The sequence below is a fragment of the Streptomyces sp. NPDC013317 genome (assembly GCF_055563155.1).
Genome location: NZ_JBVHDX010000009.1, coordinates 154,688 through 210,700, shown reverse-complemented (window position 1 = coordinate 210,700; position 56,013 = coordinate 154,688). Strand labels below are relative to the sequence as shown.

Annotated in this window: 52 protein-coding genes, 1 tRNA gene and 2 pseudogenes (1 of these 55 running past the window's edge); 27 read left to right on the top strand and 28 right to left on the bottom strand. The window is 70.7% G+C overall.

Annotation, left to right across the window (positions count from 1 at the left end; genetic code table 11):
- Positions 1-274, bottom strand: partial view of a serine hydrolase domain-containing protein gene (locus ACZ3IJ_RS23720; protein WP_467471194.1) — the 5' end (the start) only. The gene continues 788 nt to the left of window position 1, outside the view; the window shows 274 of its 1,062 coding nt (coding positions 1-274); it begins with the start codon at positions 272-274; the stop codon falls past the left edge of the window.
- A 400-nt stretch (positions 275-674) separates the two neighbouring features.
- On the opposite strand from ACZ3IJ_RS23720, the gene ACZ3IJ_RS23715 reads away from it, so the two are divergent.
- Positions 675-950 (top strand): hypothetical protein, encoded by a 276-nt coding sequence (locus tag ACZ3IJ_RS23715; protein WP_467471192.1) that lies wholly within the window; start codon positions 675-677, stop codon positions 948-950.
- A gap of 287 nt (positions 951-1,237) precedes the next feature.
- A complete protein-coding gene (locus tag ACZ3IJ_RS23710) occupies positions 1,238-1,669 on the top strand; it encodes a VOC family protein (RefSeq protein WP_467471191.1) in 432 nt (143 codons plus the stop codon).
- Positions 1,670-2,328: 659 nt separating this feature from the next.
- Here ACZ3IJ_RS23710 and ACZ3IJ_RS23705 read toward each other — a convergent pair.
- Positions 2,329-3,390 carry an HNH endonuclease gene (locus tag ACZ3IJ_RS23705; protein ID WP_467471189.1) on the bottom strand — a complete coding sequence of 354 codons (1,062 nt, stop codon included), beginning with the start codon at positions 3,388-3,390 and terminating at the stop codon, positions 2,329-2,331.
- 176 nt (positions 3,391-3,566) lie between these two features.
- On the opposite strand from ACZ3IJ_RS23705, the gene ACZ3IJ_RS23700 reads away from it, so the two are divergent.
- Complete coding sequence (locus ACZ3IJ_RS23700) at positions 3,567-4,160, top strand: hypothetical protein (RefSeq protein WP_467471187.1); 594 nt, start codon at positions 3,567-3,569, stop codon at positions 4,158-4,160.
- 464 nt (positions 4,161-4,624) lie between these two features.
- Positions 4,625-5,311, top strand: a complete 687-nt coding sequence (locus ACZ3IJ_RS23695) for a BglII/BstYI family type II restriction endonuclease (RefSeq protein WP_467471185.1) — start codon at positions 4,625-4,627, stop codon at positions 5,309-5,311.
- Positions 5,312-5,371: 60 nt separating this feature from the next.
- Here the strand turns inward: ACZ3IJ_RS23695 and ACZ3IJ_RS23690 are convergent, their stop codons facing one another.
- From ACZ3IJ_RS23690 to ACZ3IJ_RS23675, 4 genes are all read right to left on the bottom strand, one after another.
- A complete protein-coding gene (locus ACZ3IJ_RS23690; protein WP_467471407.1) occupies positions 5,372-6,424 on the bottom strand; it encodes a DNA-methyltransferase in 1,053 nt (350 codons plus the stop codon).
- Positions 6,425-6,873: 449 nt separating this feature from the next.
- Positions 6,874-7,293 (bottom strand): NUDIX hydrolase, encoded by a 420-nt coding sequence (locus tag ACZ3IJ_RS23685; RefSeq protein WP_467471183.1) that lies wholly within the window; start codon positions 7,291-7,293, stop codon positions 6,874-6,876.
- 12 nt (positions 7,294-7,305) lie between these two features.
- Positions 7,306-7,791 carry an NUDIX domain-containing protein gene (locus ACZ3IJ_RS23680; protein ID WP_467471182.1) on the bottom strand — a complete coding sequence of 162 codons (486 nt, stop codon included), beginning with the start codon at positions 7,789-7,791 and terminating at the stop codon, positions 7,306-7,308.
- A gap of 215 nt (positions 7,792-8,006) precedes the next feature.
- Complete coding sequence (locus tag ACZ3IJ_RS23675) at positions 8,007-9,026, bottom strand: helix-turn-helix domain-containing protein (protein ID WP_467471180.1); 1,020 nt, start codon at positions 9,024-9,026, stop codon at positions 8,007-8,009.
- Positions 9,027-9,070: 44 nt separating this feature from the next.
- Between ACZ3IJ_RS23675 and ACZ3IJ_RS23670 the strand changes: the two are divergent.
- From ACZ3IJ_RS23670 to ACZ3IJ_RS23660, 3 genes and pseudogenes are all read left to right on the top strand, one after another.
- Positions 9,071-9,574 (top strand): annotated as a pseudogene (locus ACZ3IJ_RS23670) (replication initiator); the annotation flags it as partial.
- The gene (locus ACZ3IJ_RS23665) at positions 9,571-9,759 is read left to right on the top strand and encodes a helix-turn-helix domain-containing protein (protein ID WP_467471178.1); all 189 of its coding nucleotides are present in this window, start codon (positions 9,571-9,573) and stop codon (positions 9,757-9,759) included. The pseudogene ACZ3IJ_RS23670 and the gene ACZ3IJ_RS23665, both read left to right, overlap by 4 nt.
- A pseudogene (locus tag ACZ3IJ_RS23660) lies at positions 9,759-10,909 on the top strand (tyrosine-type recombinase/integrase). Before ACZ3IJ_RS23665 ends, ACZ3IJ_RS23660 begins: the two are co-directional and overlap by 1 nt.
- 72 nt (positions 10,910-10,981) lie before the next feature.
- On the opposite strand, the gene ACZ3IJ_RS23655 reads toward ACZ3IJ_RS23660, so the two are convergent.
- Positions 10,982-11,056: transfer RNA gene (locus ACZ3IJ_RS23655), tRNA-Val, on the bottom strand.
- 254 nt (positions 11,057-11,310) lie between these two features.
- On the opposite strand from ACZ3IJ_RS23655, the gene ACZ3IJ_RS23650 reads away from it, so the two are divergent.
- The 3 genes from ACZ3IJ_RS23650 to ACZ3IJ_RS23640 all read left to right on the top strand — a co-directional run bounded on the left by ACZ3IJ_RS23650 (position 11,311) and on the right by ACZ3IJ_RS23640 (position 13,784).
- Positions 11,311-11,988: a DUF4097 family beta strand repeat-containing protein gene (locus ACZ3IJ_RS23650; protein WP_467471177.1), complete on the top strand. Its 678-nt coding sequence runs from the start codon at positions 11,311-11,313 to the stop codon at positions 11,986-11,988.
- Positions 11,989-12,242: 254 nt separating this feature from the next.
- A complete protein-coding gene (locus ACZ3IJ_RS23645; RefSeq protein WP_467471175.1) occupies positions 12,243-13,559 on the top strand; it encodes a hypothetical protein in 1,317 nt (438 codons plus the stop codon).
- A 9-nt stretch (positions 13,560-13,568) separates the two neighbouring features.
- Positions 13,569-13,784: an FmdB family zinc ribbon protein gene (locus ACZ3IJ_RS23640; RefSeq protein ID WP_391797501.1), complete on the top strand. Its 216-nt coding sequence runs from the start codon at positions 13,569-13,571 to the stop codon at positions 13,782-13,784.
- Positions 13,785-13,802: 18 nt separating this feature from the next.
- On the opposite strand, the gene ACZ3IJ_RS23635 is transcribed toward ACZ3IJ_RS23640, so the two are convergent.
- Genes ACZ3IJ_RS23635 through ACZ3IJ_RS23615 form a run of 5 tightly spaced genes read right to left on the bottom strand, consistent with a single transcriptional unit; the run spans position 13,803 to position 20,822 of the window.
- The gene (locus ACZ3IJ_RS23635) at positions 13,803-14,450 is read right to left on the bottom strand and encodes a response regulator transcription factor (RefSeq protein ID WP_467471173.1); all 648 of its coding nucleotides are present in this window, start codon (positions 14,448-14,450) and stop codon (positions 13,803-13,805) included.
- A complete protein-coding gene (locus tag ACZ3IJ_RS23630) occupies positions 14,441-16,021 on the bottom strand; it encodes a sensor histidine kinase (protein WP_467471171.1) in 1,581 nt (526 codons plus the stop codon). The genes ACZ3IJ_RS23635 and ACZ3IJ_RS23630 overlap by 10 nt, the downstream gene beginning before the upstream one ends.
- Positions 16,022-16,080: 59 nt before the next feature.
- Positions 16,081-16,944 carry an HAD family hydrolase gene (locus ACZ3IJ_RS23625; protein ID WP_467471169.1) on the bottom strand — a complete coding sequence of 288 codons (864 nt, stop codon included), beginning with the start codon at positions 16,942-16,944 and terminating at the stop codon, positions 16,081-16,083.
- 29 nt (positions 16,945-16,973) lie between these two features.
- Positions 16,974-19,628, bottom strand: a complete 2,655-nt coding sequence (locus ACZ3IJ_RS23620; protein ID WP_467471167.1) for a phosphoribosyltransferase — start codon at positions 19,626-19,628, stop codon at positions 16,974-16,976.
- A gap of 9 nt (positions 19,629-19,637) precedes the next feature.
- The gene (locus ACZ3IJ_RS23615; RefSeq protein WP_467471165.1) at positions 19,638-20,822 is read right to left on the bottom strand and encodes an HpcH/HpaI aldolase/citrate lyase family protein; all 1,185 of its coding nucleotides are present in this window, start codon (positions 20,820-20,822) and stop codon (positions 19,638-19,640) included.
- A gap of 202 nt (positions 20,823-21,024) precedes the next feature.
- Between ACZ3IJ_RS23615 and ACZ3IJ_RS23610 the strand changes: the two genes are divergently transcribed.
- Positions 21,025-21,918, top strand: coding sequence for a TerD family protein (locus tag ACZ3IJ_RS23610; RefSeq protein ID WP_467471163.1), 894 nt, complete (start codon positions 21,025-21,027; stop codon positions 21,916-21,918).
- A 9-nt stretch (positions 21,919-21,927) separates the two neighbouring features.
- Here the strand turns inward: ACZ3IJ_RS23610 and ACZ3IJ_RS23605 are convergent, their stop codons facing one another.
- From ACZ3IJ_RS23605 to ACZ3IJ_RS23580, 6 genes are all read right to left on the bottom strand, one after another.
- Complete coding sequence (locus tag ACZ3IJ_RS23605; protein ID WP_467471161.1) at positions 21,928-22,665, bottom strand: TerD family protein; 738 nt, start codon at positions 22,663-22,665, stop codon at positions 21,928-21,930.
- A gap of 96 nt (positions 22,666-22,761) precedes the next feature.
- Positions 22,762-23,907 (bottom strand): DUF475 domain-containing protein, encoded by a 1,146-nt coding sequence (locus ACZ3IJ_RS23600; protein ID WP_352192239.1) that lies wholly within the window; start codon positions 23,905-23,907, stop codon positions 22,762-22,764.
- 29 nt (positions 23,908-23,936) lie between these two features.
- Positions 23,937-24,512: a TerD family protein gene (locus ACZ3IJ_RS23595; RefSeq protein WP_467471158.1), complete on the bottom strand. Its 576-nt coding sequence runs from the start codon at positions 24,510-24,512 to the stop codon at positions 23,937-23,939.
- Between the two features lie 95 nt (positions 24,513-24,607).
- Complete coding sequence (locus ACZ3IJ_RS23590; protein ID WP_352192241.1) at positions 24,608-25,183, bottom strand: TerD family protein; 576 nt, start codon at positions 25,181-25,183, stop codon at positions 24,608-24,610.
- Between the two features lie 113 nt (positions 25,184-25,296).
- A complete protein-coding gene (locus ACZ3IJ_RS23585; RefSeq protein WP_467471156.1) occupies positions 25,297-25,755 on the bottom strand; it encodes a peroxiredoxin in 459 nt (152 codons plus the stop codon).
- Positions 25,756-25,883: 128 nt separating this feature from the next.
- Complete coding sequence (locus ACZ3IJ_RS23580; protein ID WP_352192242.1) at positions 25,884-26,306, bottom strand: DUF3052 domain-containing protein; 423 nt, start codon at positions 26,304-26,306, stop codon at positions 25,884-25,886.
- Positions 26,307-26,716: 410 nt separating this feature from the next.
- Here ACZ3IJ_RS23580 and aceE point away from each other — a divergent pair, with 410 nt between their 5' ends.
- Positions 26,717-29,449 (top strand): pyruvate dehydrogenase (acetyl-transferring), homodimeric type, encoded by a 2,733-nt coding sequence (gene aceE / locus ACZ3IJ_RS23575; protein WP_467471153.1) that lies wholly within the window; start codon positions 26,717-26,719, stop codon positions 29,447-29,449.
- A gap of 65 nt (positions 29,450-29,514) precedes the next feature.
- Positions 29,515-30,390 (top strand): potassium channel family protein, encoded by an 876-nt coding sequence (locus ACZ3IJ_RS23570; protein WP_467471151.1) that lies wholly within the window; start codon positions 29,515-29,517, stop codon positions 30,388-30,390.
- Here ACZ3IJ_RS23570 and ACZ3IJ_RS23565 read toward each other — a convergent pair.
- A complete protein-coding gene (locus ACZ3IJ_RS23565) occupies positions 30,371-30,760 on the bottom strand; it encodes a peptidase inhibitor family I36 protein (protein WP_467471405.1) in 390 nt (129 codons plus the stop codon). The two genes, ACZ3IJ_RS23570 and ACZ3IJ_RS23565, sit on opposite strands and share 20 nt — an antisense overlap.
- A 293-nt stretch (positions 30,761-31,053) precedes the next feature.
- Entirely contained in the window at positions 31,054-32,547 is a 1,494-nt protein-coding gene (locus ACZ3IJ_RS23560; protein ID WP_467471403.1) for an MFS transporter, read from the bottom strand.
- Between the two features lie 255 nt (positions 32,548-32,802).
- On the opposite strand from ACZ3IJ_RS23560, the gene ACZ3IJ_RS23555 reads away from it, so the two are divergent.
- The 7 genes from ACZ3IJ_RS23555 (at position 32,803) to ACZ3IJ_RS23525 (ending at position 40,610) form a co-directional block, all read left to right on the top strand.
- A complete protein-coding gene (locus tag ACZ3IJ_RS23555) occupies positions 32,803-33,432 on the top strand; it encodes a TetR family transcriptional regulator (protein ID WP_467471149.1) in 630 nt (209 codons plus the stop codon).
- A 239-nt stretch (positions 33,433-33,671) separates the two neighbouring features.
- Positions 33,672-34,883 (top strand): alpha/beta hydrolase, encoded by a 1,212-nt coding sequence (locus ACZ3IJ_RS23550; protein WP_467471147.1) that lies wholly within the window; start codon positions 33,672-33,674, stop codon positions 34,881-34,883.
- A gap of 74 nt (positions 34,884-34,957) precedes the next feature.
- Positions 34,958-36,064, top strand: coding sequence for a DUF4429 domain-containing protein (locus tag ACZ3IJ_RS23545; RefSeq protein WP_467471145.1), 1,107 nt, complete (start codon positions 34,958-34,960; stop codon positions 36,062-36,064).
- 118 nt (positions 36,065-36,182) lie between these two features.
- Positions 36,183-37,478 carry a sensor histidine kinase gene (locus tag ACZ3IJ_RS23540; RefSeq protein ID WP_467471143.1) on the top strand — a complete coding sequence of 432 codons (1,296 nt, stop codon included), beginning with the start codon at positions 36,183-36,185 and terminating at the stop codon, positions 37,476-37,478.
- Positions 37,475-38,164: a response regulator gene (locus ACZ3IJ_RS23535; protein WP_467471141.1), complete on the top strand. Its 690-nt coding sequence runs from the start codon at positions 37,475-37,477 to the stop codon at positions 38,162-38,164. Before ACZ3IJ_RS23540 ends, ACZ3IJ_RS23535 begins: the two co-directional genes overlap by 4 nt.
- A 272-nt stretch (positions 38,165-38,436) precedes the next feature.
- Positions 38,437-39,417 carry an alpha/beta hydrolase gene (locus ACZ3IJ_RS23530; protein WP_467471139.1) on the top strand — a complete coding sequence of 327 codons (981 nt, stop codon included), beginning with the start codon at positions 38,437-38,439 and terminating at the stop codon, positions 39,415-39,417.
- On the top strand, positions 39,414-40,610 hold the full coding sequence (locus tag ACZ3IJ_RS23525) for an acyltransferase family protein (protein ID WP_467471137.1): 1,197 nt from the start codon (positions 39,414-39,416) through the stop codon (positions 40,608-40,610). Before ACZ3IJ_RS23530 ends, ACZ3IJ_RS23525 begins: the two co-directional genes overlap by 4 nt.
- 19 nt (positions 40,611-40,629) lie before the next feature.
- Here the strand turns inward: ACZ3IJ_RS23525 and ACZ3IJ_RS23520 are convergent, their stop codons facing one another.
- On the bottom strand, positions 40,630-41,646 hold the full coding sequence (locus ACZ3IJ_RS23520) for an aldo/keto reductase (protein ID WP_467471135.1): 1,017 nt from the start codon (positions 41,644-41,646) through the stop codon (positions 40,630-40,632).
- Positions 41,643-42,038 carry a MerR family transcriptional regulator gene (locus tag ACZ3IJ_RS23515; protein ID WP_391797481.1) on the bottom strand — a complete coding sequence of 132 codons (396 nt, stop codon included), beginning with the start codon at positions 42,036-42,038 and terminating at the stop codon, positions 41,643-41,645. Before ACZ3IJ_RS23515 ends, ACZ3IJ_RS23520 begins: the two co-directional genes overlap by 4 nt.
- Positions 42,039-42,090: 52 nt before the next feature.
- Here ACZ3IJ_RS23515 and ACZ3IJ_RS23510 point away from each other — a divergent pair, with 52 nt between their 5' ends.
- The gene (locus ACZ3IJ_RS23510; RefSeq protein WP_467471132.1) at positions 42,091-42,912 is read left to right on the top strand and encodes a serine hydrolase domain-containing protein; all 822 of its coding nucleotides are present in this window, start codon (positions 42,091-42,093) and stop codon (positions 42,910-42,912) included.
- Positions 42,913-42,965: 53 nt separating this feature from the next.
- On the opposite strand, the gene ACZ3IJ_RS23505 is transcribed toward ACZ3IJ_RS23510, so the two are convergent.
- From ACZ3IJ_RS23505 to ACZ3IJ_RS23485, 5 genes are all read right to left on the bottom strand, one after another.
- Positions 42,966-43,703, bottom strand: coding sequence for a hypothetical protein (locus ACZ3IJ_RS23505; protein WP_467471130.1), 738 nt, complete (start codon positions 43,701-43,703; stop codon positions 42,966-42,968).
- Positions 43,700-45,148, bottom strand: coding sequence for a sensor histidine kinase (locus ACZ3IJ_RS23500; RefSeq protein ID WP_467471128.1), 1,449 nt, complete (start codon positions 45,146-45,148; stop codon positions 43,700-43,702). Before ACZ3IJ_RS23500 ends, ACZ3IJ_RS23505 begins: the two co-directional genes overlap by 4 nt.
- Complete coding sequence (locus ACZ3IJ_RS23495) at positions 45,145-45,828, bottom strand: response regulator (RefSeq protein ID WP_467471126.1); 684 nt, start codon at positions 45,826-45,828, stop codon at positions 45,145-45,147. The genes ACZ3IJ_RS23500 and ACZ3IJ_RS23495 overlap by 4 nt, the downstream gene beginning before the upstream one ends.
- Positions 45,829-45,892: 64 nt before the next feature.
- Entirely contained in the window at positions 45,893-47,665 is a 1,773-nt protein-coding gene (gene murJ / locus ACZ3IJ_RS23490) for a murein biosynthesis integral membrane protein MurJ (RefSeq protein WP_467471124.1), read from the bottom strand.
- A complete protein-coding gene (locus tag ACZ3IJ_RS23485) occupies positions 47,662-48,834 on the bottom strand; it encodes a lipid II:glycine glycyltransferase FemX (RefSeq protein ID WP_467471121.1) in 1,173 nt (390 codons plus the stop codon). Before ACZ3IJ_RS23485 ends, murJ begins: the two co-directional genes overlap by 4 nt.
- A gap of 190 nt (positions 48,835-49,024) precedes the next feature.
- Here ACZ3IJ_RS23485 and ACZ3IJ_RS23480 point away from each other — a divergent pair, with 190 nt between their 5' ends.
- Positions 49,025-50,212, top strand: a complete 1,188-nt coding sequence (locus ACZ3IJ_RS23480; protein WP_467471119.1) for a L,D-transpeptidase — start codon at positions 49,025-49,027, stop codon at positions 50,210-50,212.
- Positions 50,213-50,281: 69 nt separating this feature from the next.
- Here ACZ3IJ_RS23480 and ACZ3IJ_RS23475 read toward each other — a convergent pair whose 3' ends face one another.
- Positions 50,282-50,941 carry a pirin family protein gene (locus tag ACZ3IJ_RS23475; protein WP_467471400.1) on the bottom strand — a complete coding sequence of 220 codons (660 nt, stop codon included), beginning with the start codon at positions 50,939-50,941 and terminating at the stop codon, positions 50,282-50,284.
- 120 nt (positions 50,942-51,061) lie between these two features.
- Here ACZ3IJ_RS23475 and fasR point away from each other — a divergent pair, with 120 nt between their 5' ends.
- The 5 genes from fasR to fabF all read left to right on the top strand — a co-directional run bounded on the left by fasR (position 51,062) and on the right by fabF (position 55,936).
- A complete protein-coding gene (gene fasR, locus ACZ3IJ_RS23470) occupies positions 51,062-52,231 on the top strand; it encodes a fatty acid biosynthesis transcriptional regulator FasR (protein ID WP_391797595.1) in 1,170 nt (389 codons plus the stop codon).
- 89 nt (positions 52,232-52,320) lie between these two features.
- Positions 52,321-53,238, top strand: coding sequence for an ACP S-malonyltransferase (locus tag ACZ3IJ_RS23465; RefSeq protein ID WP_467471117.1), 918 nt, complete (start codon positions 52,321-52,323; stop codon positions 53,236-53,238).
- Between the two features lie 17 nt (positions 53,239-53,255).
- Positions 53,256-54,287: a beta-ketoacyl-ACP synthase 3 gene (locus tag ACZ3IJ_RS23460; protein ID WP_467471115.1), complete on the top strand. Its 1,032-nt coding sequence runs from the start codon at positions 53,256-53,258 to the stop codon at positions 54,285-54,287.
- A gap of 58 nt (positions 54,288-54,345) precedes the next feature.
- Positions 54,346-54,594, top strand: a complete 249-nt coding sequence (locus tag ACZ3IJ_RS23455; protein WP_352189292.1) for an acyl carrier protein — start codon at positions 54,346-54,348, stop codon at positions 54,592-54,594.
- A 79-nt stretch (positions 54,595-54,673) separates the two neighbouring features.
- Positions 54,674-55,936, top strand: coding sequence for a beta-ketoacyl-ACP synthase II (gene fabF / locus ACZ3IJ_RS23450; protein WP_383292203.1), 1,263 nt, complete (start codon positions 54,674-54,676; stop codon positions 55,934-55,936).
- Positions 55,937-56,013 lie beyond the last annotated feature (77 nt).

Genomic DNA, 56,013 nt, shown 5'->3' with positions numbered 1-56,013 from the left:
GCGTGATCCGCTCACCGTCCTCGAGCCCGGGCAGCCAGCGCGCGACGGGATCGTCCAGACCGACCAGCCCCTGGTCGACGAGCCGCAGAAGGGCGGTGCCCAGGTAGCTGATCGCGATGTTGCCGTTTCGGAAGTGCATGGCGGGCTCGGCCGGCACCCCTGTCATCGACTCGCCGAGCGCGGTGGTGACGACCTCCCGCTCGCCCTCCGTGACCCGCAGGATCACGGACTTGAGCCCCATCTCGGCCTGCGCCTGCCGAGCGATCCGCACCACGTCCCGAGCCGGCCCCTGCGCGGGCACCCGAGAACCGACACACCCCCGCCGGTGCCCCCCGTCACCCCCGACAGCCGAAACGGGCGCACCCGAGGCGAGAAGCGCGGCAAGCGCGACGACCGCGACAAGGCGCGACCGTGACATGGAACGAACGGATCTCATGCCGCGAGTATCTGCCGCCCCTCCCCACCCGCCACCCCACACTCCCCCGACCCGCAGGAACATCACCCATCAGGCTCGCCCGCGCCAAGCTGCACGAGCGGGGCACGCGTGCAGCTGTCACCGATTGACGCGCTCCAGACAATGATCCTATTGTCCGCCCTGCGCCTGGTCGCGGCAGGCAGCGATCAGGATGGCCGCATTCTGGTGATTTCCGAAGTCTCGGTAAGTGAGGGTAGTCGTGGGCGTACTGCTCTCATACCTCCTGCTTTTCGTCGTCGCATGCGCTCTGATGGCCTTGCAGATCGCCGGCGCGTTCCTGATCCTGACGAGTCTCACCCTCTCCGCCTGGCGCTTCGCGAGGGCCCCCAGGCGTCGACCCGATGGCCACGTCCGCAAGGTGTTGCGAGCGGCACCGTATGTGCTCGGCGGAATCGGCATCTGCTTGCTGGTCCCCGCTTCGGTGGTGCTCTACCTCGGGAGGGAGTCGGGGATTTTCGAGTCCTGGGCGATCTAGGCCGTTTCGACCAGGAGGGGTTGCCCGTACTCCCATGCCAGCCACGGACAAGCTGCCCACCGCCAGATCGGCCTCGACGCGCCCTACTGCGACCGTGACCGCGCCCAGGCAACTTGCCAGCGGCCATTCCGTATCCACATACCGCGATCGCCTGATACGTCCCGAGAATTCCCTACCAGGCCGTGCGGCGCCGACTTCGGTTCAGCGGATGGCGGGGGCAGTCCTCCCGGCAACGTGTGGATCCACCCGCCCGGGGAGAAGAGCAGGGCCCCTGTTATCGTGCGCCGATGTCAACGATCAGGCAGTTCCAAGTGACCTTCGACTGCGCGGAACCCGCGCGTCTCGCCGCCTTCTGGTGCGAGGTGCTGGGCTACGTCGTTCCGACAGTCCCCGAGGGCTTTGGCACGTGGGAGGAGTACCACCACTCGCTGCCGCCTGAGGACGAGATCTACTTCGCGTGCGCTGATCCCTCGGGCGTGGGCCCGCGCGTGCTCTTCCAGCGAGTCCCCGAAGGCAAGGTCGTGAAGAACCGGGTGCATCTTGATGTGCGGGTCGGCACAGGGCTCGTGGGTGACGAGCGCCTGGCCACACTCGAAGCCGAATGCGCACGGCTGACGGCGCTCGGCGCGAAACACGTCCTGACGCAGCGCGCCGACGGCGTCAACGAGTCGTGCATCACGATGCAGGACATCGAGGGCAACGAGTTCTGCCTCGACTGATTCCCCTCCGAGACTGCGAGGGAAGAACCGTCTCCCGGGGACCTCTCAGGTCTCGCATGCGACAGCAGCCATCCCGTGAGAGCGAGACAGTGCAGCCGGGCGATGCCGTGGCGAGCCTGGAGTCGCCACGGCTCACCGCCCCGCGGCCTCCGTCGGCTGACCACCCCAACTCCCATCCCGGCTACGTCGGCTCGGCCTGAGCTGATGGCACGCGGCACGGGAGCTCCCCCACGGCCGCACCCCACAGCCAGCCGCCACGCAGGAGGCTGAAGTCCGCGCCGGAGGCATGCCGGTGACCGTGACTACCGGCGGCCGTGGGGGGCTCGGACTCGCGCCCTTGCCCCCATCCCGCCCGGCGAAGCGGTGGCGCAGCCGGGTGCCTCGATGGAGCAGGGAAAGCCTCTTACCGCGCCGCTCGCGTCACATCGACCGGTCACCGGGGAACGAACGAGGCCCAGGTTCCCGGTTCGGTACCGGTGGCCTGGGCCTTTGTCGTGCTACCTGCTGGTGGGCGCGGACGGTTTCGAACCGCCGACATCTGCTTTGTAAGTTCGCCCGATGGCGGCTGAGCACCCTGGCAGTCCCGGTGATGGCTGTCGCCCGCATCCCTCCGGAACTGCCTCCATGCACCAACGTTGATGTCAGCGGTGGATGTCAGATCACGGGTTCGGCATCTGCTCGTCTGCCGCCCTGCGAGGCCGTGCAATGGCTTCCGCGGCACGCCTGTCAGCTGCATACTTTCGCTCGATGGAGGCCCGCAGCTCCTCAGGGGTCGGCCATGGCGCCCGCCGGTGGATCATGCGGTGGCAGTTGGCGCATATGAGGGCGAGATCGCTGAGCTTGGTCCGCCCCTCGCCCGCTTCGTGCAACGGCACGACGTGATGGCACTCGATGTATCCAGCACCGCGGTCGCCGTAGACCTGCTCGAAGTCGAACCCACACGCCTCGCACGCCAGCCGCCCACCGCGCTGAATCACAGAAGCGATCTTCTTCTTCCGTAGGCTCTTGTTCCGCTCGCGGGCCTGGTGGCGGCGCATGAGGAGCCGTCCCTCAGGAGCGCTGTAGTCGTCGAACTCCTCATCCTCGGTCGGCGCGAGGCTCTGCAGCTCGCCCGCCGCGATGCCCTGCCGAATGAGCTGAGCGACCCCAGTCATCTCCTCCGGCCGCGCCAAGAACTCGTTCAGCACCGCGACGTCGAGGGCGCCGCCGTTGGTGGGCTTGCCCTGGTACTCCGGGTGCCGCGTGGCGATGTCGAAAGTCTTACGTGCCACCCCGTTGGGGTTGCGGAACTTCTCGTTGCGCTCCGCCTCGGCGTGGATGGGGAGCAGCTGGAGCAGGGCTGACAGCTCGACCACCCTGGTGTCCTGAGCGTCCAGCCCCTTCCAGCCGTTTTCCATCACGAGCTGACAGGCAAGGATGATTTCGTCCCGGGCCCAGTCGGGATTCTTGACGGCCTTGACCTGGAAGCCTGCCCGCTTCAGCCACGCCGCGGCGTGCTCCATGCCTCCGCTGAACTCGTCGGGCGTGAGCGGTCGGCCCTGATCCCACTGGTGCGCCACGCCAGCTATGGCTTTGTAGTCATACTCCCGCCCGTCGTGCACCACGACGTACGAGCGGGCCTCGCCGAAGCCGTACTTCGCCAGGAACGCAGCCTGTCCCAACTCGTCGTACTCCGCGATGGCCTTGAGTACGGATCCCTGTGTGATCGCTCCTCTGCGCATGGCGGCAGCGTACGGCCCACCACTGACGGCCACCTGCCACCCAACAAAACCAATGCTGGGGCACCGTGCGCCCGGTCATGCGCCGGATGCCCTCTTGCGCAGCTCGCACCCAGACTGCACGGTTTCGTTGAATGCTGCTCGGCGCTCAGGCGCTACACGGGGGAAGGGCGGTAGAGATGGCAACCGTGACAGGGTGGGCCGAGAAGACCTTCGGCGACGCCGCCGGCCCGTTGGCCGACCTGATCCCAGCTAGCTTGGCTCGAGCCCATGCCCGAGCCCGCAGCGGCCACGAGGGAGTGCAGACCCAAACCCTGGAGGCATACGGACACGGCCTGTACGCCGCGCAGTACGAGGAACTGGAAGTCGGCCTCGCCTCGCTCCCCGTGGCCACGCCTGTGCGCTTACAGGGACGAACGCTCATGATCCTTGGCGACCATGTGATCTATCCGTTCCGCTACGCGAAGAAAGACGTCCCCGTCACGGCGGCACGACTGCGACGCGCCACGGGGTTCCGAGCCGAGCTGATACGCCGGCACGGCCCCGAGCCCATGCAACAAGCCTTCGACCTGGGCCTCGACGAGTTGGACGAGCAAGAACCCCATCCCGACCTCGCCCTGTTGTCAGAGGACGTCAAGCTCGTGCTCGTCGCCTACGCCTGCTCCATGACTCAGGGCGTCATGCGCATCGAGTGGGGCTCCGCCGAACTGCGCCGCGAGGACCGCTACCTCATCTGGCACCACCACGAGCCACTTCACGTGCCCCCGCAGTGAAGAGCGCCGATCGCACGCGGCTCCGGAGGCCGCGTACCTAACCTACAAATCCGCTGTTCAGACCTCTGAGGGCCGCCCGTGAAGCAAGCCCCGTCCATGGATGGGCGCGCCATCACGACGGACGCCCGCCTTCTGGATCCATGATCTGAAGGCGTCTCGGTCCCACCCCCTCGACGACATGGCATGCGCACGTAAAGTTCGGGCCTTCAAAGGCTCCCACATCCGGTGATCCCAGTGGCAAAGGGTAGCGGCTAACGGCGCCTGACGCCCTAAGGCTGCTGAGCCCAGCGAGGACTGCTTCGCGTTTGCCGAACGGGGCTGCCGCTCGCGCTGTTAATCGCACAAGGAAACTGCAAATAGTCATGCCCGCCGCAGCTGGGCAGTCGTCTGCTTCCGTTTCCGCTCCTCGATCGGAATGCGTCTTGTATGATCCCGCCAATGATCACTAGAGGAGGGCGGCGGGCGTGCTTTTTGAGACAGCAGATTTCTTCGGTGCTGAAGAATATTTCAGTACGGAGGGGGCAAGGGAGTGGGCGGAGATTAAGTCTGTGTTGGACGGCCTGACACTGCAGCTTCAACCAAGTGGTCAGGCTGGCATCTCTGGCCGGGCTATTTTTGATCCGAAAGCTACCAATAGGCTGCTGACCGCGGGGGCCGCCGCCCACGGGTGGAACAAAATCGACCTCCCCTCGACGCTGCGAGCATTCGGCACGGATTGGGACGCCGGCAAGAATGCGGTGCTCGCGGAGTGGCAGTTCTCGAACTATCCATTCCTGTGGAATAACATCATTCGCAGCCAGGTCGTTGCCCGGAATATCTGGCAATTGGCAGGCATGTCGGCGACCCCTAAAGCCCTTCTCGTCGTCACCAAGAGCGGATGCTTGCCCGCGTCGCAAAGCACGCTCTACTTCGAGCAAGGGAAGGCGCAGCTGGAAAGTGTTCGTAGTGCGCTTGACCTGAATCTGGCAATTCGCCTAGTCGGGTTGAGCATAGATCCCAGCGCGACGAGCGTCTTGGCCTCTTGGAATAGCTACACTGGAAGGACGTCTCGAAGCGTACTCGCGGGCGAAGAAAGAGAATTTCGCGTCGATTGGAGCGAACGCGTGAGGGGGGTGGGAGGGAGGTCGGCGCGCCTAACCGCTTGCCTCTGACCTTTGTTCAACGGTATGGAATGGGGCCAGCTCCGTGGCTGGGCCGGCCCCATTTAGGGTCTAGAAGAGGCCGAGGGGTTCGTTGGTTGCCTTGGTCTCCTGCGCCGGCAGGCTTGGGAGACCGTCCGAAAGTCCGCGGATTCGACCGCCGAACGCTTCTTCCTCAGTGGTCAAGCGATTTTCCAACTCGGCCAGGTGATGAGCTTCATCAAAGCGCTTAGACTTGCTTCCCTCGGTCGGCTTTTTCCCTACCTGGACCTGGAATCGGTACTTCTCGATTGACTCGCCCGTCCGTGCGACGTAGTCACGCAACGTCTTCAGGTTCGGAAAAACGCCATCGCGGTCAGGTTCTCCCAAGAGTCGCTGAGTGGCGATTCCATGGTACGTGGGGTCTAGTTCGGCTCCGAGGAAATTCCGGCCGTGATCTCGAGCAACGACAGCCACGGTTCCAGTTCCCATGTAGGGGTCTAGTACGACATCCCCAGGCTTGGTCGTGGCGAGCAACATGCGCGCTACCATGTCCTCCGGGAATTGTGCCGGATGAACAGTCTGCTCTTCGTGATTGTGCTTCACGTTCTGAAATAGCCAAATATCGCCAGGGTTCTTACCTAGAGGATTGCAGGTCAACTCCCCCTTGTTTTCACCTCTCCAGGACTTTTTGTTCTGGTATTTTTGCGGCACCCGAATCTCGTCGAGGTAGAACTTGTAGTCTTCGGCTTTTGAGAACCAAAGGATCGTCTCGTGTCGAGCGGAAAACTTGTTCTTGGCGTGCAGGCCGTGCGGCCTCACCCAAACGATTCGATTCCTGGGGATCATCCCAAGTTCTTCCAGAACTGGAAAGAATCTTACGTCGAGCGGAATATGTACGCCCTTGTCGGCGTAGACGCCAACTTGCCAGAAAATTGATCCGGTAGATTTCAGGACGCGGTGGCACTCGCGAAGAACTCGCCCCTGCAAAGCCATATACTCATCGAGCTGTGTGCGCGATTCGTAAGACTTCCCGATGTTGTAGGGAGGGGATGAGATGATGGTGTCAACGCTGTCGTCCGGGAGCTTCATTAGCCACTCGAGGCAGTCGCCTGAGTGGATCTCGTTGAGCTGCGACAACTTCATTCCCTCCACGGAAGATCACTAATGCCACCAGCAGACACAGGAGACTCGAGTGTAGGCGATGACGGCGCAACCAGTGGGGTCGGAGATTAGGCAAGCGGTCGGTGGAGCGGGTTTGGCCGGTGGCCTGCCCGGGTTGGGGTCGAGCATGACCAGGGGGCCGTACGCTGGCCAGGCAACTCGGTCAGCCCTTGGGCCTGACCGCAATGTGATCGAGTGGCCCCCTGGTCTTGCTCGACGCGGGCCCCGAACCGGGGAGGTGGGTAAAGCCGTGGAGCCGACCGCCCCAGCCACAGTGGGGTTCACCACCCATCAACCCGAGCTGTCAGGCGTGCGGCTGGCGGCCGGGCCGGAGCGGGGCGGAGACAGGAGCGGCGGCCCGGACGACGGGCCGCACGCGCCGCGCCGTGCGCGGCGGGTGCCTTGATGAAGTAGAGAAACTTTCACCGCACTTAAAACAGGCGCTTCCCGTCATGGCTACGGACGTGCGGACGCGCCCCGTTCAGAGCATCTAGCAGCCGGACTGCGTAGACCTCGCTCATGCGCTCCGCGACCTCCGCCGGCGTCAGCCACTCAACCGCGGTCGACTCGTCCGACGTCTGCGCGGAACCGCCTGTAGGCCCGCACAGGAACACCAAGGCAACGACGCCGAGGGAGACGTTCTTGTAGACCCCGGTCAGTTCACGCACCTCGACGTCGATGCCCGTCTCTTCGAAGACCTCGCGGCGTACACCCTCCTGCGGTGTCTCCTCCAGCTCCAGGATTCCGCCGGGCGGCTCCCAGTTCCCGTTGTCGGCTCGCCGGATCGCCAGGAGACGCCCGTCCGCGCGCACGACGGCACCCGCGACGGAGACTGAGTGCAGCGTCGTCATCGGAATAGCTCCCTATGCAGCGTCACGGTCAGGACGGCTCCCGTGTTCCAGGTACACCGGGGTCGCGACTGCGCGGGCTTCCATGGCTGCTGGGATTCGTCGGGCGAGACGTGGGATGGTGCGCTCCTGGACTTCGTCCGGTGCGAGGAACGCAAAGCTCTTGATCTCGTCGACCTGCAAAACGATGCGGTCCAGCGTTTCCGCCGGGAGCTGGCCGCCATCGAAGAGATAGAGGACTTTGTCCCCTTCGGTGGCGTTGGGGGCCCAGTCGACTGCCAGCAGGGCCCCGAGCTGAGGAGCGATACCCAGCTCTTCGTGGACCTCACGAGCCGCCGCTTGCAGAGGCGACTCGCCTGACTCCACGTACCCTCCGGGGATGTCCCAGTAGTCCTTATACGTGGGCTCCACCATGAGAACTCGGTCGGCGGCATCAAAGAAGAGCACACCCGCGGCCATACGCGGATGCGCCATTCTTGCTTCGTGCTCGTTCGCTGCCATGGGGCTGAGCGTACATAGATCAGATGACGCGCAGCCGGTTGGCAAGATCGGCCATGGCGCGAGTCGGCCGGCCCCGCTGGTTTCGTACCCAGGTCAGCACAAGCTCTCGCGCGAGGTAGTGGCTCCGCACCTGCTCCGGTGCCCACTGCTCGGCTTCGAGAACCATCCCAAGGGCATCGTCCACGCGGTTGTGCGCGCTCAAGGCTCGGGCCATTTCAAGGTTGTGCCGTGTCCGGCGCTTGGTCGGCAGAGCACTCGTGTCGATCTGCGGCCCTAAGTCGACGGCAACCTGCATGTCTCCCAGCTCGGCTGAGGTCGCTACGCGGTGGATGGCCACGTTGGTCGGCCCGAACGCGGTCCATACGTGGTTCGCGTCGCGCCCCAGCTGATGTGCCGCCCGGTCGGCCTCGGCGAGGAAGTCTCTGGTGGGTGGTGCGGTCCTCGGCACGTGCTGCAGCCATTGATCCGGCGAGGAACAGCGTCCCGTAGATCGACAGGAAGTCGGGTCCCGCACCGCTGAGCCCGGAGCGCAGGTAATCAGAGGCATCGCCGACCAACTGCACAGCAGCGTCAAAGCGGCCGTTGGACAGCAGGCAGTGCGCAACGGAACGGAAGAGCGACCCTGTCACCACGGTGTTGCCGGACTGTTGGGCAGCCGCCAATCCGCGGTCTGCGGCGATCCAAGCGAGGTCGGTTTCACCCAGCTTGGTCAGCACCATGGCAGCGCCTTGATAGGTCCTAGCCATCAGTTCGTACGCCTGGTCACGGTCCTGGCCGTTATACGCCTGGGCCGCGATGAGCACATCCGCAAGCAGGAGCGGAAGTCGGCGGGTGGCGAATCCGTACCGCGATCCCTGGTAGGCATCCCAGACCTCCGCGACGTTCTCTCGCAACTCGTCGAGCGGAGTCGGCTCCCCTTCGGTCGTCACGCCGAGAAGCGGAGTGAGCTGCCGATAGTTCATGAGCGCGGATCGCAGCGCCGGCACCGTGCGAGTGCCGCTGTCGGACGTCCAGTCCATCAAGGTCGGTTCTGCGAGCAGGTCCCCCAAGGACACGTCCAGCGCGTCAGCCAGGGACTTGATAACCGAGAGTCTGTCCAGCTCCAGCCGGTTGTTCTCGGCCTTGCTCAACCAGTCGACTGTGCGACCCACCAGGCCGGCCAAGACCTCCTGTGACACGCCGCGTCGGCGCCGGTACCAGGCGACTCGCTCGCCGATCGTCAGGTTCGTCGTCATTCCTCGCATGGGAAGAGCGTCCCCCCGCCTCTTCACGTGACCCCGGAGACATCACCGAGCAGGCCGTCGCCTCCTACATCGCCAAGTACGCCACCAAAGCGGCCGAGACCACAGGCAGCCTCGACCGCCGCATCGGCAACCGCGAAGCCCTCTTACTCCTCGGCGTCCCCAACCACACCCGCCGCCTCGTCGAAGCCTGCTTCGACCTCGACCCCGCCTATCCCGACCGCCGACTCCTCGCCTGGGCCCACATGCTCGGCTTCCGCGGCCACTTCTCCAGCAAGTCCCGGCAGTACTCCACCACTCTCAGCGACCTCCGCCAGACCCGCGCCGACTACCGCGCCGCACAAGAACGCACCGCCCGCGGTCTGGACGACATCGAGCCGGACACAACTCTCGTCCTTACCTCCTGGCAGTACGCCGGCCAGGGCCACACCCCCGGCGAGGCCGCCCTAGCCGCTGGCATCGCCCGAGACATCCAGCTCAACCGCGAGACCGCCCGCGAAGCCCTCCGCGACCAACTCGTACTGGAAGGAGCCGCAGCATGACCATCGCCACCGCCGAACTGCTGACCGTGCCCGAGGTCATGGCGCGGCTCAAGCTCGGACGCTCCACGGTCTACGACCTCATCCGCTCGCGCCGCCTCACCTCGATCACCATCGGTCGGGCTCGACGCATCCCCGCTGACTCGGTGAGGGAGTTCATTGCCCGTGAGATCGAGGAGGCTGCCTGATGGCCACCCAGCGCAAGCGCAATCCCAACGGGGGCGGCACCATCACCCAGCGGAAGGACGGTCGCTATCAGGCAGCCGTCTACGTCCTCCAGCCCGATGGCACGCGGGCCCGGAAGTTCGCCTACGGCAAGACCTGGGCCGAGTGCGACGCCAAGCGCCGCGTGCTCCTCGACAAGGTCGACAACGGCGTCCCGTCCCGACCCGTTCGATGAAGCTCTCCGAGTGGCTCCCGTACTGGCTCGACAACATCGTCAAGCCGCGCCGCAAGAAGACCACTGCGGCCAAGTACGAGGTGCACGTCCGGCTCTACCTCGTCCCGGTGATCGGCTCCAAGCGGCTCGAATCCCTCAGCGTCGCCGACGTCCGCCGCTTCCTCGTCCAGCTGGAGAAGAAGACCAGCGCCGCCACGGCCAAGGAGTCGCACCGCGTCCTGCGCACCGCCCTCACCGCGGCCTGCCGCGAGGAGCTGGTGAGCCGGAACGTCGCGACCCTCGTCGAACCGCCGACCGTGGCGGCCCGAGAGCTCTCCCCTTGGTCGCTCGACGAGACGCTCGACTTCCTCGCCGCCGCCCGCAAGGACCCGCTGTACGCCGCCTTCGTGCTTGCCATCGCCCTCGGCTTCCGCCGCGGAGAGGTCGTCGGCCTGCGGTGGGAGAACGTCGACCTCGACAAGCGGGAGATCCGGGTCAGGACGCAGCGTCAGCGGGTCGCCGGAGAGGTGTACGAGGACGATCCGAAGGGACGCCGGCGCAAGCAGACACTCCCGCTTCCCGCGATCTGTGTCGCTCCACTGCGCTGGCAGCGCCTCAAGCAGGCCGCTGCCCGCGAGCGTGCCGGGGAAAGGTGGACCGACACCGGCTACGTCTTCACCACCCGGACCGGTCAGCCCATCGAGCCGTGCAACCTCTACCGCTCGTTCACCCGCGTCGCGAAGAACGCCGGTCTCCGCGTCGTCCGGCTGCACGACGCGCGGCACGGTACGGCGACGCTCCTCACTGCCGCCGGCGTCCCGCCCCGGGTCGTGATGGAGATCCTGGGGCACAGCCAGATCGCCGTCACGATGAACGTCTACACCCACGTCGTCCAGGACACCCAGCGCGAAGCCGTCAGCCACATGGATCGGCTGCTCAGGAGTCGTCCCCGGTCGTGATCGACCGCCCCCGTTGATGTCAGAAGTAGATGTCAAAGGCCCCTCGCCATGATCGGCGAGGGGCCTTTGCACTGGTGGGCGCGGACGGTTTCGAACCGCCGACATCTGCTTTGTAAGAGCAGCGCTCTACCCCTGAGCTACGCACCCGTGGAGTGAGGCAACAGCGTACATGGACCATGGGTGGGTCCCGCAAACCGGTGGTTGCGGGGGATAGCCCCACCATCCGTGGGTGGGTCGCCGGATCGTGTGGGTGGGGTGGGGGCCCGTAGCTTGGGGGGTCAGTCAACGTGTCACCTGGGGGTTTCGTCGTCATGGTCGGTCGTCTTCGCGTTCGTGCGCTTCTTGTCGCCGGTGGCGTCCTCGTCGGGGGGCTCGGCCTTGTCGGGTGTGGGAGTGCCGAGGTGGAGGCGGCTCCCGTCGAGAAGAAGACCTTCGCCTTCTCCGGGGACTCGCTCGTCGTCGACGCCGAGAACTCCGAGATCGAGATCGTTCCCGCCGACATCGAGGACGTGCGCGTCAGTCGGCAGGTCGACGGGTGGGTGTTTATAGGGAGCGGGCCCGAGGCCGTCTGGGGGCTTCGGGACGGGCGGCTCACCCTGCGCGTCGAGTGCGATGCCGTCGCAAGCAACTGCGGGTCCCTCCACCGGGTCCAGGTGCCCCGCGGTGTGGCCGTCACCGTGGAGGACGACAACGGGCAGGTGACCGCCGACGGGTTCGACACCGACCTCCGGATCCGGTCCGACAACGGCGCCGTCATCGTCCGGGGCTCCTCCGGGGCCCTTGATCTGACCAGCGACAACGGGGAGGTCGTCGTGGAGGGCGGCACCCGGTCCGAGCGGGTCGTCGCGCGGTCCGACAACGGGGCCGTGCGGATCGCGCTGAGCGCCGTCCCCCGGCATGTGGAGGCCGTCAGCAACAACGGGGAGGTCGACATCGCCCTGCCCGAAGCCACCTACGACGTCGACGGGCGCAGCGACAACGGCGACGTCCGGATCGACGTGCCCACGCAGAAGGGCAGCGCCCATGTCGTGGCCGCCCGCAGTGACAACGGGGAAGTCGTCGTCCGCACCGCGAACTGACAGGCCCGTGTGTTCGTCCTTACCTGGTGGGAGAATGAACCGGACCGGGCAGGGCGGACACAGCACGGGAGAGGGACGTGGCGGCGACTCACGCGAGGGGTACTTCTACGAGCGCCGTGACGGGGGCGGAGACGGGATCCGGTGCGGGGGCCGGTGCCGGTACAGGAACCCGTGCCGGTGCAGAGACGGGATCCGGTGCGGGGGCCGGTGCCGGTACAGGAACCCGTGCCGGTGCGGGGGCGGGAACCTGCGGGGTGCTGCGGCTCGGGCTGCTGCTGCCGCTGCTCGCCGTCACCCTTCTTCCCTCCGCCTTCGCCTCCGGCGGCAACCGGCGCTGGTTCGGAGGCCGCGGCGAGAGCCAGCGGGCCGAGGCGCAGGCCGCCAAGGACGACGCCGCGGCCGCGTTCTACGAGCTCGACACCGCCCAGCGCGATCTGCGGATCTCCATCGAGACGATCACCGCCGTGGACGACTCCCCCGGCGCCCGCCGCGCCGTCGACGGCTTCGCGACCCTCGGGCAGCGGATCGACGAGGTCAGCCACGCCTACATCACCGCCGTCGACGCGCACGACCTCGACCGGGACGAGCTGGACGCGGCCACCGCCAACCGGGCCCGCACCGAGCTGACCCGGGCGAAGGACGAGCTCGTACGTGTCAAGGGAGAGCTGGACCGGTTCGCCCAGGGGCTCGGGCCGCTCCTCGACACGGCCGAGACCCGGCTCGCCCGGCTCGCGCCCGCCGTCGAGCGGGCGCGACAGGCGCTCCGGAACGCGAGCACCGCTCTCGACACCGCCCGCGCCGCCGGGCTCCGCGCCGACGACCTCGCCGCCCGGCTCGCCGCCCTCGGGCCCGACCTCACCCGGCTCAACGAGGGAGCGGGCCGCCACGGCGTCACCGACACCCTCCAGCGCGCCGACAAGGTCCTCCGCGACGCCGAGGCCGTCCGCACCGAGGCCGAGCGCCTCCCCGAGCGGGCCGCCGAGACGAACAAGCGCCTCGTCTCCCTCCGTACCCGCGCCGAGGCGCTCACCACCCGGGCCGGGACCGTCGAGCCGGTCCTCTCCGAACTCCGCCGCCGTTTCTCCGCCGCTTGCTGGCAGGACCTCCAGTACGTCCCCTCCCAGGCCGCCGACAACGTCCACAAGGCCGAGGAGAGGCTCGCCGAGGCGGCGAAGGCCCGCGACGAACAGCGCTGGCCCGACGCGACCAGTCTCCTCGCCACCGCACGCGCCCTGCTCAACGCCACCGACGAGGCCGTCTCCGCCGCCGGCGACCGGCTCCGCCGCCTCGACGCCGTCGCCAAGGACCCGCAGCACGAGATCGACCGCGCCCGCTTCGCCGTCCGCGACGCCCAGCGCCTCGCCATGGCCGGGCGCAACACCCCCGACCCCCGGCACGCCCGCCCCCTCGACGACGCCGTGGAGCGCCTCGACCGGGCCGTCGGCACGCTGGAGGGCCGCCACCCCGACTACTGGCACTTCCTGACCGAGCTCGAAGCCGTCCGCGCCACCGCCGCCCGCGTCGTCGAGCAGATCCGGGAGGAGCGGGGCGCCGGGCACCACTCCGGCTAGCCTGTCCGCATGCCTCGATACGAGTACCGCTGCCGCACCTGCGGCGACACCTTCGAACTCAGCCGCCCCATGGCCGAGTCCTCCGCCCCCGCGGCCTGCCCCGCGGGCCACGACGACACCGTCAAGCTGCTCTCGGTCGGCGGCGTGGGCGGCTCCGCCGCACCCGCCCCGTCCGGTGGCGGTGGCGGTGGAGGCGGGTGCTGCGGTGGGGGCTGCTGCGGCTGAACCGCCGCCCCCGCCGCCTTACGTGCCCAGGTAGCGGAGCACCGCGAGGACCCTTCTGCTGTAGCCCTCGCCGCGCCCCGTCAGTTCGAGTTTGTCGAAGAGCGCGTTGATGTGTTTCTCCACGGCGCTCTGCGACACGTGCAGCCGCCCGGCGATCGCCGCGTTCGTGTGCCCCTGTGCCATCGCCGCGAGCACCTCGCTCTCGCGGGGCGTCAGCCGTGCCAGCGGATCGGTGTGGGTGGTACGGACGAGCAGCCGGCGGACGACCTCCGGGTCGAACGCCGTCCGCCCGTCCCCCACCCGTTCCAGCGCGTCCAGGAACTCGTCCACCTGCGCCACCCGGTCCTTGAGCAGATAGCCCACCGCCCCCGATTCGCCGGTCAGCAGCTCGGTGGCATACCGCCTCTCCACGTACTGCGAGAGGACGAGCACCCCGACGTCCGGCCACTCGCGGCGGATCTCCAGGGCCGCCCGCAGCCCCTCGTCCGTGTGCGTCGGCGGCATCCGTACGTCGGCCACGACCACGTCAGGCGGGTCCGTCCGTACCGCCGCGAGCAGTTCGACCGCGTTGCCGACCGCCGCCGTCACCTCGTGGCCCTCCTCGACCAGGAGCCGTACGAGCCCCTCCCGTAGGAGCGTCGAGTCCTCCGCCAGGATCACGCGCACGGCAGGACCGCCCGTACGACCGTCGGACCGCCCGCGGGACTCTCCACCGCGAACCGTCCGTCCAGCGCCGCGGTCCGGCTCGCGAGCCCGCTCAGTCCGCTGCCGGACGCGTCCGCGCCACCCGCCCCGTCGTCCGTCACCCGCACGCTCAACTCCTCTCCCACCAGGGTTACTTGTATCTCGACACGGCTCGCGTCCGCGTGCTTGAGCACATTGGTGACCGCTTCCGAGACGAGGAAGTACGCGACGGTCTCCACGGGCCTGGGAATCGGCCGCTCCACGGTGTACGTGAGGCCCACGGGCAGCGTGCTCCGTTCCGCCACCGTCTCCAGGGCCGCGCGCAGACCGCCCTCGTCGAGTACGGCGGGGTGGACCCGCCAGGCCACCTCGCGCAGTTCGGCCAGTGCGCGCCGGCTCTCCTCGTGGGCCTGGAGCAGCAGGGCGTCGGCGCCCTCCGGGTCCCGGGTACGGATCCGGCGCGCCCGGCCGATCAGCATGCCGAGGGCGACGAGCCGCTGCTGGACACCGTCGTGGAGGTCGCGCTCGATCCGTCGCCGCTCGTCGTGGACGACGTCCATGACCTCGGCGCGGCTGGTGGCCAGTTCGGCGATCCTGGCCTCCAGGGCGTCGGCGTGGCTGGGCCCGAAGCGGCGGGCGAGTCCGTCCTCCAGGGTGACGACGCCGAGGGCGCCCTGCGCGGCGAGGAAGAGCAGGAAGAACCCGCCGACACTGCTGGCCCCCACGAGCCAGGGGTGCTGGATGTCGGTGATCAGCCAGCCATAGAAGCCGAAGGTGCCGAGCCCTAGTCCGTACGCGCCGCAGCCGAGGACCACGGCGCCGAGCACGCCGAGCGGCCAGCGGGCCGCGAGGTAGCGCGCGGCGGCCGCGTCGTGGACCCCGGGGAGGCGTACGCCGAGGAGACGGTCGAGGCGGGCCCGCTCCAGGCGGGTCAGGGCGTGCGCTGCGGCCGTCAGCGGGCGCAGCACGGCGGCGCGGCCGCGGGGCGAGGCGAGTACGGGCAGCAGCGCGAGGGCGCCGAGGAGGGTGCCGAGGAGCTCCAGAACGGCGGTCCCCGCCCCTAGTGCGAGGCCGAGGGACAGGCGGATCCAGCGGGCGAGGTACCGGACGAGCGGCCGCCCGGGCGTCCGGAGAAGCGCGCTCCCCCGCCCCGCGTCGGACGGCCGGACACGCGGGGGCCCGGGCGGCGCGTCGGGCGGCCGGAGGAACGTGCCCCCCAGCCCCGCGTCCGACGGCCGGCTGTGCGTGCTCCCCAGCCCCGCGTCCGACGGCCGGCTGTGCGCGCTCCACTGCCCCGCGTCCGACGGCCGGGCGGGCGGGCGCCCCGGCCGCCCGACGGGCGGGCGGAGGGCCGGTCGTCCCGACGCGGGGGCCGGTGCCGGGCCCGACTCCAGGCCTGAATCCAGGCCCGACTCCGGGCCCGGCGTCAGGCCCGGCGTCAGGCCCGGCGGCGGGCCCGGTGGTGTCCGCTCGGGCTCCGCGCGATCCGGCCGGCTGCCGGCCCGCCGACTGCCGGCCTGCCGACTGCCGTCGTCCCGGGGCGTGTTCGTCATGATCCGACACGCTAACGGGGCCGTGCCCCCGCCCACACTGCGGAAAACCGCACCGCCGCTCAGGCCGGGTCGGGGAGCGCCGCCGGGGAGACGTTGAGGATCTGCGAGGGGATGACGGTCGACCGGTGGTCGGCCACGGCCGCCAGGAAACGGCGGAGGATCTCTTCGCCCGCCGCCACGCCCCGCTCCGCGAGGACGTCGAGGTGCGGGGCCGCCCAGGCGCTGTCCGCGAGTTCGCCGTGGCCGGGGCGCCAGGCGCGGTCGGCGGCCGTCAGGAGGTCCGCGTCGAGCAGCGAGTCTCCCGCGGCCAGGACGAGGTCCGCGCCGCAGCGGCGGGCCACCTCACGCATCGCCGCGCTCTTCGTCAGCGGCTTCGGCACCGCGTACACCTTGCGGCCCTGCAGCGAGACCGTCCAGCCGCGGTCCTCCGCCCAGTCGCCGAAGCGCTTCAGCCACTCCTCCGGCATCCGCTCCCGCTCCACGACGAGGTACGCGAACAGGTCCTCGGCGACCCGGTGCTTGCGCACCCAGAACAGGTCGGTGGTGGCGGTGAAGTACGCGCGGATCTCGCCCAGCGGCGCGCACTCCTCGGCGAGCCTGCGCACCACGGACCCGTGCCAGTCGCGGTCCGCGGCTCCGTCGACGAGGATGTGCCCGCCGTTGGCGCAGATCGCGTACTTCGGTGCGGGGCCGGGGAGTTGGATGCGCTGGTACTGCTTGCGCGTACGGGTCGTGGTGGGTACGAAGACCGCCTCGGCGCCCAGTCGTTCGAGCAGCGCGGCCGCGTCCTCGGTCATGTACGACAGCGGCCTGGACTCGTGCACCTCCACGCTCAGCAGCCGGGGCGCCTGCGCGTCGGGCATGCCGAGCGCGAGGGCCGCGGAGGAGTAGATCAGCGTACGGTCGAGGTCGCTGGCGACCATCACGGGGCTGCTTGGGCTGCTCACCGAGGTCACTGGGAGACCACCGCCTTTCCGTCGGCGCCCGTGGCGCCTCTCGTGAACTGAGGGTGAATCAATCCCACACAGGTGTAAGGGAGTCCGTCGACCTCCTCGACGGGGACCCCGCGCTGGTCGGCGAGGAGGCGTACGTGGGCGAGGTCGGCGCCGGCGCCGCGCCGGGCGAGGATCTTCCAGGGGACGCGGCGCAGCAGGACCCGGGTGGTCTCGCCGACACCGGGCTTGACCAGGTTGACGTCGTGGATGCCGTACTCCTCGCTGATCCGCTCGACGGCCGCCCAGCCCTCCCAGGTGGGGGTGCGGTCGGCGGCGAGCAGCTCCTTCACTCCCGTCGCCACGTCCTCGGCCACCTCGTCGAAGCGGGCGGCGATGGCGTCGAGGAAGGCGTTCGAGACGTCGGCGCCGGCCAGTTCGCGGTAGAACTTGCCGCCGTGGAAGTCGTCCGGGCCGACGAGGTCGGTGCGCAGGACCGTGCGCGATATCAGGCCGGAGACGGTCGAGTTGAGGCAGGCGGAGGGGATGAGGAAGTCCTCGCGCGTGCCGTACGTGCGCACGCAGGAGCCGGGGTCGGCGAGGACCGCGATCTCGGGGTCGAAGCCGGTGATCCCCTCGGCGCGCTCGAACTCCTGGATCGCCTCGGCGAGTTCGCGGGTGATGGCGCCCTTGCCGGTCCAGCCGTCGACGAAGACGACGTCGGCCGGGTCGTGGTGGGCGGCGAGCCAGCGCAGCGCGTTGGCGTCGATGCCGCGGCCACGGACGATGGAGACGGCGTAGTGGGGCAGTTCGAGGCCGTGGCGGGCCTGCGCCCAGCGGCGCATGAGGACGCCGACGGGGGTGCCGGCCCGGGCGAGGGAGACGAGCACGGGTGTGCCGGCCTTCTCGGCGAGGACGGTCTCGGTGACGGTGCCGACGGCGCGGGCGATCCGGGCGGCCGAGGTCTCCAGGGCGGCGTGGAAGAGCTCCTGGTACTGGGCGCTCGGCTGGTACTCGACCGGCAGCGACTCCGCGTAGTGGGCGCCGCCGCTCTGGATCGCCTCCTCGCGCTCCTCGGTCGGCGCCTCCAGTTCGACGTCCGAGAGGTCCTGGAGCAGCCAGCCGACCTCCTCGGGGGCGTACGAGGAGAAGGCGGGGCCGCGGAGGGGCTCGGGCAGCATGGAGCTCCTTTCGGGAGCTTGGGTGGCATCGGGAGCGGGGACGGCCCCGCCGGTCTCGTGAGTGGGTACGGCTCGGGCCGGCGGGGCCTCCGGGGCCCCCGCGACCTCGGTCGCCTCCGCGGCTCGCTCGCCGGCTGACGGCGTCCGCGTCGCGGCCTCCGCTCCGAGCGCCCGGCCGCGCGCCGGGACGTACGACGGGACGTACGACGGGACGACCGCGAGCACCACGTGCGGGATGTGCGCCGCGAGCTGGGCCAGCAGGCCGTCCGGGGCGTGCAGCTCCGGCGTGTCGGCCACGGAGTCGACGACCGCCACGACCGCGTCGAACCCGGCGCCCGCGACGTTGTACGCGTACCGCTCGCCGGGGCCGTCGGCGGGCTCGTCGTGGGCGGGGAAGACGAGCCGGGTCCTTATGGCGTAGCCGGGGTCGTCGACGGCCAGGACGGGCGAGCGGGTGGTCGTGGAGTACGAGACGTCCCGGCCGGCGCGCTCCAGGGCGACGGCCAGCCGCAGCGGCGCGTACATCAGCTCCTCGAAGCCGAGGACGAGGATCCGCCGCGCCCCGCCGAGAGCGGCGCCGAGGCGCTCGGTCATGGCCGGGAGGGCGTCGTTCAGCGCGGCCGCGTGGGGTGCGCCGAAGCCGTGGCGGCCGCCGTCCGGTATCGAGGACGGCCAGCCCAGCTCGACCCGTACGGGGGCCGTCAGGGGCCCCCTGGGCGCCGGTACGGGCGCGCCGGGTGCCCCGGGTGCCTCCGGTGCCCCCAGGGCTCCCTGCGCGTCCTGAGCCGTCTCGTGTGCGGCGACCAGCGCCTGGCCCTTCTCCAGGACCCCTTCCGGCAGCCGTACGGTGCCTGCCGCGCCGGTCACCAGGTCGACGCGGGCGCCGATCTCACGGGCGAAGGTCTCCAGCCGCCCGAGGTCCTCGGCCGAGCGCATGTCGACCAGGGCCACGACCACGTACCGCTCGCGCGGGAAGCGCTCGTGCAGGTCCCGGATGGTGTTGAGGACGGTGTTGCCGGTGGAGAACTCGTCGTCGACGAGGACGAGCGGCCCGTCGCCCGCGAGCAGCTTCGGGTCCTCGGGGAGCAGGAGGTGCGAGGTGGCGTGCGAGTGGGACTCCTCGAAGCCGCCCGCGCTCGCCACCCCGTCGACGGGCCGCCGGGTCGAGTGCAGATAGGGCGCGAAGCCGAGCCCGTCGGCCACCGAGTGGCCGAGGCCGGTGGCCGTCTCCGCGTAGCCGACGACGACGCTGCGCGCCGCTTCCTCGGGACCGAGCAGGTCACGGACGCGCAGGCCGAGCGAGAAGCCGGAGTCGTAGACGACGGCCGGCCGCTGCGGCACGTGCTTGCCCAGCACGTTGGAGACCAGCAGATGCGCGCGCTTCGGGTTGCGGCGCAGTGCGAGGCCCAACAGGCCAGGGAGCTCCTCGCCGCCGATCAGTTCGACGCCCAGTCGCTCCGCGACCCACGTTCCCGACCACACCACGTCGTCCATCACCTTCCGTCAGCCGGCCAGTCCGGCGGTGAGCAGATCCACGAAGCCGACGTCCGCCTTGGCGACGCCGAAGACCTCGGCGCGCAGGAGGGTCCGCTCGGCCCACGCGCGATGCGGCTTCACCTCGTTCATCTTGTTCGTGTACGCGGAACGCATCACGCCGCCCCCGCCGCGTTCGGGCCGCAGGATGTCCTGCGCGTCGCTGTACTCCTCGTGGCTGACCACGGACAGCGCGTGCACGGGCACCACGTGTGTGGGGTGGATGCAGGTCTTGCCGAGCAGGCCGTTGGCCCGGTCGAGTTCGATCTCGCGCAGCAGCCCGTCGAGGTCGTGCTCGATGAGGGCGGTGCGCAGGTCCTCGGCGCTTCCCTCCAGGAAGGGGCTGCGGCGCAGCTGGGGCTTGAACATGCGCTCGCCGAGCCGGAAGTACTCCCAGACCGGTCCGGTGATCGTGAAGCCGGTGCCGTCGGAGCGGCCGAGGACGTTGACGACGTCGGCGATGACATGGGCGACGAGCTGGACGTCGTACGCCGTCATGTCGGGCGAGCGGCGCAACCCGTAGGCCGAGCAGAAGTCGGTGACCCCGAGGCGCAGGGCGAGGACCCGCTGGCGGTACTTGTCGACGGTCGTGGCGATCCCCGCGAGGGTCTCGGCGCGGGTCTCCAGGTGCAGCAGCTCGGGGGACTCCAGGACGGGCATGGCGAAGAGTCGCCGTCCGCACGCCCTCTCGGCGGCGGTGAGGGCCTCCAGGAAGGCGTGCCCGCGGGTCTCGGTGAACTTCGGCAGCACGAATCCGGTCAGCAGGCGGACGTCGTCGCCGAGGCGGGCGACCAGATCGGTGATCTGGTGGGGTTCACGGACCCGGATGAAGAGCAGGGGCACGTCCTGGGCGGGGCGGTCGTCCTCCGTGCGGCCGTGCGCGAGGTCGGCGAACTGGTTCACCAGGTTCGTCTCGGCGGCCTCCACGTCGGCGTCGGCGATGGAGTCCTCCAGGCACAGCACCATGGAGACGACGCCGCGTGCGGCCTGTTTGCGCACGTCGTCGGCGAGTCGCGGACGGGTGGCAGGGCTGTAGAGAGTGGCCCCCAGGGCCACGGCGAGCGTGCTCGCCGGGGAGTCCGCCGTGAACTCGGCCGGCTCCTGGTGGAACAGCCCGGCCCGCGTGGCGGACGGGATGTGCCCGAAATGACGCAATGTAACTCCCCCGACTGCCTCTGTGGCCGTGACGACATGTGGCCGGTAATAGTACGTAGGTGCGGGTGTCCGTAGTTCCCTTCGAGTATGAAATCCAGGTAACTCGTCCGCATCCGTCGCATGCCGCGCACTTCGCGAGCTGGCACGACGCGCGGATCGAGTACGGCCCCCGCGTTGTCCGGCGGACGGCAGGGAAGGCAGGATGACGGTCATGACGCACGCGATGCTGAAGGGCTCCAACGTCCCTCTCGACACCGCGGCCGTACGGGCCGTGCTCCGCTGGACCCCGGGACCCGGGGTCCCCGACGTCGACGCCTCCGCGCTGCTGCTGGGCGCCGACGGGCGGGTGCGCTCCGACGAGGACTTCGTCTTCTACAACCAGCCCCGGCACCCCTCCGGCCTGGTGCGCCGCCTGCCCAAGAAGCGGGTGACGGAGGGACTGACCGACACCGTCGAGGCCGATCTCGGCGGGCTCGACCCGACGGTCGACCAGGTCGTCATCGCGGCCTCCTCGGACGGCGACACCTTCCGCTCGGTCTCCGACCTGCGGATTCTGTTGTACGACGCGAGTGCGCCGGACCGGGAGCCGCTCGCCCTCTTCGATGTGAAGGCGGAGACGGGCGAGGAGACGGCGATCATCTGCGGCGAGCTGTACCGGCGTGGGGACGGCTGGAAGTTCCGGGCGGTGGGGCAGGGCTACCCGACCGGGCTGGTCGGGCTCGCCACCGACTTCGGGATCTCGGTCGACGAGGGCTCCGAGGAGTCCGACGGCTCCATGGCCGCCGACGCCGCGGGCGGGTCCGGTGGTCCGGGCGGTCCCGGCTCCGGCGCTCAGGAGGGACAGGATCCGGCCACTCGGACCGCCCCGCCCGCCGCGCCCGTCACGGACGCCGACGCGACCGTCGTCCATCCCCACGTGGCCGTGCCGCCCCAGCCGACCAGCCCCCCGGCACCCGTGCCGGCCTACGGCTACCCGCAGCCGGTCGCGTCCGACCGGCCGGCGTACGGCTACCCCCAGCCGGCGGCGGCCGCCGCGCCCGCCCCGGACCCGAACTTCCGGATGCCGCCGATGGGCCCGCAGTTCGTCCGCCCGTAACCGCATCAGCTACGCCTTGGTCTTGTAGCCGCGCCCCCACTGCAGGCCCCATCCGTACAGCCGGTCCAGCTCCGCCTGGAAGCCGTACACGAACTTCACCTGACGGCGGACGATCAGCTCGTCCTTGACCTTCTCGACGGTGAACACCGCGCAGGAGCGGGCCTGCGGTGCGCGCTCGTCGAGTTCGATCTCGATCCGCGGCCCGTTGCTGGGGTAGAGCGTCACCTTGGCGTGCGTCCGGTCGAAGGCCGGGGTCTGGTCGTAGATGTAGACGAAGAAGAGCAGGCGCTTGATCTCGTCCCGGTGGTCGAGGTTGACGAAGATCGTCTCTCCGGACGAGCCGCCGAACCGGTCGTCGCCGCTCAGGTTCACGTACGGCGCCGCGTTCAGGGCCCCGAAGAAGCCTCCGAGCGGCTGCACCACGCCCTTGCTGCCGTCCGCGAGCTCGTACATGCACCCGAGGTCCAGGTCGACGTTGACCATGCTCTGGGTGTGCGCCTGGACGACCTCGGGCTTGAAGAGCTTCGAGGGGTGGCGGAGCAGCTGGCCGCTCTGTCGTGAGCGGCCCTCGATGTCGGAGGTGCGCATCCGCCAGGAGAGGTTGACGCGCAGATTGCCGGTGGCGGCGCCCTGTTTGGTCAGGGAGACCGTCGGGCGCCGTTTGGTGAGGTCGATGGTGTTGCTGGAGGCGCTGCCGGAATCGAACGGCGCGGCCCTCCCCGGAAACAGGCCGTCGAAGAAGCCCATGTGCCCCCACCCCCCACTCGAAACCCCGTCAGACGCCGCGGGGCGGCCGGGTGCACCGGCCGCCCCGCAGTGAAGCGTTCCTCATTGCCCGGGGTGTCACACCCCGGACGACACCTCGGTCTTGCCCGAGGAGTCAGCTTTTCCCTCGGCGGCCGCGAGTGCCCTGTTGCGCCGGACGGAGGACCAGAAGGACCAGCCGATCAGGGCGACGCCGATGAGGCCGGTGACGACCTCGGGGATCTGGTAGCGGATGGAGATCATGAGGATCACGGCGAGCGCGCCGATGGCGTAGTGGGCGCCGTGCTCCAGGTAGACGTAGTCGTCGAGGGTGCCCTGGCGGACCAGGTAGACCGTCAGCGAACGGACGTACATCGCGCCGACGCCGAGGCCGAGCGCCATGAGGACGATGTCGTTGGTGATGGCGAAGGCGCCGATGACACCGTCGAACGAGAACGACGCGTCGAGGACTTCGAGGTAGAGGAACATGAAGAAGGCGGCCTTGCCGGCCAGCTGGACGACGCCGACCTTCTTGCCGCTGCGCTTGGCCTCCTCCTCCGCCTCGTGCTCGCGCTCCTCTTCCTCCTCCAGCTTGTTCTCGAAGTAGCCCGAGAGACCGCCGACGACGAGGTAGGTGATGAGACCGAAGACGCCCGAGAGCAGGACGGTCGCCGCCTTGTCGACGTGCGTGCCGCCGTGCTGGTGCGCCTGGGTCGCGAAGGTCATGGCGCTGATCGCCAGGACGATCAGGGCGATGCAGACCGACAGCATGTCGACCTTGCCGAGCTTGGCCAGCGGGCGCTCCAGCCAGCCGAGCCACTTGATGTCACGGTCCTCGAAGATGAAGTCGAGGAAGATCATCAGAAGGAACATGCCGCCGAACGCCGCGATCGACGGGTGCGCGTCGGTCACGAGCTGCTCGTAGCGCTCGGCATCGTTGAGAGCGAGGTCGACGGCCTCGATGGGGCCGATCTTGGCGCTGATCGCGACGATCACGACGGGGAATACCAGCCGCATGCCGAAGACGGCGATGAGCACACCGATGGTGAGGAAGATCTTCTGCCAGAAGGCATTCATCTTCTTCAGGATTCCGGCGTTGACCACCGCATTGTCGAAGGACAGCGAGATCTCGAGGATGCACAGGATCGCGACGATCCCGAACGCTTCCCACCCCCCGTAGAGCACCGCTGCGACCAGTCCGAGCGCCGTGATGGCGAACGACCAGCCGAAGGTTTTCAGTACCACTGTCTACCCCATCGTGTAAGTACGCGGCTTTACGAAACGTTGACCCCGAAGTCTAGAGCGATGCCCCGGAGCCCGGACGCGTACCCCTGTCCCACGGCCCGGAACTTCCATTCGCCCCCGTACCGGTACAGCTCGCCGAAGATCATCGCGGTCTCGGTGGAGGCGTCCTCGGAGAGGTCGTAGCGGGCGAGCTCCTGGCCGTCGGCCTGGTTCACGACGCGGATGAAGGCGTTGCTGACCTGGCCGAAGGTCTGGCCGCGGTTGTCGGCCTCGTGGATCGAGACCGGGAAGACGATCTTGTCGCAGTGGGCCGGGACCTTGACCAGGTCCACGATCAGCGACTCGTCGTCGCCGTCACCCTCGCCGGTGAGGTTGTCGCCCGTGTGCTCGACGGAGCCTTCGGGGCTCTTGAGGTTGTTGTAGAAGACGAAGTACTCGTCGCCGAGCACCCGTCCCGACTGGCACAGCAGGGCGCTGGCGTCGAGGTCGAAGGGCGCTCCGGTGGTGGAGCGCGCGTCCCATCCGAGGCCGACCAGCACCTGGGTGAGGTTGGGTGCGGCCTTGGAGAGGGAGACGTTGCCTCCCTTGGCGAGCGTGACGCCCATGTGTGTTCCTCCCCGGTGATACTGCGGTGGTCGTGCTGATGAGGCACGTCCGGCGCCGCACGGAACGTGCGGCGCCGGACGGATCGGACTGTCGGTCAGACGTTGACGCCGAAGTCCTGGGCGATACCGCGCAGGCCCGAGGCGTAGCCCTGGCCGACGGCGCGGAACTTCCACTCCTCGCCGTTGCGGTACAGCTCTCCGAAGACCATGGCCGTCTCGGTCGAGGCGTCCTCGGAGAGGTCGTACCGGGCGATCTCGGCACCGCCGGCCTGGTTCACGACGCGGATGAACGCGTTGCGCACCTGACCGAAGGACTGCTGGCGGTTCTCGGCGTCGTAGATCGACACCGGGAAGACGATCTTGGCGACATCGGCGGGCACCGTGGCCAGGCTGACCTTGACCTGCTCGTCGTCACCCTCGCCCTCACCGGTGAGGTTGTCACCGGTGTGCTCGACCGAGCCGTCGGCGCTCTTCAGGTTGTTGAAGAACACGAAGTCCTGGTCGTTGCGGACCTTGCCCTCCGCGCTGACCAGAATGGCGCTGGCGTCGAGGTCGAAGTCCGTCCCGGTGGTGGTACGGACGTCCCAGCCCAGACCGACGGTGACGGCGGTCAGGCCAGGGGCCTCCTTGGTCAGCGAGACGTTGCCGCCCTTGCTGAGGCTGACTCCCACGAGTCCCTCCATGTGGTTTCCAGGGGCAGCGCCCCCGTCGTGCGTTGGCATCGGATCAACGTCTGGATCCTAGTGAGGGGTTCCCGGCCTGGACAGACGATTCGCCCCGATGGTCAGAGAGTGTCGAGCACCTTGAGGTAGTCGTTGAGGTCGCGGGCGTCCGGGAGGGCGTTGACGACGGTCCAGCGGACGACGCCCTCCTTGTCGATGATGAACGTGCCGCGCACCGCGCAGCCCTTGTCCTCGTCGAAGACCCCGTAGGCGCGGGAGGCCTCGCCGTGCCTCCAGAAGTCGGAGAGGAGCGGGTACTCCAGTCCCTCCTGGTCGGCGAAGACGCGCAGGGTGTGGATCGAGTCGTTGGAGACGGCGAGGAGCTGGGTGTCGTCGTTGACGAACCTCGGCAGGTTGTCGCGCAGCTCGCACAGCTCACCGGTGCAGACGCCGGTGAAGGCGAAGGGGTAGAAGAGCAGGACCACGTTCTTCTCGCCCCGGAAGTCGGAGAGCCTCACGGTGCGGCCGTGGTTGTCCTTGAGCTCGAACTCCGGCGCCTTCGTGCCGACCTCGATCGCCATGGCGTACGCGTCCCTTCACTGGACCGAACAGGTGAAGGCCCAGCTTAGAACCCCGGCGGGCCCCGCGGCCCCCCACGCACAGAGCCCCCGCCGGACGAGTCCGGCGGGGGCTCCTGCTGCTTGGGGGATCAGCGCTTGGGAGCGACCAGGCGGCTGCCCGCCCAGTCCTTCGCCACGCTGATGCTCTTGGTCTGGGAGAAGCCGGCGGTCTGCGCGGCATCGCTGATGTCGCTCGGCTCGACGTAGCCGTCACGGCCCGTCTTGGGCGTCAGCAGCCATACGACTCCGCCGTCCTCCAGCAGGCCAATGGCATCGACCAGGGAGTCCGTCAGATCTCCGTCCTCGTCGCGGAACCAGAGCACGACGGCGTCGGCGACGTCGTCGTAGTCCTCGTCCGCAAGGTCCGACCCGATGATGGACTCGATGCCTTCGCGGAGATCGAAATCGACGTCGTCGTCGTAACCGATCTCCTGGACCACCTGTCCGGGCTCGAACCCCAGCCTCGCTGCCGGGTTGGTCCGCTCCTCCGCGTGGTCCGCGGTCGCGCTCACGGCTTGCCTCCTGATCATGTATCGGAAAATGCTTCGGCCACGCGCGTACGCGCGGCGCTGGCCGTAGTCCACACGGGCTGGGCGGATCGCGCAAGTACCCGGCCGCCGAGACCGCCGAAACGGTGACGTTTGGGGCCGTCTCGCCGCATCTCCCGGGCCGCATCCACTCCACTCCGTGACGATCGGCACACGCTTCGTCCTGCTTTGCAAGGTTCCGCGGCTTCAGTCTGCCGAACGTGCTGACGAAACGCATGCGCGGGTTGGGCGTAAGGTTGCGATTTGACCCAACCAGGCGCCCAGCGGGGGTTACCCCTCGGTAGAGATGACGTTTGACACCGACGGGGTACACGATGGACATCCCGGCCGGCGTCCCGGCCTCCGTGGGCTCCACCGAACAGCGAAGGAACAGCGTGGCTTCCGGATCCGATCGCAACCCGATCATCATTGGCGGCCTTCCCAGCCAGGTCCCGGATTTCGATCCCGAAGAGACCCAGGAATGGCTCGACTCCCTCGACGCGGCGGTCGACGAGCGAGGGCGCGAGCGGGCCCGCTACCTGATGCTCCGCCTGATCGAGCGCGCCCGCGAGAAGCGCGTCGCGGTGCCCGAGATGCGCAGCACGGACTACGTGAACACGATCGCGACCAGGGACGAGCCGTTCTTCCCCGGTAACGAGGAGATCGAGCGCAAGGTCCTGAACGCGACCCGCTGGAACGCGGCCGTGATGGTCTCGCGCGCGCAGCGCCCGGGCATCGGGGTCGGCGGCCACATCGCCACCTTCGCCTCCTCGGCCTCGCTGTACGACGTCGGCTTCAACCACTTCTTCCGCGGCAAGGACGAGGGCGACGGCGGCGACCAGATCTTCTTCCAGGGGCACGCCTCGCCCGGCATCTACGCGCGGGCCTACCTGCTCGACCGGCTGTCCGAGACCCAGCTGGACGCGTTCCGCCAGGAGAAGTCCAAGTTCCCCAACGGGCTCTCCTCGTACCCGCACCCCCGGCTGATGCCGGACTTCTGGGAGTTCCCGACCGTGTCGATGGGCCTCGGCCCGCTCGGCGCGATCTACCAGGCCCGGATGAACCGCTACATGGAGGCGCGCGGCATCGCCGACACCTCCAAGTCGCACGTCTGGGCGTTCCTCGGCGACGGCGAGATGGACGAGCCGGAGTCGCTCGGCCAGCTCTCCATCGCCGCCCGTGAGGGCCTGGACAACCTGACCTTCGTCGTCAACTGCAACCTGCAGCGCCTCGACGGCCCGGTGCGCGGCAACGGCAAGATCATCCAGGAGCTGGAGTCGCAGTTCCGCGGCGCCGGCTGGAACGTGATCAAGCTCATCTGGGACCGCTCCTGGGACCCGCTGCTCGCCCAGGACCGCGACGGCATCCTGGTCAACAAGCTGAACACCACGCCCGACGGTCAGTTCCAGACGTACGCCACGGAGACCGGCGCGTACATCCGCGACCACTTCTTCGGCGACGACCAGCGGCTGCGCTCGATGGTCGAGGGCATGTCGGACCACCAGATCCTGCACCTGGGCCGTGGTGGTCACGACCACAAGAAGATCTTCGCGGCCTTCGAGGCGGCCAAGGCCCACAAGGGCCAGCCGACCGTGGTGCTCGCGCAGACCGTCAAGGGCTGGACCCTCGGCCCGAACTTCGAGGGTCGCAACGCGACCCACCAGATGAAGAAGCTGACGGTCGACGACCTCAAGCGCTTCCGCGACCGGCTGCACATCCCGATCACGGACGGTCAGCTGGAGAGCGGCCTGCCGCCGTACTACCACCCGGGCCGGGACTCCGAGGAGATCCAGTACATGCACGACCGCCGCAAGGCGCTCGGCGGGTACGTCCCGACGCGTGTCGTGCGGTCGAAGCCGCTGGTCCTCCCCGAGGAGAAGACCTACGCCCCGGTGAAGAAGGGCTCCGGCCAGCAGTCGATCGCCACCACGATGGCCTTCGTCCGGCTGCTCAAGGACCTCATGCGGGACAAGGAGATCGGCAAGCGGTTCGTGCTGATCGCCCCCGACGAGTACCGCACCTTCGGCATGGACTCGTTCTTCCCGAGCGCCAAGATCTACAACCCGCTGGGCCAGCAGTACGAGGCCGTGGACCGCGAGCTCCTGCTCGCCTACAAGGAGTCCCCGACCGGTCAGATGCTGCACGACGGCATCTCCGAGGCCGGCTGCACCGCTTCACTGATCGCGGCCGGCTCGGCGTACGCCACGCACGGCGAACCGCTCATCCCGGTCTACGTCTTCTACTCGATGTTCGGCTTCCAGCGGACCGGTGACCAGTTCTGGCAGATGGCCGACCAGCTGGCGCGCGGCTTCGTGCTCGGCGCCACCGCCGGCCGGACGACGCTCACCGGTGAGGGCCTTCAGCACGCGGACGGCCACTCGCATCTGCTCGCCTCGACGAACCCTGGCTGTGTCGCCTACGACCCGGCCTTCGGATTCGAGATCGCGCACATCGTCCAGGACGGCCTGAAGAGGATGTACGGCCCCGACGCCGAGGACGTCTTCTACTACCTGACCGTCTACAACGAGCCGATCCAGCACCCGGCCGAGCCCGAGAACGTGGACGCCGAGGGCATCCTCAAGGGCATCTACCGCTACAAGGCGGGCGAGGCCGGAGCGATCCCCGCGCAGATCATGGCCTCCGGTGTCGCCGTGCCGTGGGCGGTGGAGGCGCAGCGGATCCTCGCCGAGGAGTGGAACGTCCGGGCCGACGTCTGGTCGGCGACGTCCTGGAACGAGCTGCGCCGCGAGGCCGTCGAGATCGACCGGCACAACCTGCTCCACCCGGAGGAGGAGCAGCGCGTCCCGTACGTGACGCGCAAGCTGTCCTCCGCCCAGGGCCCGTTCGTCGCCGTCTCCGACTGGATGCGCTCGGTCCCGGACCAGATCTCCCGCTGGGTGCCGGGCACCTACACCTCGCTCGGCGCGGACGGCTTCGGCTTCGCCGACACGCGGGGCGCCGCGCGCCGCTACTTCAACATCGACGCCGAGTCGATCGTGCTCGCGGTCCTCACCGAGCTCGCCCGCGAGGGCAAGGTCGACCGGTCGGCGCTGAAGCAGGCCGTGGACCGCTACCAGCTGCTCGACGTCGCCGCCGCCGACCCCGGCCCGGCCGGCGGAGACGCGTAACGGCGCAGAGGTGTGGTGCGGGTGCGGGGGCCGACGCGCCCCCCCACCCCCATACCATTCCCGGCATGATGGAACGCTGGGAGAAGCGCACCCAGACGCCACTGCTGATCCTGGCAGTGGCGTTCGGCGTCGCCTACGCCGTACCGATCGTGGCGCCGGATGCCGACCGCTGGATCCATGAGCTGTGCCTGATCGTGGAATGGGTGGTCTGGGGGGCCTTCGCGGTCGACTACGCCGTCCGGCTCGCGCTGTCCCCGGCCAAGTGGCAGTTCGTGCGCGGCCATCCTCTCGATCTGCTCGCCGTCCTGCTCCCGCTCGTGCAGCCGCTGCGGCTGCTGCGTCTCGTCTCGACACTCCTCCTGGTGGGCCGGCGGGCCCGCATGGCCCCGCAGATAACGCTCACCACCTATGTGGCGGGCGCGGTGGTCGGACTGATGATGTTCGGCTCGCTCGCCGTGCTCCATGTGGAGCGGAACGCCCCGAACGGCAACATCAAGTCGCTCGGCGACGCGGTCTGGTGGTCGTTCACGACGATGACGACCGTGGGGTACGGCGATCACGCACCGACCACGGGACTCGGCCGCGTCCTCGCGGTGGGCCTGATGCTGTCGGGCATCGCCCTGCTCGGTGTGGTCACCGCCAACATCGCCGCCTGGTTCATCTCCCGCTTCGAGCGGGACGACGCCGCGGAGCGCCGCCAGACCGAGCTCCTGGAGGCCCTGACCCGGGAGGTGCGGGAGCTGCGCGCCGAGGTGTCCCGGCTCACGGCCCCGACAGCGGCCTCGACGGCGGCCTCGGTGGGTGGCTCGTCCGCGACGGCGGCCCCGGCTCCGACGGCGGCCCCGACCCCGGCTCCGGCTCCGGCTCCGGCTCCGGCCACCCCCTCGCCGGCCGACCCCGTGCCGTGTCAGGGGACGGCCCCTAGCGCTCCCAGAGCTTGAAGGCCCTGACCTCGTACGGACTCTGCGGAACCCAGGTCCCGCGCCCCGGGTAGGTCTCGAACTCCCCCGTCTCCGCGCACTCCGCCGACTGGTACGTCGTGACCGGCCGCCCGGTCCTGTTCGCCAGGGCCTGGGCGCTCGCGCCCGGCGGCAGCGCCACACAGCTCTCGATGTCGGTGCCGGCCAGCTCGTGCTTCCACGCCGCGCCCTTGAAGTCCGCCCTGGGCCACAGGCACAGCTGACCGGGCCCGCAGGCTCCGAGCTTGGTGCCCGGTGGAGCGGCGGCGGTCACAGCGGCCGGCGCGGCGGCGGAGGGCCAGGCCGCCGGCAGAGCGGCGAGCAGAGCGGCCGCGGCCGCCAGGGCGGCCAGGAGCCGCCGCTTCGGCCCTGCTTTCCCTGCCTTCCCTGCAATCTGTGCGTTCCCTGCGTGCTGCGCGTGCCGCGCGAACCGTGCGTGATGCGGCTCTGCGTGCTGCTCGTACATGTCGATCAACCCCCACTTCGTCACTCTCTGTAATCATAACTCTGGCGGAGGTCACTGCCCGTTGGGAAGAGGCCAAGGCTCGATTCACCCGGACAGGTGACGAGAGGGGAAGGACAGCAGAAAGCCCCGCCGGGGCGCGCGAGCGGTCCGGCGGGGCGGTGGGCTTCCTGCGGCGTACGTCAGATGTGGGCGGCGCCCGCACCCGCCTCCGCGTTCTCGCCGCGCTTGGTCAGCATGGCGACCAGGGCCGCGACGACCGCCACGACACCGGCGACGGTGAACGCCAGCCCCATGCCGTCCAGGAAGGTGTCGTGGATGACGCCACCGATCGTGTCGAGCACGTCCGGGGTCATGTTCGGCGCCTGGGCCAGCTGCGGCGGGACCATGCCGAACTCGGCGGCCTCCTCGAGCCCGGGAGCGGGCTCGCCCGGGAGCCCGGCGGCCGTCCAGTTCTCGCCGAAGGCGCTGGAGACCTTCGAGGACATGACCGCACCGAGCACCGCCGTACCGAGCGCGCCGCCGACCTGCATCGCGGCCTGCTGCAGACCGCCCGCGACACCGGAGAGCTCCAGCGGGGCGTTGCCGACGATGACCTCGGTGGCGCCGACCATGACCGGGGCGAGGCCCAGGCCGAGCAGCGCGAACCAGAGCGACATCGTGAACGTGCCGGTCCCCGCGGAGAGGGACATCATCCCGAACATCGCGACGGCGGTGCAGACCATGCCGCCCACCAGCGGGATGCGCGGGCCGAACTTGGTGATCAGCGCGCCGGCCAGCGGCGACGAGACGATCATCATCGCCGTCAGCGGCAGCAGGTGCAGACCGCTGTCGATCGGGCTGAGGCCCTGGACGCCCTGGAGGTAGAAGGTCACGAAGAACAGGCCGCCCATGAAGGCGAAGGCCATCAGGACCATCAGCACCACGCCCGCCGTGAGCGGGACGGAGCGGAACATGCCCAGCGGGATGAGCGGCTCCTTGACCTTCGTCTGCCAGAAGCCGAAGACGACGAAGAGCAGGACGGCGGCGGCGAGGCATCCCACGGTGTTGCCGCTCGCCCAGCCCCACTTGGCGCCGGCGTTGATGAGGCCCCAGACGAGGGAGCCCATGGCGCCGGAGAGCAGCAGGATGCCGAGGATGTCGAAGGAGCGCGGGGCGTTCTCGGCGCGGTGGTCCTTGAGGATCACCAGGCCGAGCACGAGGGCGAGGACGCCGACCGGCACGTTGATGAAGAAGACGGACTGCCAGCTGACGTGCTCGACGAGGAAGCCGCCGAGAATCGGGCCGCCGGCCGTCGAGGCACCGATGACCATGCCCCAGATGCCGATGGCCATGTTCAGCTTCTCGGCGGGGAAGGTGGCACGCAGCAGGCCGAGCGCGGCCGGCATCAGCAGGGCGCCGAAGAGGCCCTGGAGGACACGGAAGCCGATCACGAGTCCGATCGAGTCCGAGAGGCCGATCGCTCCGGAGGCCGCGGCGAAGCCCGCGATGCCGATGAGGAAGGTCTGACGGTGGCCGAAGCGGTCACCGAGCTTTCCGGCCGTGATCAGCGCGATGGCCAGCGCGAGAAGGTAGCCGTTGGTGATCCACTGGAGCTGGTCGAGGGTGGCTCCGAGGTCGGCCTGGATGGCCGGGTTGGCTATCGCGACGATCGTGCCGTCGAGCGCGACCATCATCACGCCGGCGGCGACTGCGAACAGAGTCAGCCAGGGGTGGCCGCGCAGGCCCTTCGACGGAGCCGGAACGGGGCTCCGGTCGCCCCCCTGGCCCTGCGGGGCCTTTTCCACGGTGGTCTGACTAGTCATGCGAAGGAGGCTAATGTCAGTCACTGACAATTGACAAAGCAATTCACACGCCGGTAACTGTCACTTGTCTCACAGGTACGCTGAGCAGCACGAAGCGTCGGAAAGTGGCGGAGAGAAGGCCATACGGTGACGGTTTCCGGCCTACGGGAACGCAAGAAGCAGCGCACACGGAACGCGCTCCTCCGGGTGGCCCTGGAGCTGTTCACGACGCGGGGGTACGAGCAGACCACCGTGGACGAGATCGCCGACGCGGTCGAGGTCTCCCAGCGCACGTTCTTCCGCTACTTCGCCTCCAAGGAGGAAGTGGCCTTCGCCGTACAGCAGATGGTCGAGGAGCGCTTCGTCCAGGCGCTGGTGGAGCGCCCCTCGGAGGAGGGCCCGCTCGACGCGATGCGGAACGCCGTGCTCGCCTCCTGGGACACGATCGGCGAGGCGATCATGGAGGTCGTGCCCGTCGACATGTACCTGCGGACCTTCCAGATGATCGAGTCGACGCCGGCACTGCTCGCCACGCATCTGCGCCGCACGACCGAGATGGAGGACACGATCGCCCGGGTCGTCGCCGAGCGCGAGGGCGTCGACGTGGACGAGGACCCCCGCCCCCGGATCGTGGTCGCGGCGTTCAGCGGTGTGATGCGCGTGACGGGTCAGCTCTGGGGCCGAGGCACGGACCTCAGCCTGGAGGGCATCCGCGCGCTGACCGAGGACCACCTCGACCACCTGGCGCCGGCGCTGGCCCGGGACTGGCGGAGCTGACGGCGCCCCGGCCGGCGGCGCGGAGCGGCCGGGCCGTGCGGAGGACCTCGTACGGGTGACCGCCGTAGAGCCCCGGCCGTACGGGCCCGTCGCGTGGCCCCGTGGTACGACCGGTCCCGCCGGCTTCAACTCGTGCTGTGCGCCCGCACGTACGGACCGTCACCGGAAGCGGTCGCTCCTCGTGATCCATGTCACCTGCCGCCCCAGGCCCCCTCGCCCGTCTCCTAGGGTGTGGCGCAGTGACTTCCTTCGACTCCTCCCCCACGCTCTCCCTCTGGCGTCTGCTGCTCGCGCTGGCCGTCGTGTTCGTGCTCCTCGCGACCACCGGCTGGACGACGATCAGCCATCAGCGCGGGCCGGGCGAGTCCCGCGAGGCCGCACTCGCGTCCTGGGCGCACAGCCGGATCGGCGACCGCGCGCTGCCCGACCCGTCCGCCCCCGCTCGGACGATCGCCGCGTTCTTCTCCTCGGTCGGACCGACGCAGGGCGCCTTCCTCGCCGAGGCGCACCCTCTCGTCGTCGGCAACCTCGACGGCGCGCCGGTCACGCTCCGCTACCGCGCGAACCGGATCTCCCTCGACCGCGCCCTCGCAGCCGAACGCCACAGGATCGACCACGCCAAGCTCACCGCCGACGGCCGGCGTGAGGCCGTGCGCCGGGCGCACCGCTTCACCTCGCTGATGCGGTCCGACCGGCAGATCCTCGCCTTCGACCCGACCGGCGGCGGCCGGATGGCCGAAGTGCTCGGCGATCTGGACCGGGCCGAGCGGGTCTCGGTGATCGTGCCGGGCGTCGACACCAATCTGCTCACCTTCCAGAAGACGAACCGCAGGTACTCGGCCCCGGTGGGGATGGCGCAGTCGCTGTACGCCGCCGAGCGGCGGGCCGCGCCCCGGAGCCGTACCGCGGTCATCGCCTGGGCCGACTACACCGCGCCCGTCGGGGTCGGCATCGACGCCGCGACGGGTCGCCTCGCCACGGCGGGTGCGGTACGGCTCGTCGGCATGACGGAAGCCCTGCCCGGCGACTCCCGCGTCAGCCTGTTCTGCCACAGCTACGGCTCCGTGCTCTGCGGGGTCGCCGCGCACGGCCTGCCCTCGCGGGTGACGGACGTCGTCGTGGCCGGGAGCCCCGGCATGCGGGTGCAGAGCGCGGCGGAACTGTCGACCCGGGCCCGGGTCTGGGCGATGCGCGACGCGGACGACTGGATCGCGGACGTACCGCATCTCGCGGTCGGCGGGGTCGGGCACGGAGCGGACCCGGTGGAGCCGGAGTTCGGTGCGCGGCTGCTCTCGGCGGAGGGCGCCAAGGGCCACACCGGCTATTTCGAGCCGGGCACCGGCAGCCTGGACAACTTCGCGGCCATAGGCGTCGGTTCGTACGGGGACTTGTCGTGTGCGAGCGCCGACAGCGCTTGCCGCAGGGGAATTTCCGGCGCGGAAGGCGTCTGACGCGCGTAGAGCAAGGCGTTTCGGCCCCTCGCGCAGGGGCGACGCGCGGGCGCACGCCGCCTACGATGAGGCACATGGGTGATGTGCTGGCCGGAAATCATGCCACCTGGGAGTTCGAGAGCGACGCCCTCGTCATCCGCTTCGAACGGGGGATCCGCACGCCGAAACTCTTCCAGGCGCTGGGTGAACGACGTATCCCGCACGAGGCGTTGGCGTCCGTGACGCTCGTCCCGGGCAAGCGGGGCACGGTGGTGCTGCACGCGGTGCCGAGACGGGGCGCCGATCCGCTGATGGAGGCGGCCGGGGGACAGCTGAAGGAGGGGTACGACCCGTATCGGCTGGTGCTGCCGGCCGAACGGGAGACGCTGGCCGAGTACTACCGGGACGAACTGCGGGAACGGCTCGGGCAGGTTGGTCAGGCGGGTCGCACGAGCGGCGGGGCGTACCTCTCACTGAGCGGCGCGCCGGACGGCGGGCTCGGCGGCGCGCTCGACCGCGCCCCGGACAGCTCGGCGGGCGGCTCCGCGGGCGGCTCGTCCGCCGCCTTTCCGGCCGGTACGACCGCCGCCTTTCCGGACGGTACGACCGCCGCCTTTCCGGACGAGCCGACCGACGCCTTTCCGGACGGTACGGCCGCCGCCGCCGCGGACGAGCCGACCGACGGCTTCCTGGTGGCGGCTCCCCAGGGACCGCGGTCCTTCAAGGCGTACGACGGCAAGGCGAGCTTCGACGGCGCGTCGAAGGTCACGTTCCGCTGGTTCTGGACGGGCGCGTCCTCCGAGAAGTGGAAGGCCGGCGACCAGACGTTCTCGGTACGGGAGCTCAGCGGGGTCGAGTGGCGCTCGCCGGACGTCTTCGACGGGTACCTGCGCCTGCTGCCCCGCTCCGGGGAGCCTCGGTCGGCGCAGGCGGACCATGACCCGGCGGCCGTGGTCTTCGGCCTCGGCTACGGCCCGGTCCACGAGTCGCTGCCGTTCGCCGCGGCGGTCCTGGCGGCGATCCGCGGCACCGGGCGCGCGGCGGCGACCGAGCCCGCGGACGCGCTGCCGCCACCGCCGGAGTCCCGGGACCCGGCGGGCGTCGCGGAGAGGATCCGGCACCTGGGGGAACTGCACCGGGCGGGGCTCGTGACGGACCAGGAGTTCGCGGTGAAGAAGGCGGAGCTGCTGGCGGAGCTGTGAGGCGACCGCCGGGGACGTCGGCGGCCGGACCGCCTCGGGTGATACCCAGGTATCACCCGAGGACCGGACCCCCGGTATGACGTTCAGTGCGGGCGCGCCTGCCTAACCTGGGCGGGCCATGAAGAAGACACTCCCCTCCCCCGGCCTCGCCTCGCGGCTCGCGCCCGCGCGCCTGGCGCTGCGGTCCTTCGGGGTCGCCCTCGCGACCCCGACCGAGCCGGGCGCCCCCCTCTTCGCCGAGGTCCGCAACCGGTGGGTGCGGATGCTCCCGTACGCCGTCGCGTTCGGCTTCGTCTGTTCGCTGCTCCCCGTCACCGTCACCGTCCTCGTGCAGGACTACGGTGTGAACGGCGCCGTCGCCGGCGCTCTCGCCACCGCGCAGACCGCGCCGCTGCTGCTCGCCGTCACCCGCCCCCTCCAGGCCTGGTGGATCATCGGCGTCGCCGACGTCCTCGGGGCGGTCGTGCTGCTCGGCGCGGACGGTCTGGACGGCCGGTCCTGGCCGTGGACGCCGATGATCGTCGTCGGGTACCTCGCCCTGATGCTCGCCCTCGGCCTCCGCGAGTCCCGCAAGGCGCTGCTCGGTGTGTGGCTCGTGACCGGGGCGGCCGGGTTCGTGCTCACGGCGGTCGGGCCTCGGCACGACGACGGCGTCCACGTCCTGCTCTTCGTCCTGAGCGGCGTCGTCCTGCTCATCACGGCGACGCTGCGGGAGCGCGGGGACGCGGAGCGGCGCACCCAGGAGGAGCGGGCGCGCACGACGCTCCTGGAGGAGCGCGCCCGGATCGCGCGCGAGCTGCACGACGTCGTCGCCCACCACATGTCCGTGATCACCGTGCAGGCGGACTCGGCGCCGTACCGGATCCCGGATCTGCCGGAGGCGGCGCGCGAGGAGTTCACCTCGATCGCGGCGAGCGCGCGGGAGTCGCTCGCCGAGATGCGGCGGCTGCTCGTGGTGCTGCGCAGCGACGGCACGGAGGGCGAACGGGCCCCGCAGCCCGGCCTGGACCGGGTGCAGCAGCTGATCGAGGCGACGGTACGGGCGGGGGTGCCGGCGGAGCTGTCCATGACGGCGGGCCTCCAGGACCGCGGCGACGTACCGCAGGCGGTGGACCTGTCGGCGTACCGGATCGTGCAGGAGGCGCTCGCGAACGTGGTCCGGCACGCGCCGGGTGCGCGCACCCGTGTGTCGGTCCGGTCCGAGGACGGCGGGCTCGTCGTGGTGGTCGTCAACGGGGCGCCTCCCAGGCCTGCTTCGCCCCTGGAGGGCGGGGACGGAACGGGGCACGGGCTGGTCGGCATGCGGGAACGCGTACGGTTGACCGGCGGCACGCTGGACACCGGGCCGCTGCCGGACGGCGGCTTCCGGGTCGCGGCCAGGCTCCCGCTGCGCACGAAGGACGGACTTCCGTGACCCCCATCCGCGTGATCATCGTCGACGACCAGGCCATGGTGCGGGCGGGGTTCGCCGCGCTGTTGTCGGCGCAGGCCGACATCGACGTGGTGGGCGAGGCGCCGGACGGGCGGCAGGGCGTGGACGTCGCGCGTGCGACGCACCCGGACGTGGTGCTGATGGACGTACGGATGCCGGAGATGGACGGGCTGGCGGCGGCGCGGGAGATCCTGGACCCGCCGGTGGGGGTGGTGCACCGTCCGAAGGTGCTGATGCTGACCACGTTCGACGTGGACGACTACGTCTACGAGGCGCTGCGGGCCGGCGCGTCGGGCTTCCTGCTGAAGGACGCGCCGCCGGCGGATCTCATCGCGGCGGTACGGGTGGTGGCGGCGGGCGAGGCGCTGCTGGCGCCCTCGGTGACGCGGCGGCTGATCGCCGACTTCGCGGCGTCCCGGCCGGCGCCGCGGGCGGACCGGGCGGCGCTGCGGCTGAACGGTCTGACGCCGCGTGAGACGGAGGTCCTGGAGCTGATCGCGCGGGGCCTGTCGAATCAGGAGATCGCGGACCGTCTGGTGCTCGCCGAGCAGACGGTGAAGACGCACATCGGCCGGGTCCTGGCGAAGCTGGACCTGCGGGACAGGGCGCAGGCCGTCATCTTCGCGTACGAGTCGGGCCTGGTCACCCCGGGCGGCGCCGGGCGCTAGGCCCATTGATCCGCCGGCCGCCGGCACGCACGTCCGCCCAGGCGGCTTCCGGCACGCGCCCCGGCCCTGGCACGCCCCGCCGGGGCCCCGCACGCCCCCGATGACCCCCGCAGGGGGGAGAACCCCACCCCCCTGCGGGGGTTGGCGCCTCCTCCGACCCCTACCCCGGTATCAGACCGGACTTGGCCCTCCGGTGTGACGTCGCGTCAGGCGTCCTCTTCCTACCTTCCTCTCGTCATCGCAACGAGAGATGAAGAGAGGGAGGGCGCCGCATGCGCCGATACACGAGGACCCTGGTCGCGTCCGCGCTCGCCGTCACCGTCGTCGCCGGGACCGCCGGGTGGGCGTCGGGGAGCGCGCAGCGGGCCGTGACCGGGCCGCCCGTCGGGGCGGAGGCCTGGGTCGCCGCCGGGCTGCCCGACCCCGAGCGGACCAGCCCCTCCGACATCGCAGCGTTCTTCCGCGACATGGAGCCCGCCCGGCAGCGGGAGCTGCTGCGCACCCATCCCTCCGTCGTCGGCAACCTCGACGGCGTTCCGCCCGGGCTGAGGTACGAGGCCAACGCCCGTACCCTCGGCGGCCGGTACGCCGGTCGGCAGGTCCTCGCCGTCGACCCGCGCGGCCGCGGCCAGATCGCCCTCGTCTCCGGCGACCTCACCACCGCCGAGCACGTCGCCGTCGTCGTTCCCGGCTCCGACATCGACGCCGGCAACCTCCGGCCCCTGACCGACATGGCCGACGCCCTGCGGCGCGCCACCGACGGCCGTACCGCCGTCATCGCCTGGGCCGGCTACACCACCCCCGTCGGCGTCGGGGTCGACGCCGCCGCCGGCGACCTGGCCGAGGCCGGGGCCGGGCGGCTGACCCGGCTGACCGACGGCCTGGCCGCCGTCGGAGCGCCCGCGCCCTCCCTGTTCTGCCACAGCTACGGCTCCGTCGTCTGCGGCCTCGCCGCCCACGACCTCAAGGCCAAGGACCTCGTCGTCTTCGGCTCCCCCGGGATGCGCGCCGCGAACGTCGGCGAGCTGGGCACCTCGGCCCGCGTCTGGGCCGCCAAGGACCCCTCGGACTGGATCGACAGGGTCCCGAACGTCTCGTTCGCCGGCCTCGGGCACGGCGAGGACCCCACCGACGCCGCGTTCGGCGCGCGCCGTGTCCCCGCCGACGACGCCCGTGGCCACGACGGCTACTTCGCGCCCGGCACGCAGTCCCTCCGTACCTTCGCCGCCATCGCCCAGGGGGATGTCCGATGAACACGCTGGTCGAACGCATCGAGGCCCGAACCCCCGCCCGTCGCGACCGTGCGATCGACGGCCTGCGTGCCCTCGCCCTCCTGGCCGTGCCGACCGGCCACTGGCTGCTCGGCGGGTTCACGCTCTCCGCCGACGGCGCGATCCACAACGCCAGTCCACTCGGCACCTTCGGCGGACTCGCCCCCGTCAGCTGGATCCTGCAGATGCTGGGGATCTTCTTCCTCGTCGGCGGCTACGCGTCCGTCCTGTCGTACCGTCGCCACGAGGGTTCCGCCGCGAGCTGGCTGGGGGGCCGGCTCGCCCGCCTCGGCCGGCCCGTCCTCGGCGTGACCGCGGTCTGGGCGGTCCTGCTGCCACTGCTCCACTACGGGTTCGGGGTGCCGGGTGACACCCTGCGGACGGCGTCCACGCTGGTGATCCAGCCGCTGTGGTTCGTCGGGGTGTACACGGTCGTCACCGCCCTCACCCCGTTGTGCGTGCGCGCCGCCCGGCGGGCGGGCGTGTGGGCGGCGGCGCCGCTGCTCGTGTCGGTCGCCGTCGTGGACTTCCTGCGCTACGGACCGTACGCCGACGCGATGCCGTCCTGGCTGAGCGTCCTGAACATCCTTCCCGGCTGGCTCTTCGCCTACCAGCTCGGCGTCTCCTGGGGCGAGGGCCGGGTCACCCGGCGGCACGCCTGGGGCCTGCTGCTCGGCGGCGCGGCGCTGTTCGCCGCTCTGCTCCTCGCCCTCGGCTACCCGGCCTCCATGGTCGGCGTGCCCGGTGAGGCCCGCACCAACTCCCACCCTCCGTCGCTGCTCGTCCTCGCCCTCGCGGCCGGGCAGAGCGGCGCGGCGATCCTGCTGCGTGAGCGGTTCGGGAAGCTGCTGCGGCGGCCCGCGCTGTGGGCGCCGGTCGTGGTCGTCAACCTGTCCGCGATGACGATCCTGTGCTGGCACCAGACGGCGATGCTCGCCGCCGCGATCCCGGCGTCGTACGGGGGTGAGGTCCCGGGCCTGGTCGGCGCGCCGGACTCGGTCGGCTGGATCCTCGCCCGGCTCGCCTGGATGCCGCTCTTCGCCGGGCTGCTGGTCCTGATCGGGCGGTTCACCCGCCGCTTCGAGGCCCCCTGGACCCGCACCGGCCCCGCCCGCCGCACCGCGGCGGGCCTCCTCGCCACCGGCTTCGCCGCCTTCGCCCTGGGCCTGGCGTGAGGTGGGCCGGGTCCCGCCGCTACTCCCTCGCCGCCGACGTCGAGCTCATGTCCGGGTAGCGGTCGCCCGCGACCTGGGAGGCGATCGGTTCCAGTTCCGCCAGTTCCGCCGCCGTCAGCTTCAGGCGCGTCGCCGCCGCGTTCTCCTCCAGGCGGGACCGCTTGCGGGTGCCCGGGATCGGGACCACCGTCAGGCCGTGCACCGAGGCGCGCTGCTGGACCCAGGCCAGGGCCACCTGCGCCGCCGTCGCCCCGTGGTCGGCCGCGATCTTGTGGACCGGGGCGAGCAGCGCGCTGTTCCGCACCGCGTTCTCGCCCGAGAAGCGCGGCTGGTGGGCGCGGTAGTCGCCGCCCGACAGCTCCTTCGACGCGTCCGCGAACGCCCCGGTCAGGAAGCCCCGGCCCAGCGGGGAGTACGGTACGAACGTCACCCCGAGCTCCACCGCCGCACCTACCGCGCTGCGCTCCACGTCGCGCGAGAAGAGCGACCACTCCGACTGCAGGGCGGTGATCGGGTGCACCGCGTGCGCCTCGCGCAGCTCCGCACCGGTCACCTCGCTCAGCCCCAGGTACCTGACCTTGCCCTCCCGCACGAGCTCCGCCATCGCACCGACCGACTCCTCGAAGGGGACCTCCGGGTCGCGCCGGTGCATGTAGTAGAGGTCGATCGTCTCGATCCCGAGGCGGCGCAGGCTCGCCTCCACGGCCTGGCGGATGTACGCCCGGTCGTTGCGGATGCCCCGGTGGTTCGGATCGTCCGCGCGCCGGTCGACGGCGAACTTGGTCGCCAGCGTGACCTCGTCCCGGTGCCGGGCGAGGAACGGCGCCAGGAACTCCTCGTTGGCGCCGCTGCCGTAGATGTCCGCGGTGTCGATCAGGGTGACGCCCGCCTCCAGCGCGGCGTCGAGCGTGTCGCGGGCGGCGGCCTCGTCCGTGTCGCCGTAGAACTCGCTGATGCCCATGGCTCCGAAGCCCTGGACGCCGATCTCCGGCCCGTCCTGGCCGGCGAGCCGTACCGTGTCGATCCTGGTGGTCATGAGGTCGTGCCTCCGCAGATGGTTCCGTAGTGCCCGATCTTGATGTCGAGCACGGCGAGCGCGTCCTGGAGTTCGCCGATGCGGGCGAGGACGTCCCGGCGGGTGCTCTCCAGCAGCTCGCGCCGTTCGTCCCGGGTGTGATCGCCTTCCCGCACCAGTTCCGCGTACCGCACCATCCCGGCGACCGGCATCCCGGTCAGCCGGAGCTTGCCGACGAACGCGAGCCAGTCCAGATCACGCTGGGAGAAGCGGCGCTGGCCGGTGTGCGAACGGTCGACGTGCGGCATCAGCCCGATCCGCTCGTACCAGCGCAGGGTGTGCGCGGACAGTCCGGTCAGGGCGGCCACCTCGCTGATGGTGAAGTGTGCGGCGCTGCTCTCGATCACGCTCATGGTCTCCACGCTAGAACCCTAGAGCGCACTCCAAGCAAGTAGGCTCGGCCTCATGTCCTTGCAGAGCCTGGCGTTGATCGAGAACTGGCCCGTCCCCACCGCGGCCGCCGCCGTCGTCCGTGCGGACGGCACCCTGGCCGGGGCGCACGGCCCCACCGGACAGCGGTTCCCGCTCGCCTCCGTCACCAAGCCGCTCGCGGCGTACGCCGTCCTCGTCGCGTACGAGGAGGGGGCGATCGACCTCGACGAGCCGGCCGGGCCCGAGGGCGCGACGGTCCGGCATCTGCTGGCGCACACCTCGGGGCTCGCCTTCGACGAGCCGCGGGTCATGGCCGCGCCGGGCACGCGCCGTCTCTACTCCAACACCGGGTTCGAGGTGCTCGGCGACCACGTCGCCAAGGCGACGGACATCCCGTTCGCCGACTACGTCCATCAGGCCGTCCTGGAGCCGCTGGGCATGACCTCGACGACGCTGGAGGGCTCGCCCGCCAAGGACGGCGTCTCGACGGTCGACGACCTGGCGCGCTTCGCGGCCGAGGTGCAGGCGCCCCGGCTGCTCGACGCGCGGACGGTGCTCGACGCGATGACCGTGTCGTACCCCGGTCTGACCGGCATCCTGCCCGGCTACGGCCATCAGCGGCCGAACGACTGGGGGCTCGGCTTCGAGATCCGGGACGGCAAGGCACCGCACTGGACGGGTGCCTCGTCCTCGCCGCGGACGTTCGGGCACTTCGGGCAGTCGGGCACGTTCCTGTGGATCGACCCGGACGCGCGCGCCGCGTGCGTGGCCCTGACGGACCGGCCCTTCGGGGCGTGGGCGGTGGAGGCGTGGCCGCCGTTCACCGACGCGGTCCTCGCGGAGCTGCGCGGCTGAAACCACAGGTCAGGGTCGGGTCGTCGCCCCTGACAGGGAGAGCGCGGGCTCCGTCAGGGCGTGCTCGTGCGGGTCGGGGACGGCTCCGGACCCGCCGTGCCCGTGGGCCCCGGGGCGGGCCCGCCGCCCGTGCCGAAGAGGTCGGTCGGGGTGGTGGACGGACCACCCTCCGTCGGGGCGTCCGTCTGCGAGAGGGCGCCCGTACCCGACGCGGCCGGGGTGACCTCGAACTCGTCGCAGCGCTCGGCGGGCCGCGCTCCGCCCGGTCCCGACAGGACGACCGGGATGCGTCCGTCGGTCTCCTCCGCGTACGCGGCCGTGCACACCAGCTGGCGGGCGGCGGCCCCGTCCAGGTCGCCGAGCGGGAAGTCCAGGCTGACCCGCAGCACGGACTCCCCGTCGTCGTCGGTCTCCACGTTCACCAAGGGGGTCCCGCCCGCCGTCCCCGCCCCTTCCGGCAGCCGGGTCGACAGGCCGGCGGCGCGCTCCGCGGCGTTCGTACCGCGCAGCAGCAGGAGGAGCGCCGGGGGCGAGGCGACCCCGAGTCCCCGTGGATACGTGGCCACGATCTGCTCCCGCAGCAGTTGGTCCGTGTCCAGGGCGCGGGCCGCCGGGGTCAGCCTGCCGTCCACGTCGACGAAGAACAGCAGCACCCGGCCGACCTCGCCGGGGGCGACGGCGATCGTCGCCGGCCCGCCGGCCTCCACGACGTCGCTCTGCTGTATGCCGCAGCCGGTGAGCGCGAGGGCGCCCGTCAGGAGGACCGCGCCGAGCCCGGTTCCGCGCCTCACCGGGGGATCCGCACGGTGAAGACGGCGCCGCCGTCGGGGTGGTTCGCGGCCGTGACGGTGCCCCCGTGCAGCCGGACGTTCTCGAGGGTGATGGCGAGTCCCAGTCCGCTGCCCGCGGAGCGGGTCCGGGCCTGGTCGGCCTTGAAGAAGCGGTCGAAGACGTGCGGCAGGACCTCGTCGGCGATGCCGGCGCCCCGGTCGGCGACCTCGGTGACGAGCCAGTCGCCGTCGGTGCGCAGGCTCACCGTCACCGGCGCCTCACCGTGCCGCAGGGCGTTGCCGACGAGGTTGGCGACGACGAGGTCGAAGCGGCGCGGGTCGAGCCGGACGCGCACTCCGTCGGGCAGCTCGGTCCTGACGAGTTCCGGTTCGGTCCAGCGGCGCTGCTGCAGGGTCTTGCGGACGCAGTCGGCCACGTCGACCTCGTCCAGATGGAGTTCGGCGGCCCGCGCGTCGAAGCGGGAGATCTCCATCAGGTCCTCCACGAGCACCGCGAGCTTGCCGGTCTCGGCGCTGATGAGCCGGACCGCCCTGGCGGTGTCGCTGTCGAGCGTGTCCGCGTCCTCGTCGAGTACCTCGGTGACGGCGAGCATCCCGGCGAGCGGGGTGCGCAGTTCATGGGAGACGTCGGAGGCGAAGCGCCGGGCGCGCGCCTCGGCGTGCCGCAGCTCGACGACCGAGCGTTCGAGCGCGGCGGCCGATTCGTTGAACGTCCTGGCGAGATCGGCGAGTTCGTCGCTGCCCTTGACCTGAATCCGGGCGTCGAGCTCGCCGCGCCCCATGGAGTCGGCCGCGCGTCGCAGTTCCCGTACGGGACGGAGCACGCTGCGGGCGGCCAGCAGGGCCGGGATCAGCGCCACGGCGAGCGCGGGCAGGGCGCCGTCGCGGGCGGCGAGGACCATGGCCTCGACGTTGGCCTCCTCGACGTCGAGTTCCATGACCGCGTACAGCACGAGGCCGGTGCGGTGGACGGCCTTGGCCGGGGTGTGCGCCCGGAAGACGGCGGGGACGGCGACGGTGAGGTAGGGCCGGCCGTTCTTGACCACCCGCTGGAAGCTGCCGTGGGCGGAGGCCTTGGCGCGGGAGCGGAGTTCGGGCGTGATGACGGTGGAGGTGGGGCGGTCGGCGGACGAGACGCTGAGGGAGCCGTACTCGGCGTAGACCCGCCAGGGCCGCGGCTTGCCCTGGCGGGCGATCTGCTGGAGATCGAAGCGCAGCGAGTCCTTCTCGATGGGCAGCGTCACGTTGAGGACCTGGACGCGCTCGCGGAAGGCGGAGACGGCGGTGTCCTGGGCCTGTTCGAGGACGGCGTTGCGGGCGGCGCGGTAGGTCAGGGCGGCGGTGGTGCCGCAGCCGACGGCGGCGACGAGGAGGAAGGCGAGGACGAGCCGGGTGCGGAGCCCGAAGGGGCGGTGGCGGCGTCGCGGAGCGCGGCGTCCTTTCACAGCGGTCCGAAGCGGTAGCCGAAACCGCGGAGGGTCTGGATGTAGCGGGGGGCGCCCTCGGGGTCCTCGATCTTGGTACGCAGCCGGCGGACGCAGGCGTCCACGAGGCGGGCGTCGCCGTGGTAGCTGTGTTCCCAGACGTGTTCGAGGAGTTGCTGGCGGCTGAAGACCTGCTCGGGGTGGGCGGTCAGATGCAGCAGGAGCTTGAGTTCGGACGGGGCGAGGGCGATGCGCTCACCGGACTTGGCGACGGTCAGTCCGGCGCGGTCGATGGCCATCTCGCCGTGGAACTCGATGGCGGGGCGACCGGCGCCGGGCTCCTCGATGCGGCGCAGGACGGCGCGTATGCGGGCCTCGATGACTTCGGTACGGGCCGGTTTGACGATGTAGTCGTCGGCGCCGGCCTCCAGGCCGACGACGATGTCGAAGTCGTCGCCGCGCGCGGTGAGCATGATGATCGGCAGCTGGCTGGTCTCCCGGATCCGGCGGCACACCTGGACGCCGTTGACGCCGGGGAGCATCAGGTCGAGCAGGACGAGGTCGGGCCGGAACTCCGCGAGCTGCGCGAGCCCCGCCTCTCCGGTCGCGGCGCCGCGGACGTCGTGCCCGCGCCGGCGCAGCCCGAGTTCGACCCCTTCGCGGACGGAGGGGTCGTCTTCTATGAGAAGAACGCGAGGCATATCGGCAGTATCCCAAAGTGAGAAGAGGGGCAGATGGGCCGGTCGGGGGTGTGGAGGGCGAGGCTCAGGTGCGGCGCGTCAGGCCGCTCAGGCGGTGTCCCGCGCCCGCCATGAGGGCCTGTAGCTCGGTGAGTCCGAGGGGCCGGGCGAGCAGGGCGAAGAGGGCGAGGATCGTGAGGACCCCCGCCGCCCCTGAGGCGAGCGCACCGGCCGGGGCGGTCGTGTCGGCGACGAGCAGCCCGAACCCGGCCGCGGGCGCGGCGGCCACGAGCAGCCGAGCGAGCGCGGAGACGGACCCGGAAGCGCCGCCGCCGGGCGCGGGGACCGCCTCGGAGACGTCGCCATCGGGCGCGGACCCGGAAGCGCCGCCGCCGGGCCGGGCGGGAGCGGCGGGCGTGGTCGTCGTGACGGTCGGGGCTTCCTCGCTCCTCGTGGCCGGCCTCGGCCGACCGAGGCGGCGTCGGAGCGCGTACGCCGTCAGGGCCCAGCCCGACCACAGCGCGAGCGAGTAGCCGGCCGCCATACCCGCCACCGCCCAGGTCGGCGGGAGGAACGCGTACGCGGTGAGGGAGAGGCCCGCGTTGACCGCCGCGATCACCAGGTTGAGGAGGAAGGGGGTCCTGGTGTCCCGCAGCGCGTAGAAGGCGCGGGTGCAGACGTACTGGCCCGAGAAGGCGATCAGTCCCGGCGCGAACGCCATCAGGATCCAGGCCATCGCCCGGATGTCGTCCGCGCCGGTCCTGCCGTACTGGAAGACCAGGCCCATCAGCGGCACCGCCAGCGCGAAGAGCGCGCAGGCCGCCGGAACGACGGCAGCGGTGCTCGTGCGGAGCCCGTACGAGACGTCCCGCCGCACCCCCGCCAGGTCGCCGTCCGCCGCCGCCCCGCTCATCCGCGGCAGCAGCGCCGTCACCAGCGAGACGGTGACGATGCCGTGCGGTACCGCCCACAGCAGATAGGCGTTGTTGTACGCGGCGAAGCCGAAGCCCCCGCCCCCGCCGAGCTCCTCCGCCCTCGTGCCCGCCGCCGTCGCCAGCTTCGTCGTCACCCAGTACGCGGCCTGGTTGGTGAGGACCAGCAGCACCAGCCATCCCGCCGACCGCAGGGGCGCCGTCAGCCCGCTGCCCCGAAGGTCGAGGCGCGGACGCCAGCGGAATCCGGCCGAGCGCAGCGACGGCACGAGGGCCAGCGCCTGCAGTGCGATGCCCGCCGTCGTACCCCAGCCGAGCAGCGCGGTCTCCCCCGCCGTCAGTCCGCCGCCCGTCGCGGTCGCCAGGTAGAGCGCGAACACCCCTATGACGACGAGGTTGTTGAGGACGGGCGTCCACATCATCGCGCCGAACCGGCCCCGTGCGTTCAGGACCTGCCCGAGGAGGGTGAAGAGTCCGAGGAAGAAGATCTGCGGCAGGCAGTAGCGGGCGAAGGCGACCGTCATCGACTCGCGTGCGCCGCCGTAGTCGGTGTACGCGTCGATGATCGCGGGCGCCGCCAGCACCGCGCCGGCCGTCAGCACGAGCAGCGCGCCGACGCAGACCGTGAGGAGACGGTCGGTGTAGGCGACACCGCCGTCCTCGTGCTCCTTGGCCGCCTTGACCAGCTCGGGCACGAAGACCGCGTTGAGGGCTCCTCCGAGGAGGAGCATGTAGACGATGGTGGGGATGGAGTTGGCGACCGCGTAGCCGTCGGCGATGCCCCCGACGCCCAGCGCCGCGGCGACGACCGCGGACCGTACGAAGCCGCTGGCGCGCGAGACGAGCGACCCGGCGGCCATCACGGCGCCGCTGCGCAGCACGGAGGGCGCGCGCCGCGCGGGCGCCTGCGCCACGGTCGCCGTCATCGACGGGCCAGGTAGGCCTGGAAGGCCCGGTACAGCGTGTGGTTGGTCGTGCCGTCCAACGGTCTCTCCCACTCCCCCAGCGTCTCGACGGCCTGCCCGCCCGTGCCGAGCTTCCAGCGCAGCAGACCGTGGGCGCGGTCGTCCGGATCAAGGGTGGAGGGTATCCCGCGCATGTCGTAGACCTCCGCGCCGAGCGCGTGGGCGTCGGTGAGCATCCGCCACTGCAGGGCGTTGGAGGGCCGGACCTCGCGGCGGTGGTCGGCGGAAGCGCCGGTCTGGTACCAGACCCGCCTCCCCACCGTGATCATGGTGTGGGCGGCGAGCGTCTCGCCCTCGTGGCGGGCGAGGTAGAGCTTCATCCGGCCCGGTTCCTCGGCGTTGAGGACCGCGTACTGGCGTTCGTAGTAGGCGAGGGAGCGGCCGAGCCGGAAGCCGTCACGTTCCTCGGTGACGCGCAGGAGCCGGAAGAACTCGGGCAGGTCGGCCGCCGAGCCGATGACGATCTCGACACCCGACGTGCGGGCCTTGCGGACGTTGCGCCGCCACTCCTGGTTGAGGCCCTTCCACAGGTCGTCGGCGCCGCGGCCGGCGAGGGGGACCTGGTAGACGTGGCGGGGCTGGGCGTCGGCGCCGTCGGAGGCGCTGGTGGAGTCGCCTCCGCAGCGCCGCCAGCCGCGGGAGCGGAGCCGCTCGGCGACGGCGGTGCCGAGCGGGTCGACCTCGTCGGCGAGGACGTCGGCGAGGCGCCGGCCCGGTCCGGTGTGCGCCTTGAGGGTGGCGGCGTTCCAGCGGCGGAAGGCGGGCGAGGGCCCGATGCGTACGGCGAAGGCGCCGGAGGCGCGCAGGTGCCGGAGCAGCGGGGTGAGCCAGCCGTCGATGTCGGGGTCGGACCAGTCGGCGACGGGCCCTTCGGGCAGGTAGGCGAAGTACTTGCGGGTGCCGGGGAAGGCCCGCAGCAGGACGAGGGCGACGCCGGTGAGCCGGCCGTTCTCGGGTCCCCAGCCGAGGAGCTGGTGGCTCCAGCCGTCCTTCACCCCGGCCCAGGAGGGGAGCTGGAGAAAGCCGGCGCCGGCGCCGGCGCGGGCGAGGTGGGCGCGGTACTCCTCCGAGGTGAGGTGCTGCACGCGGGTGGCGTGCCGGGGTGCGGCCGTCACGAGCAGAGCTGACACAACGGGAGCCTCCTTGTTCCGCCCCTCGGTCGTGGGGCGCACAGGATGCTCACAGCCGTCCTTGACCGTGCCGCGCGTCGTGTGTGACCGGACGATGACCGTTGCTCACCAGCCCTTGTCACACAGCGCCGGAGGTGCTTGCCGCGGCCTACAGTCCGGGCATCCCACACCTTTTCCGGAGGCTTCCGTGATGTCCGTACGCACCCGAGCCCGCGCCCGAATACGCCCGGCGCTGGCGGCCCTCGCCCTCTGCGGCTCCCTCACCGCGTGTTCGTCGGGGGCGGTGGGCGCGCCCCGTGACGAGGGGAGCGCGGAGTCCATGGAGGCGCCGGCGAAGGTGACCGTCGCGAGCCCCGCGGCGGGTCGGACCGTCACGGTCTCCGCGACGGGCGGGAAGCTGACGGAGGTGAGGGTCGTCGACGCGGACGGCGCGGCGCTGACGGGTCGTACCGGGGCGGGCGGGACGTCCTGGGTCTCGGACCGGAAGGCGGCGCCGGGCACCTCGTACCGGGTGGAGGCCACGACCCGCACGGAGGGCGGGAAGGAGGCGACGAGCCGCTCCGCCTTCACGACGGAGAAGGCGTCTCAGGTCAACAAGGTGACGCTGGCGCCGGGGAAGAACACGACGGTCGGGGTGGGGCAGCCGCTGTCGATCGTCTTCGACCGGCCGGTGACCCAGAAGGCGGAGGTGGAGAAGCAGCTCAAGGTCACCACCTCGAACGGCACGGTCGGGTCGTGGGGTTGGCTGAAGGACTACTCGGGCAGGGACCGGGTGGACTGGCGGCCGAAGGAGTACTGGAAGCCGGGCACGAAGATCACGCTCGACGCGACGCTGAACGGTACGGACTCGGGCGGGGGCTGGTTCGTACGGGACTACCGGACGGGGTTCACGGTCGGCGGCACGGCGCAGGTGGTGAAGGTCGACCTGGACCGCAAGAAGCTCGTGCTGGAACGGGACGGGCGCGCGGTGCGCACGATCCCCGTGTCGGGCGGTACGCCGGGCGGCGACAAGCGGTCGTGGCGGGGGACGGCGGTGCTGATGGCGAAGGAGGGCACGATCAACATGAACTCCGAGACGGTCGGGCTCGGCGACGCCTACGACAAGATGGTCGACTACTCGATGCGTCTGACCTGGTCGGGGATGTACGCGCACGCGGCGCCGTGGAACGCGGCGTACTTCGGGCGCGCAAACAAGAGCTCGGGCTGCATCGGCATGAGCGACGCGGACGCGGCCTGGTTCTACGGTCAGGTCCACGCGGGCGACCCCTTCGAGATCCGCGGCGCGGACACGAAGGGCACGGTCGCGGAGGGCAACGGCTACGGGGCGTGGAACCTGAGCTGGGAGCAGTGGCAGGCGAAGAGCGCGGTGGGCCGCTGACACGGGCCGAGGGTGCCGCCCCGCGGCGGCACCGGACGAGGAGGTCCCGTCGGCCACGGCGGGCACCGCTCAGACGCGGCGCATCTCCCAGAGGAGGACTTCCGCGTCGGAGGTGGCGAGGAGCGCGAGGTCCCGCGCGTCGGTGACGCGGGCCGCGTCGCCGGGGGCGAGCTCCTCGCCGTCCAGGCGGACCGCGCCCCGCACCACATGGGCGTAGACGAAGTCCGCGTCCGGGACCGCCGTGCGCTCGCCCGCCTCCAGCCGGCGGACGTGGAGCATCGCGGCCGCCTCGGGGAGGGCGTACGGCGTCGAGTCGGCGATGCCGCGGACGATCTCGTACGCGGGGTCGCCGCCCGGCTCGGTCGGGGCGAGCCACATCTGGACGAAGACCAGGGGCACGTCGGCGTCGTTGCGCTCCTCGTGCCGCACCCCGCCCGCGGAGCTGAGCCGCTGGACGTCGCCGGGCCGGACGACCGTGCGGTGCCCGGCGGCCGTGTCGTGGTGGGTCAGCTCGCCCTCGACGACCCAGGTGACGATCTCGGTGTGGCTGTGCGGGTGCTCGTCGAACCCGGCGCCGGGCGCGAGCCGTTCCTCGTTGCAGGCGAGGATCGCGCCGAAGCGGAGGTTGTCGGGGTCGTAGTGGGCGCCGAAGGAGAGGGCGTGGCGGGTCTCGATCCCGGCCTCCGGGTCGCCCCCGGGGTAGCGGTCGCCGGCGCGCTGGATGTGCATCACGGAGCCACGGTATCCCCGGCCCGCGCCCGTCGCGGGGGCACCGCGGAGGGAAGGCCCGCGGCACCCCGGCCACATATCCGTGGCCCGATGAGGCACCCTTAGTCCGTGTCTGAACCGATGAACGCCTCCCATCCGCACTCCGCGACCCTGAAGCGCCTCGAACAGGCCTCCGGGCGGCTGGCCGCCAACGCCATCGCCCGCATGGACGAGACGCTGCCGTGGTACCGGGCGATGCCGCCCGAGAACCGGTCGTGGATCGGTCTGGTCGCCCAGGCCGGTATCGCCGCGTTCACCGAGTGGTTCCGGCACCCCGAGACACCGCAGGCCATCTCCACCGACGTCTTCGGCACCGCGCCCCGTGAGCTGACCCGCGCCATCACCCTGCGGCAGACCGTCGAGATGGTGCGCACCACGATCGAGGTCATGGAGACGGCGATCGAGGAGGTCGCGGCCCCCGGCGACGAGTCGATCCTGCGCGAGGCGCTCCTCGTCTACGCCCGCGAGATCGCCTTCGCGACCGCCCAGGTCTACGCCCAGGCCGCCGAGGCCCGCGGCGCCTGGGACGCGCGTCTCGAATCGCTGGTCGTCAACGCGGTCCTCTCCGGGGAGGCCGACGAGGGCGCCGTCTCCCGGGCCGCCGCCCTCGGCTGGAACTCCCCCGAGCACGTCTGCGTCGTCCTCGGCACCGCCCCCGACGGCGACAGCGAGCTGACCGTGGAGGCCATCCGCCGCGCCGCACGGCACGCCAAGCTCCAGGTCCTGACCGGCGTTCTCGGCAACCGACTCGTCGTGATCGCCGGTGGCAACGACAACCCGCTCGCCGTGGCGAAGGCCCTGATCGGGCCGTATGCCGCCGGGCCCGTCGTCGCGGGCCCCGTCGTCCCCGACCTGCTCGCCGCGACCCGGTCCGCGCAGGCCGCCGCCGCCGGGCTCAAGGCGTGTTCGGCGTGGCAGGACGCCCCGCGGCCGGTTCTCGCGGACGATCTACTGCCGGAGCGCGCGATCGCCTCCGACCCTTCGGCCCGTGAGCAGCTGGTGGAGGAGATCTACAGACCGCTGGAGGAAGCGGGCTCGGCGCTGCTGGAAACACTGAGTGTCTATCTGGAGCAGGCGAGCAGCCTCGAAGGCGCGGCGCGCATGCTCTTCGTCCACCCCAACACCGTGCGCTACCGGCTTCGACGTGTGACAGACGTCACCGGATGGTCACCCTCCGATGTGCGTTCCGCCTTTACGCTGCGGATCGCGCTCATTCTGGGGCGCTTGGCCGACGGCGATTCACAGCCCTAGACTTTTGTCGAATACCAACAATTCCCCCGACGGTTCTTCGTCCTAGTCCCCACGGGCGCTTGGAGCCGTCCCCAAGAGAGAGTGTGAGGGTGCTCGTACTCGTCGCTCCCGGCCAAGGCGCCCAGACGCCCGGCTTCCTGACCCCCTGGCTCGAACTCCCCGGCGCCGCCGACCGCTTGGCGGCCTGGTCCGAGGCCATCGGGCTCGATCTCGTCCACTACGGCACGAACGCGGACGCGGACGAGATCCGCGACACCGCCGTCGCCCAGCCCCTGCTCGTCGCCGCCGGCCTGCTCTCCGCGGCCGCGCTCGGTGACGTCTCCCCCGGTGCCGTCGCGGGCCACAGCGTCGGTGAGATCACCGCCGCCGCGTTCGCCGGCGTCCTCGACGACACCGCCGCCCTGCGTCTCGTACGGACGCGTGGTCTGGCGATGGCCGAGGCCGCCGCGATCACCGAGACCGGCATGTCCGCGCTGCTGGGCGGCGAACCTGATGTGACGGTTCAGCACCTGGAGAAGCTCGGTCTGACCCCGGCCAACGTCAACGGCGCCGGGCAGATCGTGGCCGCCGGCACCCTGGAGCAGCTGGCCGCCCTGGAGGCGGACAAGCCCGAGGGTGTCCGCCGGGTCGTTCCGCTGAAGGTGGCCGGCGCGTTCCACACGCACCACATGGCCCCGGCGGTGGCACAGCTGGAGGCCGCCGCCAAGGAGCTGCCGGTCGCCGCTCCGCGCGTGCGCTACGTCTCGAACAAGGACGGCCAGGTCGTCACCGAGGGCGCGGACGTCATCGCGCGCCTGGTCGGCCAGGTCGCCAACCCGGTCCGCTGGGACCTGTGCATGGACACCTTCAAGGCCCTGGGCGCGACGGCGCTGATCGAGGTGTGCCCCGGCGGCACGCTGACCGGTCTGGCCAAGCGCGCGCTTCCGGGCGTGGCGACCGTCGCCCTGAAGACCCCCGACGACCTCGACGCGGCCCGCACGCTCGTCGCCGAGCACACTGCAGCCTGAGTAAGGAGCCGTAGAGCATGTCGAAGATCAGGCCCAGCAAGGGCGCCCCGTACGCGCGGATCCTGGGTGTCGGCGGCTACCGCCCCACCCGGGTCGTGCCGAACGAGGTGATCCTCGAGAAGATCGACTCGTCCGACGAGTGGATCCGCTCGCGCTCCGGCATCGCCACCCGCCACTGGGCCTCCCCGGAGGAGACCGTGACCGCGATGTCGGTCGAGGCCTCCGGGAAGGCCATCGCCGACGCCGGGATCACCCCGGAGCAGATCGGCGCCGTGATCGTCTCCACGGTCTCGCACTTCAAGCAGACCCCGGCCGTCGCCACCGAGATCGCCGACAAGATCGGCGCCGGCAAGCCGGCCGCGTTCGACATCTCCGCCGGCTGCGCGGGCTTCGGCTACGGCCTGACGCTCGCCAAGGGCATGATCGTCGAGGGTTCGGCCGAGTACGTGCTGGTGATCGGCGTCGAGCGGCTGAGCGACCTGACCGACCTGGAGGACCGCGCGACGGCCTTCCTGTTCGGCGACGGCGCCGGCGCGGTCGTGGTCGGCCCGTCGGACGTGCCGCACATCGGCCCCACCGTGTGGGGTTCGGAGGGCGACAAGTCCGAGACGATCAAGCAGACGGTGCCGTGGAACGAGTTCCAGGTCGGCGACGTCTCGAAGCTCCCCCTCAACGCGCAGGGCGAGATCAAGTTCCCCGCCATCACGCAGGAGGGCCAGGCGGTCTTCCGCTGGGCCGTCTTCGAGATGGCGAAGGTCGCCCAGCAGGCGCTGGAGGCCGCCGGAATCTCGGCGGACGACCTTGACGTCTTCATCCCGCACCAGGCGAACATGCGGATCATCGACTCGATGGTGAAGACACTGAAGCTGCCGGAGCACGTCACGGTCGCGCGTGACGTCGAGACCACCGGCAACACCTCGGCCGCCTCGATCCCGCTCGCGATGGAGCGGCTCCTGGCGACCGGAAAGGCGAAGAGCGGCGACACGGCGCTCATCATCGGCTTCGGGGCGGGTCTCGTCTTCGCCGCGACGGTCGTTACTCTCCCCTAGGCACTCCGGGATATTCCGGAAGCCCTTTTCCACAGCACATCACAGAAGGAGCGCCACCATGGCCGCCACCCAGGAAGAGATCGTCGCCGGTCTCGCCGACATCGTCAACGAGATCGCCGGCATCCCGGTCGAGGACGTCCAGCTGGACAAGTCCTTCACCGACGACCTGGACGTCGACTCGCTGTCCATGGTCGAGGTCGTCGTCGCCGCCGAAGAGCGCTTCGACGTCAAGATCCCGGACGAGGACGTCAAGAACCTCAAGACGGTTGGCGACGCTGCCGACTACATCCTGAAGCACCAGGCCTGATTCGGCCTCTGCTGACTCGGTCCGCCACCCGGCGGTGGCGCCGTACTTCGACCAACACACACGTGGAGAAAGAATTCCTGTGAGCTCGACCAATCGCACCGTGGTCGTCACCGGTCTCGGCGCAACCACACCGCTGGGTGGCGACTCCGCATCGACCTGGGAAGGTCTGATGGCGGGACGCTCCGGCGTCAAGCCCCTCGAGGGCGAACGATTCGCCGAACTGCCCGTCCAGATCGCGGCGCTCGCCGCGGTCGACCCGGGTGACGTTCTGCCCCGCCCGCTCGCCCGCAAGCTGGACCGCTCGGCGCAGTTCGCGCTGATCGCGGCCCGTGAGGCGTGGGCCGACGCGGGCTACACCGCCCCGGCCGGTGAGGACGAGAGCATCGCGCCCGAGCGGCTCGGCTCCGTCATCGCCTCCGGCATCGGCGGTGTCACGACTCTGCTCGACCAGTACGACGTGCTGAAGGACAAGGGCGTACGCCGCGTCTCCCCGCACACCGTGCCGATGCTCATGCCGAACAGTCCCTCCGCCAACGTCGGTCTGGAGGTGAACGCCCGGGCGGGCGTGCACACCCCGGTCTCGGCGTGTGCGTCGGGCGCGGAGGCGATCGGTTACGCCGTCGAGATGATCCGTACCGGCCGGGCCGACGTGGTCGTCGCCGGCGGCACGGAGGCGGCGATCCACCCGCTGCCGATCGCGGCCTTCGCCAACATGATGGCGATGTCCAAGAACAACGACGAGCCGACGAAGGCCTCGCGTCCGTACGACATGGGCCGTGACGGCTTCGTGCTCGGCGAGGGCGCGGGCGTGGTGATCCTCGAGTCCGAGGAGCACGCGAAGGCCCGTGGCGCGCGGATCTACTGCGAGGTGCTGGGGCAGGGCCTGTCGGCCGACAGCCACCACATCGCGCAGCCCGAGCCGACCGGCCGGGGCATCGCCGCGGCGATGCAGAACCTGCTGGACTCGACGGACCTGAAGCCGTCGGAGGTCGTCCACCTCAACGCGCACGCGACGTCGACGCCGCAGGGTGACGTGGCGGAGATCAAGGCGCTGCGCAAGGTGCTGGGCGACGACCTCGACCATGTCGCGATCTCGGCGACGAAGTCGATGACGGGTCACCTGCTCGGCGGCGCGGGCGGCATCGAGACCGTCGCGACGGTCCTGGCGCTGCACCACCGTGTCGCCCCGCCGACGATCAACGTCGACGAGCTGGACCCCGCGGTCGACGCGGACATCGTCCGCGACGAGCCCCGCGAGCTCCCGCAGGGCACGATCGCCGCGATCAACAACTCGTTCGGCTTCGGCGGCCACAACGTGGTGCTGGCGTTCCGCACCGTGTGACGCGAAGCCACCAGCGAGGCCCACTCCGTGCCCGGGGTGGGCCTTCGCCACATCCGCCGGACGGAGTCCGGCACAGC

What these genes read in the sequence shown, in the direction of transcription:
- ACZ3IJ_RS23710 (WP_467471191.1), top strand. Translation starts at nt 1,238, where the DNA reads ATGTCAACGATCAGGCAGTTCCAAGTGACCTTCGACTGCGCGGAACCC.
- ACZ3IJ_RS23705 (WP_467471189.1), bottom strand. Translation starts at nt 3,390, where the DNA reads ATGCGCAGAGGAGCGATCACACAGGGATCCGTACTCAAGGCCATCGCG.
- ACZ3IJ_RS23700 (WP_467471187.1), top strand. Translation starts at nt 3,567, where the DNA reads ATGGCAACCGTGACAGGGTGGGCCGAGAAGACCTTCGGCGACGCCGCC.
- ACZ3IJ_RS23690 (WP_467471407.1), bottom strand. Translation starts at nt 6,424, where the DNA reads ATGAAGTTGTCGCAGCTCAACGAGATCCACTCAGGCGACTGCCTCGAG.
- ACZ3IJ_RS23685 (WP_467471183.1), bottom strand. Translation starts at nt 7,293, where the DNA reads ATGACGACGCTGCACTCAGTCTCCGTCGCGGGTGCCGTCGTGCGCGCG.
- ACZ3IJ_RS23680 (WP_467471182.1), bottom strand. Translation starts at nt 7,791, where the DNA reads ATGGCAGCGAACGAGCACGAAGCAAGAATGGCGCATCCGCGTATGGCC.
- ACZ3IJ_RS23675 (WP_467471180.1), bottom strand. Translation starts at nt 9,026, where the DNA reads ATGACGACGAACCTGACGATCGGCGAGCGAGTCGCCTGGTACCGGCGC.
- ACZ3IJ_RS23665 (WP_467471178.1), top strand. Translation starts at nt 9,571, where the DNA reads ATGACCATCGCCACCGCCGAACTGCTGACCGTGCCCGAGGTCATGGCG.
- ACZ3IJ_RS23640 (WP_391797501.1), top strand. Translation starts at nt 13,569, where the DNA reads ATGCCTCGATACGAGTACCGCTGCCGCACCTGCGGCGACACCTTCGAA.
- ACZ3IJ_RS23630 (WP_467471171.1), bottom strand. Translation starts at nt 16,021, where the DNA reads ATGACGAACACGCCCCGGGACGACGGCAGTCGGCAGGCCGGCAGTCGG.
- ACZ3IJ_RS23625 (WP_467471169.1), bottom strand. Translation starts at nt 16,944, where the DNA reads ATGGTCGCCAGCGACCTCGACCGTACGCTGATCTACTCCTCCGCGGCC.
- ACZ3IJ_RS23620 (WP_467471167.1), bottom strand. Translation starts at nt 19,628, where the DNA reads ATGGACGACGTGGTGTGGTCGGGAACGTGGGTCGCGGAGCGACTGGGC.
- ACZ3IJ_RS23610 (WP_467471163.1), top strand. Translation starts at nt 21,025, where the DNA reads ATGACGGTCATGACGCACGCGATGCTGAAGGGCTCCAACGTCCCTCTC.
- ACZ3IJ_RS23605 (WP_467471161.1), bottom strand. Translation starts at nt 22,665, where the DNA reads ATGGGCTTCTTCGACGGCCTGTTTCCGGGGAGGGCCGCGCCGTTCGAT.
- ACZ3IJ_RS23595 (WP_467471158.1), bottom strand. Translation starts at nt 24,512, where the DNA reads ATGGGCGTCACGCTCGCCAAGGGAGGCAACGTCTCCCTCTCCAAGGCC.
- ACZ3IJ_RS23585 (WP_467471156.1), bottom strand. Translation starts at nt 25,755, where the DNA reads ATGGCGATCGAGGTCGGCACGAAGGCGCCGGAGTTCGAGCTCAAGGAC.
- ACZ3IJ_RS23570 (WP_467471151.1), top strand. Translation starts at nt 29,515, where the DNA reads ATGATGGAACGCTGGGAGAAGCGCACCCAGACGCCACTGCTGATCCTG.
- ACZ3IJ_RS23560 (WP_467471403.1), bottom strand. Translation starts at nt 32,547, where the DNA reads ATGATGGTCGCGCTCGACGGCACGATCGTCGCGATAGCCAACCCGGCC.
- ACZ3IJ_RS23545 (WP_467471145.1), top strand. Translation starts at nt 34,958, where the DNA reads ATGGGTGATGTGCTGGCCGGAAATCATGCCACCTGGGAGTTCGAGAGC.
- ACZ3IJ_RS23540 (WP_467471143.1), top strand. Translation starts at nt 36,183, where the DNA reads ATGAAGAAGACACTCCCCTCCCCCGGCCTCGCCTCGCGGCTCGCGCCC.
- ACZ3IJ_RS23530 (WP_467471139.1), top strand. Translation starts at nt 38,437, where the DNA reads ATGCGCCGATACACGAGGACCCTGGTCGCGTCCGCGCTCGCCGTCACC.
- ACZ3IJ_RS23525 (WP_467471137.1), top strand. Translation starts at nt 39,414, where the DNA reads ATGAACACGCTGGTCGAACGCATCGAGGCCCGAACCCCCGCCCGTCGC.
- ACZ3IJ_RS23520 (WP_467471135.1), bottom strand. Translation starts at nt 41,646, where the DNA reads ATGACCACCAGGATCGACACGGTACGGCTCGCCGGCCAGGACGGGCCG.
- ACZ3IJ_RS23515 (WP_391797481.1), bottom strand. Translation starts at nt 42,038, where the DNA reads ATGAGCGTGATCGAGAGCAGCGCCGCACACTTCACCATCAGCGAGGTG.
- ACZ3IJ_RS23510 (WP_467471132.1), top strand. Translation starts at nt 42,091, where the DNA reads ATGTCCTTGCAGAGCCTGGCGTTGATCGAGAACTGGCCCGTCCCCACC.
- ACZ3IJ_RS23495 (WP_467471126.1), bottom strand. Translation starts at nt 45,828, where the DNA reads ATGCCTCGCGTTCTTCTCATAGAAGACGACCCCTCCGTCCGCGAAGGG.
- murJ (WP_467471124.1), bottom strand. Translation starts at nt 47,665, where the DNA reads ATGACGGCGACCGTGGCGCAGGCGCCCGCGCGGCGCGCGCCCTCCGTG.
- ACZ3IJ_RS23480 (WP_467471119.1), top strand. Translation starts at nt 49,025, where the DNA reads ATGTCCGTACGCACCCGAGCCCGCGCCCGAATACGCCCGGCGCTGGCG.
- ACZ3IJ_RS23475 (WP_467471400.1), bottom strand. Translation starts at nt 50,941, where the DNA reads ATGCACATCCAGCGCGCCGGCGACCGCTACCCCGGGGGCGACCCGGAG.
- fasR (WP_391797595.1), top strand. Translation starts at nt 51,062, where the DNA reads ATGAACGCCTCCCATCCGCACTCCGCGACCCTGAAGCGCCTCGAACAG.
- ACZ3IJ_RS23460 (WP_467471115.1), top strand. Translation starts at nt 53,256, where the DNA reads ATGTCGAAGATCAGGCCCAGCAAGGGCGCCCCGTACGCGCGGATCCTG.
- ACZ3IJ_RS23455 (WP_352189292.1), top strand. Translation starts at nt 54,346, where the DNA reads ATGGCCGCCACCCAGGAAGAGATCGTCGCCGGTCTCGCCGACATCGTC.